This is a genomic window from uncultured Odoribacter sp. (assembly GCF_937966165.1).
Lineage (GTDB): Bacteria > Bacteroidota > Bacteroidia > Bacteroidales > Marinifilaceae > Culturomica.
Genome location: NZ_CALCLB010000026.1, coordinates 1 through 50,661, shown reverse-complemented (window position 1 = coordinate 50,661; position 50,661 = coordinate 1). Strand labels below are relative to the sequence as shown.

Genomic DNA, 50,661 nt, shown 5'->3' with positions numbered 1-50,661 from the left:
ATATCATAAGTTAAAGGCTGTAACGGGATTGTATCTTTCCGGAAATATTTCCCGATCTTATGTGTTTCCCCATACACCTTTAAACTATCGTAATCCACAATATAATCAAATGTTTTATGGTAATTCCCCTCATGGGCTTTCCGGGAAAATTCATAAGGTAAAAAGTCATCCGGATTAAAATGTGAAGTCAAGGTATCCCTCAGTTTAAAAACCCAGTCCCAGGAAGGCAGAGAGGTGCCAATAGCTTCCAACTCTATAGCTCCCGTATACTTCTCCGAGGGAGAAACCGTAAATTTTACTGTTCCGGCCCTCATCCAGAATATTCCCCAGTTGTAATATCCACTATATACGAGTTCTTCGATAGGAGCAGGTTTTTGCTGTGCCCGGACGGGCATAATCATATATAAAATGAGTGTTATAAAAATCAGTTTTTTCATTTCCCGTTTTTCTATTAATCTTGAACTCTTGCAGACTGCGAATTACGATTCTTCAGCGAATTTCTTTGTCTATTAGTATCGTCTTCCCGTATGGCCTTCTGGGCTCCCCCGCCTGAACGGTCTTTCCGCCCCGGCTTTTTGTCTTCTTCCTTCGCTTTTCCTTCTCCACCCCGGTAGGAGCTATTCAAATCAAATTCCTGTTCTACATCAAAATTTTGTTTTACATTAATTTCTATTGGTAAATAGCGGACTTCTTCCGGTTGAATACCTTTCAGATAAAGTCCGGTATCCCATTCCCCATTCCCGTTAGCATCCAGAATAGCCCTTAACTTATACTTGCCTTCGCGTAAATAATCAAACGTAATTTTACTGTCCTTATCTACGATTTTTTGATCTAAAACGTTAAATGTTTTCTGCCCATTTTCATCTTTTTTACTATCTGGTTTATATAATTGTAATATTACTTGTCCATGTACTCCTTTTAAAGTCACCATTAACTTTCCATACGTTTCGTAAGCCCGAATCTTAAATTTCTTTTCTACCCGTTCATTGATATGACCGTATATATCTGAAATGGCTGCAGAATCAATTGTGAGCTCATATTCTTTTTCCGGTTCCCAAGTCTTTTCTAAATAAAACCGACGGATCTGTGTACTGTCTTGCCGGAAGGTAAAATCTGTAGGTTGATAAACAGTATCCACTTTTTCCGCCAGCAGGATGTGTTCCCTGATATCCATTGTCACAGGACGATCAAATTCCAGGGTAATTCCTTTATTCAAATCATGGTCCTGTTCAACACCGACATTGACCTGTAAAAATTCAATTTTCGGCTTTTCTTCTTCTTTCTTTTTCTTCCGTCTGGAATTTTTACCTTTATCCTTATCCGTATACACCAGTTTTACAGTATCCAGGCGATTTACAAACATTCCCGTACTATCCGTTCTCAGATAGGACAACTGCAGTTTTAATGTATCCCGTTTATAAATTGTAGAATCCTTTATCCAAAGCCGGATCGTATCCCTACCGGGCGAAACTTCCGGAAAATACCATTTATCCGTCACGACGGTATCCATCAATTCCAGACTAAAATCATTTTCCCCCGGGATACTGAATGTAAAATACAGCAATTCCCGTTGTTTCCGGTTATTATCCGTCATATACAGTTGTGTCAATTTCTCCTTAAACATCCGCAAATACAAATTATTCGGTCCGAAAGCATTGTAAGACCTCACGACCAGAGAATCCCCTCCCAGCGTATCCACCCGCGTAACAGGCATGACAACCGGACGAACCAGACTATCCAAGAAAGCAAACTGCTCTGCTTCCGGTGTATATTTCATATCCCGGTTATCATCCATAACTGCCAATACTTTATAATCCGCTTCCTTCAAATTTGTCAAACGGAAAAAACCGGAGCTGTCAGTACGGGCAAGATAATCCGGTATTTGTAGGAGAGGTAGCGAATCCCGAGGATCCGAATAAAGAAAAACATATGAACCGATTACCGGCTCATTTGTCTGGGCGTCTACCACATTTCCACTTAATTCTAAGGTATCAAGCGTATTTCCCGTCGAAAATACATACCGGTAATAGCCCAAAGGATTCCCTTCATTATTGTCTACAATAGCATCGGCAAAATCTAAACTATAGGTAGTATTCGGACGCAAAGAATCTCCCAATTCCACTATAATATATTTAGCTCTCAACCGGACCTGCGGTTTTTTTGCCATGGGAGGAGAAATAATGAATTTTTCCTGAATATTCTTTAATTGTACAAATTCATCAAAATAGATATTGACACTTTTCTTCTTAAAATCCTTACTAAAAGAAGCCGGAACTTCTGCAATAACCTTTGGCGGAGTAGTATCTTTCGGTCCTCCTTCCGGATAACCTTTATTGGCACAAGAATGTAATATTATACTGATAAATAATGCTCCCAGGCAAACCAGACAGACCGAACGATAACTGTTCCTATTCATATATCTCCTTCTTATTTCAAACAACCATTGAATCAACAAAGTTAAAAAAAAATGTCAGTATTAAGGGTTACGAAATTATAAAGTTATAGATTCAAAAAAACAAAGAAATAAAGAAAAGAAAATCTTCTCCTTCAGAGCCATGTCCGCCCCAGACATCCCAAACTAAAACGGACATTTCCAGCCTCCGCCAAAGTCGTAACACAGGAATGCATAGTTGCTCCCGTAGTAATGACGTCATCTACAATCAGCAAGTGTTTTCCCTGAATCAAAGTCTTATCTTTCAGAGCAAAAATATTTATTACGTTTTTTTGCCGTTCCGCCGGATTCATTCCGGTTTGAGAAACAGTGTTCCGTATCCGGATGATAACCCGGTCATAAACGGGAACATCCAAAACAGCTGAAATCCCCAGAGCTATTTGTAAAGACTGATTATATCCTCTTTTCCGTTCTCTTTTCGGATGCAGGGGAATAGGGATAATTCCCTGTATATCCGTCTGATTACCAATTTTCTCCCCTAACATTTCTCCCAGATAGATGCCTAACTTTTTTCCAGAACGGTATTTTAAGGCATATACTAACTTCCGGTAATTACTATATTTATTATAATAAAACAGAGAATAGATCTTTTCCGGGCGGCAGGCTCCTTCAAAAGTCTCCCAAACAGCTGTTTCTGTCTGATAAGATGAATCTGTAAACGGGAAATCAGCCAGACAAGAAGAACAAATATACACCTCCCCTCTTACCAAACCACATCCGCAAACCACACACAAACGGGGAAAAAATAAATCGGCCAGTGCAGATCCAAAAGCCGTTTTGATTTTCATTTTAAATTTTCAACCTCACGGTTTTCTCTTTTCATTTCATAGCATTTTATCCACGCAATTTCCATCTGAGCAGTCGTATTATCAATTGACTGTCTTTCATCTGATCCGATACTGAAAACGACATACATAGGTACGGCCGGAATGTCTTTTATCACTTCTTTAACAACGGCATCGTTTATTTTCCATACCATTTTTTCAGGAGTCCATTCCAATGAAAAAATATAAAAGTCTTCCGTATACTTTAAACCGCTCAATAATTGCAGCGTATTTTTTTTACCTTTTCCTGAAGCAGGCACATTTCCCATATAAATACCCTCCTTACACCCTTTCATAATTTCGATGCGGGGCAGGCCTGACTCGCTTCTCAACTCAAAACACTGTTCAACAGAAAAATTTGTCAATCTTATTTTTGCTTCAAATTTCCCGTAACACTGGCAAAAAGAAGAAGCTGAGCTCAAACGGGCTGCAGTACAAGTATATTTATTCTTGCTGATTTCCCCCTTTTCATTTCTATAATATCCTCCGACAGCCTCATTGCGGAAATTCAATACTACAGAATTATCTGTAAATTCTAAATTTTTTTCTGTATATAATTGTATTTCATTTCCATTCTCAAATTCTTTAACAGAAATATTCCGAATTCCCTTTTCAGAAACGGACCACTTTTTCCGATCCCATTCCTTACGGGTAAAATTGTCTTCAAATACTATATTCCATTGGCACATATTCTGAAAACATTCGTCCGTACTCAGCAAAAAATACCGTATAATATCGGGGCGGTTCTTTAAAAGCTCATATTCGCACCATAATTTATAATCTTCCGTCGACTTATATCTATTTCTGTCTAATAAAAAACGTTTTTCCTGTCTGAATTTTTCAGACTCTATATAAGTTTTCAATTTTTCGAATTCATCCGGTAAACCACTGTCTTTAATTTTAAGATAATAGACAAATTTACGCTTCCCTTCCAAAGTAATCGCTTCTTTTAATACTTCTCGTTTTTCTAATTCTTTATATTCTGCGTATTCCTGCGGACAGGATCTTCTGGTCAGATTTCCCCTGCGCACCCTATCCCGCAACTCTGCATAGCGGATATATATTTTAGATTGTTTGATTTTCAAATAATTCTTTAATTCTGCAGATTTGTCAACTAAATAATAAGCCCGGAGTTGAGGCGATTTAAGCAAGCTCTTGTACTTTTTTTCCAATTGGTAACTCTCACTTTCCCGATAGATCAAATGTTCTATCTTTTTACGCCTCTCCCGAAAATCTATATTATTTACATACCCTTCTAGCTCGCAATAACGCCTTAAATCTGTGCTTTCCTTCATTCGGGAATAAACACTAAAATCATCCTGAAATACATTTCGTTGAATTTCAGCTTCCCGTGTACTACGAATTTTTTTATTATTTAAACATATACTCATAATACCGATTGCATATATACTACAATACGAGTCTCACTTATTTCAAACGGCATTACGATCTTTTCATCTACCATGCAGCTTAACTCAAAATAGTAAATACCCTAATTAATTTCTGTAATTTTTATAACACACAAAAATTCGTCCAGAGAGACGTAAATCAATATAACAAAGTTAATACAATAATTTTATATTTAATATCTAAAATTTCATTATTTCTTATAAACTTATCAAAATTTAATTTTTTTACAATATAATATTGTTAACTTAATAGATATAAAATCTACCAAATTTAGTAAAATAAATTAAATAAAAACAATATTATATAAACCTTATGAGAAGGATGACAAAAATCAGAAGGGAAACTGCTGTCTTTTTTATGTATTCACCGCTAACTCCATGCTTACTTTATACAACTAAAAGAAAACTGAAATGCGATTTACCGAATTAAGGGTAAAAAATTCTGACTTTTCAGCGAACAACAGCAATAAACTTTTTCCGTCAAAAAGGAAATGAATCTCCTTTGTCTGTTTTTATCAGGCATTCAAACTTTGGAGCATAAACCCAATTCAATATTCTGCCATTTTACTATACCATTGCAAACCACTAATTTTATAGCCGGACTATTGTTTAACGAAATGGTAAGTAATCGTACCGGCCTGAAGCAAAACGGCATCCGGCCGTTCATTGAATTTAGAACGTAAAGCTGCATCTACAGCAACCTCATAAAGGCAATCGTCTTGTTCCGATAATTCCCGGACCACCTCCGCCCGTTGTACAATTCCTTTCCGGTTCACAGCAATATTGACCACCACTTTTCCTCCGAATTCGCATTTAAATACAGGTATGGGTAAAAAAAGGGCATAGCGATTTTTCAAATTATAGGAAACACTGCTTGCCCCTGAATAAAAAGTGGATTTTAAAGAATCTAATATCTGTTCACTTTTATCCCGTTGGTGACGAAGGCTATCCTGTTGGTAGTGTTTATCTCTTTTTTTACCATAACGACCGGAATATTCTTCATTTTCCAATTCTTCTCTTATCTCTTCTATATATTTCTGAATCTGTGAGGACCGGTTGTCTTTTTTTACATTCTCATTTACAGCAATAGAACGTAGCATTTGTTCCACTTCTTCAATGGAAGTTTTTTTTCTTATTTCTTCCTGCCGCTGCTTTTCTTCCAGTATTTTTTTTATTTCTTCTTCCGGGGGAGAAATAAGTTCTATTTCAGTATCCTGAGACATTTTCATTTGAGAAATTCCTATACTCAATAAAAAAATGGCCAATAGCAGGTGAAAAATCAAGGTACCCATAATACCTGTTTTATGAGCATAAAAATTATGTTTGATATAATCCTGAAGTTTCATCTGCTTTTTATATAAAAATTACGTCTATTCAAAACGGATGGCTTTTATGGGCTTGATTTTCGAAATCAACATAGTCGGCACGATCAACATGCTTATCGAGATGATCAACACACCTAAATTCAGCAAAATCACATACCCTATATTAAAATAAACAGGCACTGTATCCATATAATAATTCGCCGGATCTAAATGTACGAGTTGAAAATACTTCTGTATTCCAGCAATCAGAAAAGCTAAGCCATTTCCCCAAAGCATTCCTTTACCAATTAACCCCACAGCTAGGTACAGAAATAACTTTCTCAAACTAATATCCTTATATCCCAATGCTTTCAATATCCCAATCAGAGACGTTTTGTCTAATATCAAAATTAATAATCCGGACACCATATTAAAACCGGCAACCACTACTAAAAGAATTAAAATAATCCACACATTGGTATTCAGCAAATCCAACCATTCGAATAATTGGGGCATACTATCATAAATAGTGGTTACCTTGTAAAAGGTATCCGTATTTTCCCAAGGTATCCGTTCATCTATTTTCTGTTCCGCTATAGGTAATAAATCCATATTCTTCAATTCTATGGATATCCCGGACACCTCTTTGGCACTCCATCCGTTTAAGCGTTGTAAATGCCGGATATCACACAATACAAACACCCCATCATATTCATTAAAACCAGTATCATATATCCCCTTAATAATAAAAACCCTGGCCCTGGGAGGGTCCTGTACAAAATGTGCCGTCACTTTATCCCCTACTTTCAGATTCAAATAATCCGCAATAAGAGAAGAAAGTAATATTTCATTAGACGGAGAAACGGTGTGAAAATCCGGAAATTCTCCCTCTTTTAAATTATTGACAAAAAAATCTTCCGTATAGGTGGAATCTACTCCATGCAATACAACTCCGTGTATCTCCTGTTTACTCTTCAGAATCGCCGGTTTCGTCACATATACATAAAGATCTTTTACTTCCGGCAAATCCTGAATGGACTGCAACAAAGTGTCAGACGGCTGTATTTTCTCAGCAGTATAAGAACCGACACTTCCATAAGATCCGATATCTAAATGCGCTGAAAATCCGGTCAGTTTATTCGTAATCTCTTGTTTAAAGCCAGTGATAATAAAAATGGAAAGCAACATAATACAAACACCCAAAGCAACTCCCACCAAAGCGATTCGGATAATAGGCACAGACACCGCATTTTTCTCACGGCCGCTCAACAATCTCCGGGCTATAAACAATTCCAAATTCACTCGCTAATTTTTAATAATTTTTGGCACCGTATCTATGATTCGTAAACGATGTCTGTTTACAAGACTTTTTCAAAACGGATATACATTGCCTGTACAAAATTAAAGGAAAAACTAAGAAGTAAAAAATAAAACTTTAGAAATCCGGCCAGCTTTCTTTAGATTTATACACCTATTTTAATTATTTAAAATTAAAATGCGCAAATCACTATGTTTTTTCAAGAAATTTATCTAATATTGTTTCAAAATGTAAGTAACTATCGTTAAAACCATGCAAAACAATATTATTGATCAGCAACTCTTAGAAACTAAATTGTCAGAGTCGGCTATACACGATATGCAAGATGCTTCTATCCGTGATGTAGTAAAAGTAGCCAATCTTTTAGAAAAAGCAAGCGGGTATTCTTTTATCCGTATGGAAATGGGGGTTCCGGGTCTTCCTCCTTCCCGTATAGGCACAGAAGCTGAAATTGAAGCATTAAAGCTAGGTGTGGCACAATTCTACCCGATGTTGGAAGGTTATCCTTCCCTGTCGGAAGAAGCTGCCCGTTTTATACAGAATTTTATAGACATCCGTATACAGCCAGCCCACATTATTCCGACCGTAGGAGCGATGCAAGCTTCCTATACTGCTTTTATGGCGCTGACAGAGTGCAACGAAGGACAAGATACCGTACTTTTTATCGATCCCGGATTTTCTGTACAGAAAACACAGTTGGAAGTAATCGGAAAACCTTATGAAACATTTGATATTTTTGAATTCAGGGGAGAAAAATTACGTGCTAAACTGGAAGAATATCTGACAAAAGGGAATATCTGCGCAATCGTTTACAGTAATCCCAATAATCCGGCCTGGATTTGTCTGAATGAAGCAGAATTACAAATTATTGGTGAATTAGCCAATAAGTACAACATCATCGTTCTGGAAGACTTAGCTTATTTTGCCATGGATTTCCGGAAGGACTTGTCCCATCCGGGCGTTGCTCCTTTTCAGCCGACTGTAGCCAGATACACCGATAATTACATCCTGATGATCTCCAGTTCGAAGCTCTTCAGCTATGCCGGACAACGCTTAGGACTTTTATGTGTGTCAGATACATTGTATGCTAAGAAATACCCGCATTTAAAAAAACGGTATAAATCGGAAGAATTGGGTTATACTTTGGTATACAAATTAATTTATACTCAAACGTCCGGAACAGCACATTCCCCTCAATATGCAGTTGCAGCCATATTAAAAGCAGCTAATGAAGGACAGCTGGATATTTTAAAAGAGGTCAGGGAATACGGACAGAGAGCACATATTATGAAAACGCTTTTCCGGGAAGCCGGATTTGAAATTGTCTACGATAAAGACGGAGAAGAGCAAATCGGTGACGGTTTTTATTTTACCATTGGTTATCCGGGTATGAAAGGAGGGGAATTGGCGAAAGAATTACTTTATTATGGCATTTCCTCTCTTCCTTTAAAAGGCTGCGGCAGCAAGCGAGAAGGCCTGAGGGCTTGTGTATCTCAGGTAAGTCTGGATAAAATGGAACTACTAAAAGAACGGTTGGACCGGTTCAAAAGAGATCATGGGTACTAAACTTTCTCCGGAAAGGACAAAGAAGAGGATACAAAATAGCAATTATACAAAAAGGGAAGGGTGACTTGCACATCCTTACTTATCGTGTGCAAATATTCGTTTTCGAAACAAATAAAAGCTTTCATTTTTTGTACAATTGATTTAAAAATGTAATTTTATACCCCGTAATTAGTTACAATAACTAATAAAAAGGGAAAAGTATTATTATAATTTATAACTTTTTAAGATATGGCAAAATTCAGAGGAGCAATCGTTGTGGACAACGAAAAATGCAAAGGATGCGGTTTATGCGTCGTAGCGTGCCCGACGAAAGTAATTGATCTCAACCCCAATGTAAACGGCAAAGGCTATCATTATGCCTATATGAAGAATCCGGAAGCATGTATTGGTTGCGCCAGTTGCGGTCTGGTATGTCCCGATTCCGTCATCAGTGTATATAAAATGAATGTAGAATAAAAATAAAAACTACCGGAAATGGCAGAAGTAAAATTAATGAAAGGTAATGAAGTAATTGCCGAAGCAGCTATCAGATGTGGTTGTGATGGTTATTTTGGTTACCCCATTACCCCGCAATCGGAAGTTATGGAAACGCTCATGGCGCGTAAGCCGTGGGAAGAGACCGGAATGGTCGTTTTACAAGCAGAAAGTGAATTAGCCGCTATAAATATGGTATATGGCGGAGCAAGCTGTGGGAAAAAAGTAATGACCTCATCTTCCAGCCCTGGTATCAGTCTGAAGCAAGAAGGACTGACTTATATTGCAGGCGCTGAGTTACCTTGCCTCGTTGTTGACGTGGTAAGAGGAGGTCCTGGTTTAGGAACGATACAACCCGCTCAAAGTGACTATTTCCAAGCCACAAAGGGAGGGGGACATGGAGATTATCATTTGATCGTATTGGCTCCGGCTTCTGTACAAGAAATGAATGATTTTGTAGATTTAGGATTTGAACTCGCTTTTAAATACCGGAATCCGGCCATGATTTTAGCGGATGGAGTCATCGGACAGATGATGGAAAAAGTACAATTATCCCCTTATAAACCGAGATGGACAGAAGAAGAAATTGAAAAAATTTCAGGCAGCTGGGCATTGACCGGTAAAAAAGGCAGAGAACGGCACATTATCACTTCTTTGGAATTGGATGCACATCGTCAGGAAGATTTTAATAATAAACTACAGGCGAAATACAGAAAGATTGAAGCCAATGAAGTCCGTTTTGAAAAAATCTTATGCGAAGATGCAGACTATCTGATTATTGCTTATGGTTCAGCTGCCCGTATTTGTCAAAAATCTATCGAATTAGCCCGTGAAGCAGGTATAAAAGTCGGGTTATTGCGTCCCATCACCCTCTATCCTTTCCCCACTAAGGCGATTGCTGAAATGAGCGGACAAGTGAAGGGCATGCTGGCAGTAGAAATGAGTGCCGGACAAATGGTGGAAGACGTTCGTCTGGCTGTAAACGGTCGTGTAAAAGTAGAACATTACGGAAGAATGGGTGGAGTTGTGCCGACTCCCGAAGAAATTGTTGAAGCGCTTAAAAACAATTTTGAATTGTAAATTACAGGTTTTCAAAACACTTTCGCAATAGTTTACAATTTGAAATTTTAAATTTTAATTCTATGATTGATATTCAAGACATCATAAAACCAGAGAACCTTGTATATGAAAAGAGTTCTCTTCTGACCGACAATGTGATGCACTACTGTCCGGGATGTACGCATGGGGTAGTTCATAAATTAGTCGCCGAAGTTATTGAAGAACTGGGTATACAGGAATTAACCATAGGTGTATCCCCGGTAGGTTGTAGTGTATTTGCCTATAACTATATCGACATCGACTGGGCAGAAGCTGCTCACGGACGGGCTCCGGCTGTTGCAACCGGAATCAGCCGTTTACATCCGGAAAAATATGTTTTCACTTATCAGGGGGACGGGGACCTTGCCTCTATCGGATGCGGAGAAATCATGCATGCCTGTAACCGGGGAGAAAATATCGTAGTCATTTTTATCAACAATGCTATTTATGGTATGACCGGCGGTCAAATGGCTCCTACCACTTTATTGGGACAGGTTACGGCAACCACTCCTTACGGACGGGATGCCAAACTGAACGGTTTCCCCATGAAGATTACAGAACTGATTGCCCAACTGGACGGAACTTGTTATGTCACCCGTCAAAGTGCAGATACCCCGGGAGCCGTAAGAAAAGCTAAAAATGCAATCAAAAAAGCTTTTCAAAATACCCGTCTGCAAAAAGGAACCTCTTTTGTAGAAGTAGTGAGTACCTGTAATTCCGGCTGGAAAGTTAATCCGGTAGAAGCTAACAAGTGGATGCGTGATAATATGTTTAAAAAATATCCGTTAGGAGATATCAAAGATATCTGATCGTTTATAAAGTCAAAAGGTGGAAAGCAGTAAACAGCTTTCTCCTTTCAGTGCTTTATTGACTTCAAAAACCTTATAAATTTAAGTATATGACAGAAGAAATTATTATAGCAGGCTTCGGAGGACAAGGAGTACTATCTATGGGAAAAATCCTTGCCTATTCCGGAATTATGCAAGATCAGGAAGTTTCCTGGATGCCTTCCTACGGACCGGAAATGCGTGGAGGTACAGCCAATGTCACAGTAATTATCAGTGACGAACGCATTAGTTCTCCTGTATTGACCCGTTTTGACACCGCCATTATCCTAAACCAGCAATCTATGGATAAATTTGAGCCCCAGGTTAAACCAGGCGGGACACTGATCTACGACCCGAATGGTATTACTCACCATCCGACCCGGAAGGATATCAATATCTATCGGATTGAAGGCGCACGATTAGCTGCAGAAAGCGGTAATCCTAAAATTTTTAATATGATTATTTTAGGGGGATTCTTAAAAGTAAAGCCCATTGTAAAAATTGAAAATGTAGAAAAAGGATTACAAAAATCATTACCGGCAAGGCATCACAACTTAATCCCTATGAACATTGAAGCCATACAAACGGGAATGGAACATATAGAAACAGCTAATCAACTATAAACTTCTCTTACCTTACGAAAAAGAGTGGCGGGAAATTTCAGCCACTCTTTTTTCATATCCTTTTAATTAAAACGGTAGGCAGCCTTTCGCATTTCCCGTTGAGATTTAAACGGACGGGAAGGTTTTAAATACTTTTCCAGGTATTTATAAATCGAATACCGGATCTCCGTAGCTTTTCTGGTATCTATCCGGTCAAAAGAATGCCCACCGGGAGCTTCCTGAAAAATCTGGTAATCGAACTTTTTCCCGGAAGCTTTTAAAGCCCGTATCATGTGTTCCACCTCGACTACATTTACATCATCATCTGAAGTATTGGTATGGATTAACACGGGGTCTTTCAGCTTCTCCGCATTCCAGACAGGAGAACGCCTTTTATATTCCGCCATATTATCCCGCGCAGTCTTTCCAATATGATCAGAAAAAATTTTCCGGTAATGGTCCGTAGCATACCCCATGCGTGCAATGACATCGCATACCGGAACACCGGCAAAACCACATTTATACTCACCCGGATAAGTACATAAATTCATCAGCGTAATCATCCCTCCGTGACTCCATCCCATGATCCCGATACGTTCTTTATCCACACAACTGTAATTTTCTACCATATAATTCCGGCTTGCATACACATCCTGGTTTTCCAGGCCCCCATAATCAATATTCTGATAATAACTATTCCCATATCCCGTACTTCCCCGATATTCCGCGGCCACAACAATATACTCCTGAGCCATCAGTTCCCGTATTATATGCGCATAATAAGTGGTAAAATCAGAATGGACCCCACTGTGGGCAAATACAATCAGAGGATATTTTTTCGAAGGATCTATGCTTTTAGGTATAAATACATACGACCAGAATTTCAAGGGATTATCCGCACCCATGGCAGTCGGATTGGGCTTATTGGCTTTAGGAGGCCCACATAAATAAACTTTATCGATAAAGGCTACATCCCCTACTTTTTCAAACCACAATACATCATCCACCTTTTTCATCACTTCATCAAAAGAATGCCGCATACCCTCATTGGACTTCTGCAATTCTTTCAATTGTTTAAAAATTTCATTTTCCTGCTGGGCAAAGGCCGGCAATAAACCCGCTAATAAGAAAACGCAAATACCACAGATATATCCTGCATATTTCATACGCATACATTTTAATAAGACAATTTACAAATATAAAAATTAAATTCTTTTAAAGAAAAATAAGCATAAGACCTCTTCTAAAAAAAATTCCGGTTCTCTGACAGCTGTATCCCTCAGAGAACCGGAAATTAATTTCCCGTATTACTTATTCTAATTTATCATTACAACCAGATATTTAGTTTGTTTCCAGAAGGCATTCTCATCTTTTACTGTCAAACTCAGCATGCCATCTTCACCAGCTTCCAAAGCGTAAGACTCTTGCGGATGAACAGACAATACTTTTGCTTTTTTGGAATTTAGAGGAATGGATTTTACTTCTCTGATATCAATATTTTCAAAGGGAGCTTTCTCCACCTGGGCAGAAACAATCGGCGGACAGAACAATCCCTGACGGCTGATGACTTCAGCTTCTTTCAGTAATTTCCGGGTACCCACCAGATAATGCCCTTCATGAATAGCCATGTCTTGTTCGGTAATCGTCATTTTCTGACTGGCTTTTTCCTGATTTAAATTTTCTACATTTTTATTCAATTCTGTAATTTGTCCTTCCTTTACAGCCAATTGTTTTTGAGACTCTGCCAACTGGGAATTGATTTCATTAATTTTCTGTGTTTTTTCTTCCAGTTCTCCTTTCAGGTTCTCAATTAATTTTTTGAATTCAGCAGACTGACGCCGATTTTTGCCTTCCAATTTCTGAATCTGCGTTTTGTAATTTTCAATTGCTTCTGAAACAGCCTGAATATCATTTTTCAACTGTGCTACTTGCTTTTTCGTTTTATTATTCGTTTTTTCTCCCGATTCAATTGTCAACAATTTTTCTGCCTCCCGGATAGACTGCATACCCGCTGAAATATCATTTAAATCGGCAAACAAACCTTCCATTTCAGTAGTCTGACTGTTATAAGCCATTTGCAAGGAATCCATCTGTGATTGTAGTGACTTATATTTCTGTGAACTTTCCACGCAACTTCCGAATAAGAATAGGACGCTTATACTCCCTATCCAAAAAATACTCTTTTTCATAATTGTCAATTTTAAGTGTTAATTAAAAAATGCGAACTTGTGCTTTACTTTTAATTAATCAATTTGTATACCGAATTTGGCACAAAAAACTAAAAACCTATAAATCAATTTTTTAAAAAATATTATAGTTTTTTAATTGGGGAAATTGGGGACTTCTGATTCTCCTTACTGGGGAATTATTCCCCATAAAAAAACCTGCTACTTTTCTTCCCTGAAAGCTAAAATCCAAGACAATATCCTAAATTTTATCTTTATTTCGAAAAGTAGCAGAAAAATTTACTTATGAACAGATCCTATTTCCGGTAATCATAAAAACCGATTCCGGTCTTCCGCCCCAGCAAATTAGCCCGTACCATCTTTCGTAAAAGAGGATGCGGACGATATTTGGAATCACCGAATTCCTGATAGAGCACCTCCATAATAGCTAAACAAACATCCAAACCGATCAGATCGGCCAAGGCCAATGGCCCCATCGGATGGTTAGCTCCCAATTTCATAGCTTCATCAATTTCTTCTTTAGAGGCCACTCCGTCAGCCAGAATTCCAATCCCTTCGTTAATCATGGGGATCAAAATCCGGTTGGCAACGAATCCCGGGGCTTCGTTGACGCTTACAGGCACTTTATCCAATTTCTTAGCGATTCCGATCACCTGATCGTGAACTTCGGGTGCAGTAAGCTGTCCCCGGATCACTTCCACCAACTTCATGGCAGGCACGGGATTAAAGAAATGCATGCCTATCACCTTATCCGGACGGGAAGTCACAGCAGCCACCTGAGTCACAGACAAAGAAGAAGTATTCGTGGCCAGAATGGCTTCCGGCTTGCAAATACGATCCAGTAATGTGAAGATTTCACATTTAATTCCCATATCCTCCGCTACGGCTTCCACAACCAAATCAGCATCCCGGCAATCTTCATACGACATTGTATCGGTGATAGCTCCCAAAATTTTCTCCTTTTCAGTTGCTTCCATTTTTCCCTTTTCAACCATACGGGAAAGATTTTTTTCCATTGCTTTATGAGCTTTTGCCAAAGAAGCCTCTGAACGCCCTTTTAGTAAAACCTCAAAACCTGCCTGAGCAAAAACCTGGGCAACTCCGTTACCCATTGTACCTGTACCAATTACACATATTTTCATAAGCTTACGGTTTAAAAGCGGTGAACCACTAATGTCCTCCCTATTGAACTTTATTATTTTTTCTTTTCTAAAAAAGCCTTCATCTGAAGCTTTTGTTCTGTTGTCGCAAAACAGAGCCCGAAATAAATATTTTCAAAAGCTATACCGGTATCGATATCGGTCTCAATTCCTCTGTTAATTGCTTCCTTGGCGTATTTTAAAGCCAGAGGCGGACGGGAAGCAATCACCGATGCCATTGCTTTCGCTTCCGGCATTAATTGATCGGGTTCCGTCACTTTATTTACTAAACCGATCCGGAAAGCCTCTGTCCCATCGATAGGTGTCCCTGTATAAATTAATTCTTTTGCTTTTCCCAAACCGACTAAACGAGGCAAGCGCTGAGTACCGGAAAAGCCGGGTATAATACCCAAGCCTACTTCCGGCTGCGCAAATTTAGCCTTAACAGAAGCGATCCGGATATCACAAGCCATTGCCAGTTCACATCCCCCACCTAAAGCATAGCCATTCACAGCTGCTATGACAATTTTTTCAGACAATTCAATTTTACGGAACACTGAAGCTCCCAAATAACCGAAAGTCCTTCCCTCCTCTGCATTCAAATTACTCATTTCTGAAATATCAGCTCCGGCCACAAAAGAACGCCCCGCACCTGTAAGAATAACCACAGTGATCGTTTTGTCGGCTTCCAGCTCATCGAAAACATTTCCCAATTCTTTCAATAAGGCAGAATTTAAAGCATTCAATGTCTCCGGATGATTGAGGGTCAGCAAACATACAGGTCCTTGTCTCTCTTGCAAAATATATTTATATTCCATTTTCTCTCTGTTTCTATTGGCGGCGTAATTTTTCTGTCAATAAAGGAACTATTTTGCTGACATCCCCTACAATCCCCAAATCAGCTACATTAAAAATAGGGGCATATTTATCTTTATTGATAGCGATAATAAAATCTGATTCTTCCATACCTGCCAAATGCTGTATCGCTCCGGAAATACCCAATGCAAAATAGACATCCGGACGTACCGTTTTTCCTGTCTGTCCGACCTGTCTGTTGTGAGGCATTACTCCTGCGTCTACCATTGCACGGGAAGAAGAAACTTCAGCACCGATCACACCGGCTAATTTCTCCAGCATCCTAAACCCTTCGGTATTCCCCACCCCGCGGCCTCCGGATACGAGCACTTTCGCCTCAGTAATATCAATCAGATTTTTCTGTTCTTTTACCGTCTCTAATATACGCACTTTAAATTTAGAACGGTCAAAAGTCACTTTTACATTTTCTACATTCCCCGTACGGGCATCGTCTTTCTTCCCCATTCGCATCACTCCCGGACGTACGGTAGACATTTGGGGACGATGTTCTTTACAAAGAATCGTAGCCATCAGATTTCCTCCGAAAGCCGGACGGGTCATCATCAAATCCCCCTCCTCAGAAATATCCAACCCCGTACAATCTGCCGTCAATCCGGTTTCCAAACGAGCCGATAAACGAGGCCCCAAATCACGGCCAATAGTTGTAGCACCCAATAACAAAACAGCCGGCTTATATTCCTGTACTACTTTCGTCACAGCTTGAGCATAAGGTTCCGTAATATAATATACCAACTCCGGAGCATCTATGCACAATACGGTATCCGCCCCGTACGCAATCAAATCCGCTGCCTTTGGGGTAATTTCATAACCTGCTAAAATGGCGACTACTTTTTGATTTAACCTGTCAGCAAGCTCCCGTGCTTTCCCTAAAAGTTCAAAGGCCACCGGTTGAATGACACCTTCCCGCTGCTCTACAAAAACGTAGACATCTTTATATTGAGATTTATCCATATTATTAAAAATTAAAAAATATAACGACACCGTTGAAAAATATTGTTTGCTCTTTTTCCCGGTCGCTACCCATTAAATAATAAATTTTTCTTTCAATTTGCTCACAATAATATCCGCAGCCTCTTCCGGCTCTACTTCATACACCTTCCCGGCTGCTTTTACCCCTTTGGTAAAAGATTTAAATACCCGGGTAGGAGAACCATTCAAACCCAATTTCTTTTCATCCACGCGAACGTTGCTGAAATTCCAAATTTCCACTTCTTTGGAGTAAGCCTCTACAATTCCCCGTACGGACATATAACGGGCTTTATTAGCGGTAGCTAAAACCGTTACCACACAGGGAGCATCTACCTGCAGGACCTGATAACCTTCTTCTGTCGATTTCTTAATCGTAAACGTTTTTTCTCCGTCATATTTCAAATCTTCGACATAAGTCACCTGAGGCAAATCCAAATGCTCGGCAATCTGGGGTCCAACCTGAGCCGTATCTCCGTCAATAGCCTGACGTCCGGTAATAATCAGATCGTATTCCAACATCCGTAAAGCCCCGGCAATTGCATTAGAAGTTGCCAGCGTATCCGCCCCGGCAAATTTTCTATCACTCAGATGGATCGCCCGGTCTACCCCCATCGCAAAAGCTTCCCGTAAAATTTCATCGGCCTGAGGGGGACCCATTGTGATGACAGTCACTTCCGCTCCGTATTTATCCTTTAATTGCAAAGCCATTTCCAAACCACCCTTATCGTCCGGATTCATAATACTGGGAACTCCGTCCCGAATCAACGTACCCGTAACAGGATCCAGCTTAATCTCCGTTGTATCCGGTACTTGCTTGATGCAAACAACTATTTTCATCTTTATCTGTATTTTCTGTTTATTCAAAATATTTTTCTATCGCTGTGAAAAAAACAAGCCCATGTTTTTTATAACCTTCTTTATTTCAATAAAGCGGCTGCTATTACCATCCGTTGTACTTCAGAGGTTCCTTCGTATATTTCGGTAATCTTTGCATCCCTCATCATGCGTTCAACCGGATATTCACGTGTATAACCGTAGCCACCGTGGAATTGCACCGCCTTCGTCGTTGTTTCCATAGCCGTTTCCGCAGCAAATAATTTCGCCTGAGCAGCATCTACCGAATAAGACAATTTCTGATCTTTTTTATAAGCAGCCATACGTACCAGCAAACGGGCTGCCTGAATTTTTGCCTGTAAATCGGCCAGTTGGAACTGTGTATTCTGGAACTGTCCGATAGCCCTTCCGAACTGTTTACGTTCTTTTACGTATTTCACTGTTTCATCCATAGCTCCCTGTGCAATCCCCAATGCCTGGGAAGCAATCCCGATTCTTCCTCCATCCAGGGTCTTCATGGCTATCTTAAAACCTTCTCCAATCTTTCCTAACAAATTCTGCTTTGGCACAATACAGTTCTCAAAGATCAATTCGCAGGTAGCAGATCCCCGTATACCCATTTTTTTCTCTTTCTTTCCTATGGAAAAACCGGGGAAATCCCGTTCTACAATAAAAGCTGAAATGCCCTTTGTGCCTTTTGATTTATCAGTCATTGCCATGACGATATAAACATGAGCATAAGCAGCATTTGTAATAAAAATCTTTGAACCGTTCAATATATAATTATCCCCTTCTTCAAAAGCCATCGTCTGTTGAGCAGAAGCATCTGTCCCCGCGTTCGGCTCTGTTAATCCGAAAGCCCCTATCCATTCTCCTGCACAAAGCTTCGGTAAATATTTTTTCCGCTGTTCTTCTGTACCAAATTCATATATAGGGGCCGCACACAAAGAAGTATGAGCCGATACAATCACTCCGGTAGTAGCACATACTCTTGACAATTCCTCCACAGCCATGGTGTAAAGAATATTATTCCCGCCAGCTCCTCCGTATTCTACAGGAAACGGGATTCCCATAATACCCAGTTTGGCCATTTTTTCTACTGTCTCTATAGGAAAACGTTCCTCTTCATCTACTTCCGCAGCTAAAGGTTTTACTTCCTTTTCGGCAAAATCCCGTATCATTTGCCGGAATAATATTTCTGTCTTCGATAATGAAAAATCCATATTCGGTTTATTTAAAAATTTGAAAATCCAGGAACTCAATAGATAGAATGATATCTTCTTATTTCTCCTTTTATACAGCCATCGGCTTTAAATCATCCGCAATAATCAAAGTAGCTTCCGTAGCTGCTTTTACCTGTTCAACAGTAAATTCAGGATGAATTTCCTTCAGTACCAATCCCCGGGGAGTTACTTCAATCACGCCCATTTCCGTAACGATCATATCCACTTGTCCTGCAGCGGTTAAAGGCAAGGTACACTTTTGCATTATTTTCGGATTTCCTTTAGCCGTATGCTCCATTGCTAAAATCACTTTCTTCGCTCCTACCAGCAAATCCATAGCACCTCCCATTCCCGGAGTCTTTTTGCCCGGAATCATCCAGTTGGCCAAATCTCCTTTTTCATCTACCTGTAAAGCCCCCAGAATACTGACATCCACATGTCCTCCACGGATTATACCAAAAGAAGTGGCACTGTCAAAACTGGAAGCTCCTGCCAATGCAGTAATATAACCTCCTCCGGCATTGGTCAATTCCGGATTTTCTTTACCTTCTTCAGGCGCAGGCCCCATACCCAACATACCATTCTCTGTCTGTAAAACAACCTCTACACCTTTTTTTAAATAATTAGGGACTAACGTCGGAATTCCAATTCCCAGATTTACCACATCTCCGTCTTTCAATTCCATTGCCACTCTTTTGGCAATAACTTGTTTTATCTGATCTTTTTCCATAACTTGTATATTTTTAAGTTGCTATTTTATTTATTCTCCAACTTCCCTTACAGTCCTCTGAACGTTTTCTATTTCATCCTTCTTTCCATTTCCTGAGCCACAAACGAAGCGACATCATCGGCATAGGTATTCATCCCAAAGCCAGCATCGTATCCCAGTTCCTTGGCCAATTCATGGGAAATACGCGGACCTCCGCAAGTAAGAATTACTTTATCCCGCAACCCTTCCGCTTCCAGCATTTCCACCAATTCTGTCAGGTTTTTAATATGAATATCTTTCTGAGTAACCGTTTGAGACACCAATAATGCATCAGCCTTCAACTCTATAGCTTTAGCTATAAATTCTTCGTTGGGAACCTGACTTCCCATATTGACAGCCTCAAACATTTCGTATCTTTCCAACCCATAATGCCCTGCAAATCCTTTCATATTCATGATGGCATCAATTCCCACCGTATGCGCATCTGTTCCGGTACTGGCTCCCAATACCTTGATCTTACGTCCGATGTGAGTCCGGATAAATTCGTCGGTTTCCGTCATACCCCAACGGGTAGATTCTACTTTGGGTACATAAATATTGGTATAATCCACCGTATGAGAACAACTGCCATAACAGTTGAAAAATGTAAATCCTTTTGTCAGTTCTTTATGATATACCACCAAAGGGTTTTCAAAACCCATCTTTTTCATCAGTAATTTAGCCGCTTCTACTGCTTCCTCTCCGGCAGGAACCGGTAAAGTAAAACTGATTTGGGTCTTACCGTCATTCATGGTATCCCCGTAAGGTTTTATTTTTTTCAGATCCAGGGTCTGATCAAAATCATTCACTTCCGTTGAGTATAATCCTCCGCTCATAATAAAGAAAATTATCTATAGAAATTTATTTTACTAATTCATTATAAAAAAGTCCCTCAATGACGCATTAGCGATATAAAAGGATTATAATAATTGGCTCCTTTCGCTTTTACTCCATCCAAACCTTTTCCTCCGTTTTTCGGACGTTTTATATCAGCAAAAATTCCTTTTTCCAAAGCAGTAAACAAACCTTCCGCTTCCATGTCTTCCAATAAAGTTATCGCTTTTTCCAAAACTTCCGCAGCACGTCTCCGGATAATACCTCCTTTTTTATATTCCACTTCATCACCTATATCTTTCATATTTCCGAAAATGTATTTGGCATTTTCGATAGAAAGGTAACGATCGGACATAAAGGGAGTATGAATCGCCTCGGTCGGCATTCCCAGTAATTGTATTCCCTGAGACGTCCAGATACCAATCATATTGAATAAAGCATCCTGAATATGCCCCCGGAAAATGTTCCCGGTCATAAATTTCGTAGGAGGCATGTATTTTAAAGTGGCCCGAGGGAAAATCTCCCGGATCATCTGCGCCTGTGCCAACTCAAACAGGAAACCGTTTTCCAGTTCCGGATCCATCTCAAAAGCATGCCCTAGCCCCATTTGCTCTTCCGGTAAACCAGCAAACAAAGCCAGTTGCTCGTTGATCAAATCGGATGCCAGCACAGTATGTGCCTGTTCTACAGCATCTGCTGTCGTCAAATAATTATCTTCGCCCGTATTAATAATAACTCCGGCAAATCCGTTGATTACCCGGGACATATACTGGTCAATAAGGGTACGCTGCATATTTATATCCCGGAAAAGAATACCGTACAAAGCATCATTGAGCATCACATCCAATCCTTCCAAAGCCCCCATGGCAGCAATTTCCGGCATGCATAAACCTGAACAATAATTACACAGACGGATGTATTTACCTACTTCTTCCCCTACTTCATCCAAAGCCTTCCGCATAATCCGGAAATTTTCCTGAGTAGCAAAAGTCCCTCCAAAACCTTCCGTAGTAGCACCATAAGGGACATAATCCAGTAAACTCTGTCCCGTAGTCCGTATAACGGCAATGATGTCAGCCCCCTGACGGGCAGCTGCCTGGGCCTGCACCACATCTTCATATATATTCCCTGTGGCTACAATAACATACAGATAAGGCTTACGGCCTTCTCCCAAAGTCTTTATATAGTGTTCCCGCTTCTGCCGCCTTTCCTTTATCCGCTCAATACTCTGACGGATATAAGGTTCCAACGCCTTCTCAATCTCCGCATGCGAATGGGCGGGCAAACGGGTAATATCCAATTCTCCTTTTGCTACTTTTTCCGCAATCTGTTGGGGGCTATCCCCGGACTCCAACACCGCATTCCCCAGAAAAAATAAAATACCCTGCCCTAATAAGTCTTTTTCTTTAATCTCATTTACCAATACATTGGGCAGAGGAACCGTATTTTCGTCAACTCCGTCAATACCTAAAAGACGGCAAAGCGTCCTCTCCACAGCAACAGTGGTGTACTGTTCCACAAAATCCTGTACTCCGGCAGCAATTTTTTCCGCCAGCTGTTTAGCGTATTTTACTCTCCCAAAATCAAGTCCTAATTTACTTTCCTGCATATTCAATTTTTCAATTTAATTGATTTAAAAGGGAATACTTCATTGGTCACCCCGCTTTTAAATCCATTCTGAAATACTATTTTTACATCAATAATTCTAGCTTATGATCTACTCAAAAACTCTTTTGCCTTATCTGTCAGTTCCTGGTTCACTCCTATAATCTCAGCAATGCGTATGGCTTCCTGTGACACTTCTTCCGACCGATCCTCAGTCAATGAATAATCGATATAATCCGTTATATTTTGTAATGTCAACTTCCCTTTTATTTTTTCTTCCCGGAAACCCTTTACCCGTAATTTCCGGCAAGGAGCAATAATTCCTCCGTAATGGGTCGTCACCAACGCCCATATCTGATAATCTGCCAAAAATTCAATTACGCCGTTTACAATAGCTCTACCTTCTAAAGGATTAGTGGTTCGTGCCAATTCGTCAATCAGGACCAATACTTTTTCTCCCTTTTTTATCCGAAGCAATATCTCATTGACGCATAACATCTCTGCAGCAAAAGAAGACAGTCCGCTCAATTCATCCTGTCCGTCTCCCATACATGTCAATATATCGGTTACCGGAGCAATTTCTGCCTGCTCTGCCGGCACATAAAAACCGAACTGCACTAAACTCTGGGCCAAAGCCACACTTTTTAACAATACGCTTTTCCCCGCCATATTCGCCCCGGTAAGTAATGTTACACCCGTTTCCAGGACCACGTCAACCGGTTGGAATTTCCGTCCTTCCTGCAACAAAATATCCCTCAGCTGAGGATGAAACAATTTCCGGAAACTCAATCGATCTCCTTCTTTTCCCGGTTTCACTTCCGGCTTGTTCAATCCCATACCGACTCCCTGCAATGCCTTTGCCAATAATACATCTAAATAGGCAACAGACCGGAGCGTCTCTGCAATTTCCTCCGCATACATCCGGATCCGTCGGGTCAACTCAAGGCGTACCAAATCCTCCTCTTCCAAACTTTGAAAATACAGATTTTCAATCTCACTTTCTTCTCTTCCTTCCCTTTTCTTGCGTTTAATTTCAGCTCTCAATGCTGCTAACCGCTCAGAATAACAGTCATAAATATAGAAATGAGGTATCCGGTTTTTTCCCGGATCCAACAAATCTGCCAACTGATTTAAACAAGGGATTGCCACAACCGGACAATCCTTGATAATTTCCCGTATATCTTCTACGCAAAAAGCCAGGTTTTTCAATTCAAAAAGTTCCAGATCATCCAGGACAACACCTTCTCCCAACCGTTTAACAGTTCCCCGTATATCCTTTACTTGCCCTAATTTTACCTTCAAACGCTCCAACATAACCCCGTTCCGGCTATCGCTTACAACCTCAACCATCTTTTCCACCCGTTCCAATTCCCGCGTAATCTCCTGAGCATCTTCCAACCAAGGTATATCCAAAAGAAAACTCTTTCCTAATCCGGAATGAATTTCCAGGCGATCTATCACATACCGCAATCCGGCGACTTTTTCTATTGCTTCCTTCAGATACATATATTTTTCAATTACCCATCCGCCGTACATCGTACACCGGAATTTTCAAACTTTCTTCCAAAGCTTTTTTCAGCTGATCGGAAGACAGACAATACCCCGTAGGAGATTGTGGATTCATACACACAGCCAGTAAACGGCTCCGCTTTAAAACCTTTATTTTCCCGCCTTTTTTCAAAAAAGCATAAAAAGTCTCCGGTAAGGCAAAAATCCTGGTAAAATCCTGTACAACCAGCTCCGTCGCTTCCTTTTGCATACGCAAAAACTGAAGCAACTTATCGCTTACCGCTCCGGAAACATACAATGTATGCCCATATCTGAAAATATCTCCCTCGTATTTTTCCAGCATAAATACTGAAGGAAGTTGTAAATCATGAATTTTCCCTGTCCTGTCTATGGCCCAAATTCCTTTTTTTATTCCCTGAAATAAATCATTCCACTCAGGGCAGACTTCTTCCAAACAGATCAAATCATACACATATTTTGTCCGCCTTACCAATTCCCGTACATTTCCCGATAATGCCGCACCCGTAGCCAATACGATCGCTTCGGACACGGCCGGTGAACCGTGACTCAACCGGGATAAAGCTCCGTCCACAAGAGTCAGATCCACCCCTTTCTTTTCCAGACGGTCTATCATTTGTTTCATTCCGGCTGTATCCGGAGGCCCTGACAACAAAACCTTGCCCGACCATAAAGCCTTGGCCGTCACCAAACGTCCCAAAGCCGTCTGCCGTTCACCGATATCCAGAATCTCAGCCAGAAACCGTTTCTCCCGGTAATACCGTTCAGAAGTTACAAATAACATTCCTTCAAAGACCTCTATTTCCGGTTTAGGCGTCTGACATACCTGATCCCGGCTTTCCCCATCTGTACCGATAGAAGTGAGTGCAATCGTCTTTCCCGAATCTTTTATTTGTCTTAAAATGTAATTCAGGCATTCCGTCTTCCCCGTATTCTTTTCCAGACCTACGATAGACAAACTTTTACACTTCAATATCTCTTCTATAAAAAACAAAACCGTTCTAAAATAAAACGTTACTAAAATACAAATAAAGGGCAGATGCAGGACAAATCCCGGCACAGAGTTCAAAGCTGTTTCTGACAAAACAACTTTGAAGCTCTTTTAACATTTTATCTTTTAGCCAATAAATTCCGGTTTTTACGATCCAGGTCATTGGGTTCTATCGATAATTTCCGGCCGTTTAACAATTCAGCTACTCCTTCGGTCTTTCGCGCTTTCTCACATTCTTCACAGTAACATTCATCTTTATAATCCGAAGGTTCCGTATAAGTGGTCACGACTCCTTCAAAATTACGCAGTACAACGCGGTTCGGACTTTGAGAAATCATATAAGTCGGCATAACCGGAATTTTTCCGCCTCCTCCCGGAGCATCTACTACAAAAGTAGGAACAGCATATCCGGACGTATGCCCCCGCAAATTTTCTATAATTTCAATTCCTTTAGAAACCGGGGTACGAAAATGCCCGATACCCATAGACAAATCACAGATATAGATATAATAAGGCCTTACCCGTATCCGTACCAACTGCTGTACCAGTTTCTTCATCACATGAGTACAATCATTAACTCCCCTCAACAAAACAGACTGATTTCCTAAAGGAATTCCGGCATCGGCCAAGCGGGCACAAGCTGCCGAAGACTCCGGCGTGATTTCATTCGGATGATTAAAGTGAGTGTTCAACCAAATCGGATGATATTTTTTCAGCATATTCACCAGCCCTTCTGTAATGCGCTGGGGCAATACAACAGGAGTCCGGCTTCCGATACGGATGATCTCAACATGCGGAATCGCCCTTAACCGGCGAATAATATCTTCCAGTTTTTCATCGCTCACCAGCAGTGCATCTCCGCCGGACAATAAGACATCCCTCACTTCCGGATGAGAGGCGATATATTCAATTCCCTTATCAATTCGTTCTGAAGGAGCACTGCAATCATGCTGCCCGGCAAAACGGCGACGGGTACAATGCCTGCAATACATGGCACATTGATCGGTTATTAAAAACAATACCCGGTCCGGATAACGGTGTGTCAAACCCGGTACAGGAGAATCCCCGTCCTCATGTAAAGGATCTACCAAATCTGCCGGAGATTTATGCAATTCTTCTTTTGTAGGGACCGACTGTTTCCGAATGGGACAATGCGGATTCTCAGGATCGATCAAACTCAGATAATAAGGAGTAATTGCCATTCTCAGGGTTTTTAATGATTCCCTTACCCCTTCTTCCTCTTCTTTTGTCAGGCATATATACTTCTTTAACTGTTCCAGCGTTTCAATACGGTTTTTTACCTGCCAATGCCAATCGTTCCATTGCTCATCAGTTACTTCAGGAAAAAACTCTTTTCGTCTGCTTACCATAAAATTTTGTTTTAGTTAAAAAGCCCAAATGACCCAAACAGCTATCTGAAAAGCTTCCTCCTTAAAACAGGGGATCAACATTTCCCCCTGGGAGATTGTTTAACGCCTCGTTGACGAACAGCTGACTGAAAGATACAGTCAGAACTGAAAATCCATTAATCAACGAGCCGTCAAGTATACATTAATCCGGCACGAAAGGCTACAAATCATTCGTAAGGATCTTTTACAGACATCCGTTCTGGCCCTTTAGACTTCTCCATTCTCCTATTAAGCGTACAACTCCGTAAATATTTTACGCAGTTCTTCACTTTCGCGCAATTCCTGTAAAGTGATCTCTGCATGTCCACGGGTGTAGCCGTTTCCAATCAACATCGTAACATCACTGCCTACTCCTTCAGCACCTAAAGCGGCCTTGGTGAAACTGGTTGCCATAGAGAAGAAATATACCAAACCCGTATCTTTCGTACACAAAATACTGGTCATCTCTGTATCCGGAATATTTACATTATTAATGGTAATATCGCACATTTCCCCATTTGTCAATTCCGCAATTTTTTCCATGACAGCAACAGGTTGGGTAGCATCTGCCGAGAAAACATAATCGCAAAAACCAAGCTTTTGTAATCTCTCCGTACTCTTCTGACTGTGGCACAAACCAATTACTTTACCTGTCACGCCAGCCCGTTTTTTAGCCTCATAACAACACAACATACCCGACTTACCGCCAGCACCAATAATCAATACGGTATCTCCCGGTTTCACCAATTTAGCTGTCTGGGCTGGAGCACCTGCAACGTCTAAAGCAGATAAAGCTAATTTTTCCGGAAGATCTGCCGGAATTTTTGCATATATACCACTTTCAAATAAAATTGCTTTCCCGTCTATATCCACCTGATCAACATCTGCCCGGATTTCTTTGATTTTATCTATCCTTAACGGAGTCAAGGAAAGAGACACCAGAGTTGCAATTTTATCCCCTACTTTCAGATCGGTTTTTCCAACCAATGCATCTCCGATTTTCTCTACTGTTCCCAACAACATCCCACCGGAACCGGTTACAGGATTCCGATGTTTTCCCTGCTTAGCAACAATATCCAGCATAATCTCGGCAATTTTCGACTTATCTCCTTTAGCTTGCTCATGAATCTGAGTAAAACTAGCTGAGTCGATATTCAAAGTCTGCACGTCAATTAAAATCTCATTGTCGTATATTTCATCCATGTTGTTGTCCAACTTATTGGCCGGCTGAGGTAATACGCCTTTGGGTTCAATCACTCTGTGTGTACCGTATTTATTTCCTTTTTTCATATTATTATAATTTTATTTAGTTTTACTTTTATAGGGTCAGTCCCATACTTTTTTTCATTTCAATCCTAAAATCCTCCTTGCATCTTCCGGACTTGCAATCTCACGTCCTAATTCTTTTGCCAAACGAACAACTTTTTCCACTAATTCGCCATTGGATTTTGCCAATACACCTTTAGAAAGGTATACATTATCTTCAAATCCGACCCGTACATGCCCTCCGTCTACAATGGCACAGGCAGCCAAAGGAAATTCATAACGGCCGATTCCGGCTACCGTATAGGTAGCATCAGCAGGCAGGCTATGACGTAAAAAGACAAAGTCCCGCATCTCTCCGCTAATCCCTCCGTTGACTCCCATAACAAAGTCAAAATGCATCGGAGCTTTGATAAACCCTTTTTTATGCATTCTCAAAGCCATATCAATCATGCTTTTGTCAAATACTTCCAACTCGGGTTTAATCCCCAACTCTATCATCCGTTGTCCGAAATACTTTATCGTATTCTCCGTATTCGTAAACACCTCATCCCCACCGAAATTCAAAGTTCCGCAATCCAAGGTAGCCATTTCCGGATGCAATTCAGTAGGCTGTAAACGCTCATCATCTGTCATTCCGACAGCTCCGCCTGTAGACGGCTGAATAATAACATCCGGACAAGCCGCCTTAATAGCATCAATTATTACCTTAAAACGGGCTTTATCCTGAGTAGGTGTTCCATCATCATACCTTACATGCAAATGAATAATACTGGCTCCTGCCTCATAGGCAGACCGAGCTTCTCTCACACATTCTTCCACCGTATAAGGCACTGCCGGGTTGTGCTCCTTTAATACTTCCGCACCGCAAATCGCAGCTGTTATAATTAATTTTTCCATAACACAAGTTTCTAAGATTCAAAAATTTATCCTTTCCGCTGACATTTTTTCGGAACAACACAGGTTCCACTAGCCCGGCATACCACGATCGGCTCTTCCAGAAAATCAGCCGCCGATTCCGAAATATCCGTCCGGGGACGAATTACCTTTTTCGCTTCGAATACCATTTTCCGGGAAGAATTTCCCACTTTCACAATTTCTCCCGTGGCTTCTATATAATCCCCCGCAAATACAGGTGCCAAAAATTCGATATTGTCATATCCCGCAAACAATCCCTCATCTCCATCATGCTGGATAAGCAATTCTGTCGCCACATCCCCAAACAACTGCAACATTCTGGCGCCATCCACTAAATTGCCCCCGTAATGAGCATCGTGAGCACTCATTCTCAATCTGATCATCGACTTCTCCATATTACTCTTTTTAAACGATTCGACCCTTTTTACTTTTTCACAATATAATCTACAAATATAGCCGGAGTCTTCACTGTTTCCGGCGCCAACTCCCCTACTTCCACCAGTTCGGCAATTTCAGCTATTACCAAATCCGCTGCACTAGCCATTAATGGATTGAAATTCTGGGAAGTTCCCCTATAAATCAGATTTCCACTTTTGTCCCCCAGGCTGGCCCCAATCAAGGCCACATCTGCCCGCAAAGGTTTCTCCAATAAATAGTCTTTTCCATCTACAGAAATAACCGGTTTTCCTTCCGCTACAATTGTCCCCATCCCTGTAGTAGTCAAAAAACCACCTAAGCCAGCGCCTCCCGAACGAATACGTTCTGCCAAAGTTCCCTGAGGCACAAACTCAATCTCCAATTCACCGCTATTCATCTGTTCACTGGTACAAGGGTTCGTACCAATATGAGAAACAATTAATTTTTTTACTTGCTTATTGGCAATCAATTGACCTACCCCCCGATCCGGATAAGCAGTGTCATTACAAATAAGCGTCAAATTTTTCACCCCGCTTTGGGCCAGAGCGTCAACGATTGCGTTAGGAGTTCCGTTAGCTAAAAAACCTCCTACCATCACCGTCATTCCCTCTTTTACTTGTGCCACAGCCTCTTCGATTGATATAAATTTGTTCATGGCTATTTTATATAAGGTTTGTTGTTAAATATTACACAGATTAAAAGATTTTTGTCAAATTTACAAATTGTAATATTAAATATGAATTATTCTGAACATTTTTTTGTTATTTAAAATCATTCCAATTTAAACGGTAAAAAATTAAAAACAGACCTGCATAATTCCCCATAACTCTTCTCCTCCCCGTTTATACATTTAAACTCTCCGGACAACTTAAATTAATTTCTCTTATTACGGGTTTGTCTTCCTTTGGCGGTATTGTGTATTTACATTCCTTTTAAAAATCATTAAAAATAATAATTAATGTATCCTATTCAACATTTTATCCGTCCTATCGTACCAAATGAAAATAAAATTAAAGAATATGAAACAATTTATTTTCATTTTATTATTCGCTTTGTTAGGAATAAAAACGGGATTTTCCCAACCGGGACAAAATCCCTATTGGGAAAGAAAAGGACTGACAGCTTTCAATTTATCTCAAGCCAGTTTAAGCAGCTGGTCGGCAGGAGGAGAATCCGCTTTGGGGCTGGACGCATTGCTCACATACACAGCCGATTTCAAAAAAGAGCATCATCTGCTGCACAACCGTCTGGAATTGGCATACGGTCTGAACAAAACAGACGGGAACGGCACCCGTAAAACAAACGACAAAATTTACCTCTCCTCCACTTATGGCTATCAGTTGAAAAAGAATTTCTACCTGAGCGGATTACTCACTTTCCAGACGCAATTCGCCAAAGGATATAATTACGACGTTTCCCGGGACATTTTCATTTCTAAATTTATGGCCCCCGGATATCTGATTATCGGCGCCGGTGTCACCTGGACGCCAAAGGCCTATTTCACCTTAACATTTACCCCGGTAGCCTGGAGAGGTACATTTGTTACCAATAAACGTCTTTCGGATGCAGGGGACTTTGGGGTTAAAAAAGGGAAGCATTTATTTTCAGAATTCGGCGCAAATCTGAAAGCCGAAGTCAAATATGAATTCCTGAAAAATATGACGGTTTATTCCCGTGTGGAATTTTACTCCAATTATCTGGAACAACCGCAAAATATCGACATCCGCTGGGATGTTCTCCTCAATATGAAAATCAACAATTGGTTTTCCACTAATTTAACCACGAACCTGATATACGACAACGATGTAAAAATTGTACAAAAAGACGGGACAGCCGGTCCCCGCGTACAGTTCAAAGAAATCTTAGGAGTAGGATTACAATTTAATTTTTAACAACAATTTATTTTTCAAAAGAAAAAAAGCGAAACACCTCCCACACTGACAATGGCGCCAATGACTTCGGTCCCGGTCACTTTCTGTTTCAAACAAAAGGTAGCCGGCAGCAAAATAATAACCGGAGTCAAAGCCATTAAAGTGGAAGCAATTCCACTTTCGGTATATTGAACAGCCATTAAAGAAAAAGAAACACCCAGAAAAGGCCCGAATACCGTCCCCCAGAAAATAGCCTTCATTGCACGGCCGTCTTTCACTGCCGGGAGTAACATACCCAAACGCCTGCTTAGCCCAAGGATAAGTAGAAAACCAATAATGCCAGTAATGATCCGTATCTGCGAAGCTGCAAAAGGAATCATACGAACGACCTCTTCTTCCTGGGAAACAGCATTGCGGGCATAGTATTCCATTCCCAGCTTGCTGAAAACCAAACCTACTCCCTGCCCCACTCCTCCGCCTATGCCCATCAGTAAACCCTTCAGAGGCAGTTTGATCCGGATTTTTTCCTTGTGTTGCCCTCCCCGGTTAAATACGGATATTGCAATTCCGGATAAAGTGATAGCCATACCTGCAACAGCCAAAGGATGCAAAGACTCGTGCAGGACCAAAGCTCCGCATAAAGCGGCAGAAGGAGGGGCTAAGGTCATCAGCAACTGTCCAAAACGGGAGCCAATCAAAATATATGCATAAAAAAGACAAAAATCTCCGAATACAAAACCGATAAGTCCCGACACAGACAGCCACAACCACGTTTTTCCGTCTGTCCCTACAGGCCAGAAATGCCCCGTAAAACAATACAACAATATACCGAGCATCAGAAAAGCCAATATCAAGCGCAATAGATTCAAAGCCAAAGCCCCTACACGCTTTCCGGCATACTCAAAACAAAGAGCCGTAACCGCCCAGGAAAAGGCTACCCCTAATGAGATCAGTTCTCCCCAATAAGCCATCTTACACTCAATTCGTTATTTTTCCTTTCAGCCTCTCATTAATCAGATCCCGGAACTCCCAGTAAACTTCTTCTAAAAGCATCATTTTTTCCGTGAAGAAAGCATATATACGCTCCCAATCTTCCCGATTGTATATACTCACTCCTTCCAATTCAAAATAAACAGCACTGACGACATTCTCCTCAATTCCCCGGTAATCTTCTTCCCATTTTAAATCCGGTCCGCACATTTCCGCAATCAACTTCCGGTAGCTTAAAAAAATCTCATAAACTTCGTAACGACGTATGTCATTTTTGTGGTCGATCTGAAATAAAACCAAAGCTTTTCCGTTATCCGCATAAAATTTTAGTTGCACAGATTTTATCTTCACCCCCGTCAATATCCATTTCCGGTAAATCTTATGCTTCACGCAATATCGTTTTAAACCCTTCCAAAAATCCACACGCCTTTCTTTAGCTTCTTCCTTACCCAACATAATAATCAGTTTATTGAATATAAAAATTGAAAAAGATTACCTTTGCAAAGGTATAAAAAGAAAGAAAAGGAAATGGCGATGTTAAAATTAAAATACAAAGAATGTAACTGGGAGGCAGGTTGTGATGAAGCCGGACGCGGTTGCCTGGCAGGACCGGTATTTGCGGCCGCCGTTATTTTACCCGACAACTTTCACAACACATTATTAAACGATTCCAAACAACTCACCCGGAAACAACGGGATCAATTGCGACCGGTCATCGAACAGCAAGCTGTAGCCTGGGCTGTAGCCAGTATAGATAATCAGGAAATCGATCAGATCAATATTCTGAATGCTTCGATTTTGGCTATGCATAAAGCACTGGACAAACTCCGTCTCCTTCCGCAACATATTATCGTCGACGGCAACCGTTTTAAGGCCTATAAAGATATTCCCCATCTCTGTATCGTCAAAGGGGATGCACAATATATGTCAATTGCAGCAGCTTCCGTATTAGCCAAAACCCACCGGGATGAATACATGGAAAAATTGGATAAGCTCTTCCCGGTATATAACTGGAAACAAAATAAAGGTTACCCGACACAGGAACACCGCGACAAAATTAAACAATGCGGAATAACCGATTTTCACCGAAAAAGTTTTAACTTAGCAGACGCTCAGTTAAAATTAAATTTTGAGGAATAAATCAATTCCCCTTTTCAATTTTCTATTTTAATATGGCTTTTATAAATTCAATCATTAGTATTTTCACCCAAAAACGTTTGGGACAGATCGATAATTTCAAAGCGAATCCTATCGAAATTCAAAGGAATACCCTAAAAGAATTATTACGCACAGCACAGGATACCCAATTCGGGCAACAATACCATTTCCACTCCATCACGACAGCAGAACAATATCGGGAAAGACTCCCGCTCGTTCACTATGAAGATATCAAAGAATTTATCGTTCAGATGATGAATGGTAAACAAAATATTTTATGGCCGGAAGACGTTAAATGGTTTGCCAAATCATCGGGCACTACAGACGCAAAAAGCAAATTTATTCCGGTTTCCCCCTCTTCTCTGGAAAATTGTCACTTCCGGGGAGGTAAAGATGTCATTTCCATTTTCAACCGCCTTTATCCGGAAGCCCAGGTATTCAGTGGCAAAACACTTGCTTTGGGAGGAAGCAGTGAAGTCAATAAGACAAATACCAATTGTCAGTACGGCGACCTCTCTGCTATTCTTATATCGAATACTCCCTTTTGGGCAAATTTCATGAAAACCCCCGATTCTTCTATTATGCTCATGAGCAATTGGGAGGAAAAACTGGAAAAGATTTGTGAAACCACCATCAAAGAAGATGTACGTTGCCTGGCCGGGGTACCCTCCTGGTTTTTAACCCTGATTCATAAAATACTGGAGAAAACCGGAAAAAATAACCTTCACGAAATATGGCCGAACCTCGAATTATTCATTCACGGAGGGATCAGTTTTATTCCCTACCGTCAGCAATACCAGGAGCTTTTGCCTGACCCGAAGATGAAATACATGGAAACGTATAATGCTTCGGAAGGCTTTTTCGGAATACAAGACGACCCCAACGATACTTCCCTGTTATTAATGCTGGATTATGGAGTTTATTACGAATTTATGCCGGTGAGTGAAATGGGAAAAACCAACCCCCATACGCTTTTATTACCGGAAGTAGAAACAGGTATAAACTATGCACTGATCATTTCTACAAACTGCGGACTCTGGCGTTATATGATCGGAGATACTATCCTGTTTACTTCCCTGAACCCTTATAAATTCAAAATCACCGGACGTACAAAATTATTTATAAACGCTTTTGGAGAAGAACTGATTATCGACAATGCCACCGAAGCATTACGCATTGCCTGCGAGGAGACTCACAGCAGCATATTTGAATATACAGCGGCCCCTATTTTTATGCAGGAAGGCCAGAAAGGTGCACACGAATGGCTAATTGAATTCAAAACTCCTCCCGCTGATCTCGAAATTTTTGCCGGAATTCTGGACAGAGAATTACAAAAATTAAATTCTGACTATGAGGCGAAACGCCTCTTATCCCTTGAAAGACTAAAAATACACCAGGCCCGGCCTAATCTTTTCACCGACTGGCTAAAAGAAAAAGGTAAATTGGGAGGCCAGCATAAAGTGCCCCGTTTATGGAACGACCGGACACATATTGACCAATTACTCGAAATGAATACAAAATAATTTGTTATCTAATTTTTCAATTCCTATGAATATAAAATTAATAAGTCCGGTCTCGTGGAAAGATTATGAGCTGATCGATAGTGGTAACTTTGAAAAATTAGAACGTTTCGGCTCTTATTTCATTGCCCGCCCTGAACCTCAGGCCCTGTGGAATAAATCGCTTTCTGAAGCGGAATGGGTAAAACGTGCTGATGCTTATTTCCGAAAAGACACACGCAGCGAAGAAAGAGGGGAATGGATATGTAAACCCCGTATGCCTCAGCAATGGTTTGTCACCTATCAATACCAGAATATGAAACTGCGTATGCGCCTTGGCCTGACGTCTTTTAAACACGTAGGCTTGTTTCCGGAACAAGCTGAAAACTGGAATTTTATTTATTCTCAAATTCAGCATATGCCGAGTGGGACAAAAGTACTCAATCTCTTTGCATATACGGGAGGGGCTACTCTGGCAGCCCGAAGTGCAGGCGCTGAAGTAACCCACGTCGATTCCGTTAAACCCGTCGTCAGCTGGTCCCGTGAAAACATGGAAGCCTCCGGACTCAGCGATGTCCGGTGGATCGTAGACGATGCCCTTAAATTCGCCCGCAGGGAAGTAAAACGTGGGAAAAAATACAATGGGATTATACTGGACCCGCCGGCTTATGGGCGAGGCCCCGAAGGCGAAAAATGGATTCTGGAAGAAAACATCAATGAACTGTTGTCGCTCTGTAAACAGCTATTAACTCCGGAACAAAGTTTCCTGGTCTTAAACCTTTATTCTATGGGTTTATCTGCTCTTTTAGCCCGTACTGCCGTACAACAACTTACCGGCATAGGGCAGGGAGAACAATTCGGAGAATTATATTTTAATGATTCTTTTGGCAAGGCCCTTCCCCTAGGGGTTTATTACCGCTTTTGGAGATAACAAAACCAAAGGAACGATCCGAATCCGGATCGTTTCCCGGTCTTCTGTTCTTTACTTTGAAAACAGCAATTCCCTATATTTCGGCAATGGCCAGATTTCGTCGTCTACAAGCAATTCCAACTTATCGATATGGTAACGGATTTTCTCCAAATAAGGCCGTACGGTAAGGGAATAGGCCTCTGCCCTTTCGACTTCACTGGAGTAACTGTTATTGGCTATCTTACGCGCTTCTGTCATTTCATTCACCATCGTTTTGATTTCCTTAATGTGACGGGAAATCTCTTTGATGGATTCTAATTGTACATTTCCCACTTCAGCATATACGTCCGGTAAAATTTCCTTTAATCCTTTTACATTCTCAATCAATGTATTCTGATAAGTAATCGCTGTAGGAATAATATGATTCAATGCCAGATCCCCCAACACCCGGGACTCAATCTGCAATTTTTTTAAATATGTCTCGTTTTTGATCTCAAAGCGGGCTTCCAGTTCCCGAACGGAAAAAATCCCGTTCTCTACAAATAATTCCTTCGCCTTCGGAGCCAAATACGCCTTTAAGGCTGTTATACAGTCATTCTCGACAGACAAGCCTCTTTTCTTTGCCTCTTCTTGCCATTCTTTACTGTATCCGTTTCCCTCAAACCGGATTTTTTTACAGGCAATAATGTATTTTCTCAGGACCTGAAATATAGCTTCGTCTTTTTTCACTCCTTTGTCGATCAATCCGTCCGTTTCTTTTTTAAATGCACTTAATTGCTGGGCAACAGCAGCATTCAGGACGATCATTGCCGCACCACAATTGGCAGAAGCACCTACTGCCCGGAACTCAAAACGATTCCCGGTAAAAGCAAAAGGAGAAGTCCGGTTACGGTCCGTATTGTCCCGCATAATTTCCGGAATTTTACCCACATTCAATTTCAATTCCGTCTTTTCATCCGGACTCATTTTTTTATTGCTTACTTTCTGCTCAATTTCATCCAGAATAGCAGCTAATTGCCGGCCCAGGAAAACCGACATAATAACAGGAGGCGCCTCATCTCCACCTAAACGGTGTTCATTGCCCAAAGAAACGATACAGGCCTTAAACAAAGCTTCGTGTTCCAATACCGCCCGGGTCGTCGCCGTCAGAAAAATCAAAAATTGCATATTGGATTTCGGATTTTTTCCAGGAGACAAGAGATTTACCCCAGTATCCGTAAGCAATGACCAATTGTTGTGCTTTCCCGAACCGTTAATCCCCTTAAAAGGCTTTTCATGCAACAAAACCCTGAAATAATGGTGCCGGGCTACCCGCTTCATCGTAGACATCAACAATTGATTATGATCCACTGCCAAATTAGCCTCCTCAAAAATAGGAGCCAACTCAAACTGATTGGGGGCACATTCATTGTGACGGGTTTTTGCCGGAATCCCTAAACGATAACATTCCGTCTCCAATTCATCCATAAAAGCATTTACCCGTTCCGGAATAGATCCGAAATAATGATCCTCCAATTGCTGATCTTTGGCCGCAGAATGACCCATTAAAGTTCTTCCACACAACTTTAAATCCGGACGGGCATTGAACAAAGCCTCATCGATCAAAAAATATTCCTGTTCCCATCCCAAAGTAGCCGTTACTTTACGCACGTCCTTATCAAAATACTGGCAAATATCCACAGCAGCCCGGTCGATTAAAGCCAGCGCTTTCAGCATCGGGGTCTTATAATCCAACGCCTCTCCCGTATAAGCAACAAACACCGTCGGTATACAAAGGGTATTATTATTAATAAAAGCCGGAGATCCCGGGTCCCAGGCCGTATATCCCCTCGCTTCAAAAGTATTTCGTATTCCTCCGTTTGGAAAACTGGAAGCGTCCGGCTCTTGCTGAACCAATAGTTTTCCGTCGAAGGACTCAATAATATTTCCATCTTTCAAAACATCTATGAAACTATCGTGTTTCTCAGCTGTAGCTCCGTTTAAAGGGTGAAACCAGTGTGTATAATGAGTTGCTCCTTTCTCTACGGCCCAGGTTTTCATTGCAGCAGCCACCTGATCCGCCAAGGTACGGTCGATTGTCCCGCCTTGAAACATTACCTTTTCCAATTTCTTGAACGCTTCCACAGAGAGATAATGCCTCATTTTTTCCAAAGTAAATACATCCGCACCATAGATTTCGGACACCCTCTGTTTTTTTTCTCTTCCGGCTATCACTCTTCCGGCTATTTGCTCTAAAGCTGAAAATCTGATTTTTGCCATAAATATTATTTTTCAATACATACCCACCTTTATACAGGGGACAAAAGTATAAAATATTATTATTTTACCGACACACCCCCTCTTTTTTAATAGAAAAATTCTCAAAAAAGCGAAATCTAAATATTAGAACACTCTGATCAGGAACCTCTGCCGGACACATTTGATTTCCGTTTATTTCTCCTATCTTTGTCTCAAAGCATCGGATATGAAAAAAATTGCTGCGATACACGATTTATCCGGATACGGAAGAGCTTCCCTTACGGTAGTTATTCCCGTTCTTTCCCATATGGGTTATCAGGTCTGCCCCCTTCCGACAGCCATCCTTTCTGCCCATAGCGAATACGAGAACTACCGTAGTCTGGACCTGACTTTTTACATGCAGGATATCATTGACCACTGGAAAGAATTAAAATTAAAATTCGACGCTATCTATTCCGGTTACCTGGCTTCTGACCGCCAAATGGACATTGTCTCCGGATTTTTCGAAGACTTCGGACGAAAAGACAATTTTATTCTGGTTGATCCCGTACTGGGAGATCACAATCAGCTATATCCGGGTATGACTCCGGAAATGGTGGAGGGAATGCGAAAGCTGTGCTCAAAAGCAAAGGTGATAACGCCGAATCTTACTGAAGCCTGTTTTTTATTGGGAGAAAAAGGAACAGATCACATAAATCAGGAAGAAACAATAAACTGGTGCAGGCAATTGAGTACCCTGGGTCCTGAATACGTTATTATTACCTCGGCCCCTTCCGGCAATCACCAAAATATCGCCACCATTGCCTATAATAAGACAGACCGAAGAACCTGGCGTGTTATTTCAGATTATATTCCAGCTTCATATCCCGGTACCGGTGATGCCTTCGCCAGCGTTATCACCGGTTGTCTACTGAACGGAGACAGTCTCCCGGAAGCAATTGACCGGGCTGTTTATTTTATCAATATGGGAATAAAAGCCACCTTCGGTTATGACCAGAGCCCCCTCGACGGTATGAATCAGGAAAAAGTGCTTCATTACCTAAATGAACCCCTTCCCTACTACCGCTACGAAATCATCGATTAATATTTATCTTTTTAGAGGCATTCTTATTTTTATGAAAGCAATTATCACGGATTTGGACGGCACCATACTCCCCTCAGGGGGTAGCATCAGTAAGCAAACGCTCCGTTCCTTCCGGGAATTAGGCTCCCGTTCAATCGTCCGGATCATTGCTACCGGCAGGACTTTATTTGCTGCCCGTAAATTCCTGCCCGACGATTTTCCCATCGATTACCTGATTTTTTCTTCCGGAGCCGGAATCATGGAATGGAAAAACAAAAAAATCCTGCAAGCCTACCACCTCAGCCAAGCAGAAACTCAACAATTAGCCGCCTATTTATGGAACTACAATATCAATTTTACGATACAACAAGAAATTCCGGACAATCACTATTTTTATTATACCGATATCTATCCCGCCCACAGTGATTATATCCGCCGGATCGATAAATTCCGGGACTACGGAACACTTATTTCGTATCCCGAAGAAATACAGACCTCAGCAACACAATTGATTATGATCCTGAATAGTCAACAATTAGCTTTAATTGAAAAAATAAAAAAGGACCTTCCCCTTTATTCCGTTATCCGTTCTACTTCTCCCATAGATAAACAAGCTGTATGGTTAGAAATATATCCTCCTCTTGTGAATAAAGGAAGCAGTTGCCAATATTTACTGGATATTTTAAAGATTGCCCCTACCGACTGTGCCGGCATCGGAAATGATTACAATGATACCGATTTTCTGGACATTTGCGGAAAAGCCTATCTGGTGAAAAATGCCCCTTCCCAGCTGCTTCCTCATTATCATACCGTAGCATCCGATAAGGAAGAAGGGTTTAGTGAATTTGTTATCCAAATTTTATAAAAGACTGTCGGATTTATGTTCCGGCAGTCTTTCGTCCGGTTTTTGGGAATAGGACCTATTTCAAAATTCCTTTTTCTTTCAAAAGGATTTCCATCTCTTTCTGTAATTTACGGGCTTCTTCTCCCGCCCTTACGGCAAATTGTTCAGTCTTGTCCGCAAATATGATTCCCCGGGAAGAATTGACAATTAACCCGCAGTAAGCGTTCATCCCATGTCTGGCAACTTCCTCCAGACTCCCGCCCTGAGCGCCGACACCCGGTACCAATAAAAAATGATCCGGCACAATAGCCCGTATTCCTTCCAACATTTCTGCTTTAGTAGCTCCCACAACATACATCATATTCTGTTTATCTCCCCACTCCTGAGACTTGCGTAAAACCTCCTCATATAGTTTCACTCCTTTTTCTTCCCGGAATTGAAAATCAAAAGCCCCTTTATTGGAAGTCAAGGCCAATAAAATTACCCATTTATCCGGGTATTGTAAAAAGGGGATGACGGAATCTTCACCCATATAAGGTGCAACGGTAATGGCATCGAAATTCAAAGTATTTAAAAAAGCTTTGGCATACATCTGTGAGGTGTTTCCGATATCCCCCCGCTTTGCGTCTGCGATGGTAAAAATTTCCGGATATTGCTGCCGTATATATTGTACTGTTTTTTCCAGACTCTCCCAGCCTTTTACTCCCCGGCTTTCATAAAAAGCAATATTGGGTTTATAAGCGACCGTTACTTCTGCTGTCGCTTCAATAATAGCTTTGTTAAATTCAAATACCGGATCTTCTGCTTCCAATAAATGAGAAGGGATCTTAGCGATATCAGAGTCCAGTCCCACACAAAGAAACGATCTCTTTTTTTTGATCTGCTCAAATAAACCTGTATAATTCATAGTTGTATCTCTTTTTATTCATTTATACCTTGTTCTTTTAAAGTCCCGTCTCTTTCAGTCTTTCTGTATTTTCTTCTATTTGCAGTTTTTCTATGACCTCATCGATTTCTCCGTCCATGACAGCGGAGAGATTATAAAGAGTAAAATTAATCCGGTGGTCTGTCACTCTTCCCTGCGGATAGTTGTAAGTCCGTATTTTCGCCGAGCGGTCGCCCGTTGATACCATCGTCCTTCGTTTCGCAGCAATTTCATCCATATGTTTTTGGTATTCGACAGCATAAATACGGGAACGCAATTCGTTCATCGCCTTAGCCAGATTTTTAATCTGCGACTTTTCATCCTGACAGGTAACGACAATTCCTGTAGGAATATGAGTTAACCGAATAGCAGAATAAGTCGTATTTACGGATTGGCCTCCGGGGCCGGAAGAACAATAGGTATCCTTACGGATATCTCCCGGGTTGAGCTGTACGTCAACTTCCTCCGCTTCAGGCAAAACAGCCACAGTAGCAGCAGAAGTATGAATTCGCCCTTGTGTCTCTGTTGCCGGCACCCGTTGTACCCGGTGTACCCCCGACTCATACTTCAAAATCCCGTAAACTCCATTACCGGAAACATTGGCTACAATCTCCTTGTATCCTCCCGCTGTTCCTTCATTCGCATTGGTTACCTCAATTTTCCAGCCCCTTCTCTCACAGAATTTCGTATACATCCGGAACAAATCCCCGGCAAAAAGGCAAGCTTCATCTCCCCCCGTTCCTCCGCGGATTTCCAAAATTACATTTTTGGAGTCTTCCGGATCTGCCGGTACCAACAATAATTTAATATGTTGTTCCATTTCCGGTAATTTTTCCGACAATTCCTCCAACTCCAGCTGAGCCATTTCTTTCAGTTCCGCATCCTCTTCCACATCCAGAATGTGCTGGGATTCCTCCACAGTTGCCAATGTCCTCTTATATTGATCCGCCGCAGTCGTAATAGCTTCCAGTTCCTTATACTCCTTTGTCAATTTCACATAACGCTCCATATCTCCGATAACTTCAGGATCAGTAATTAACTGACCGATTTCTTTAAACCGGATATAATAGGTCTCTAATTTTTCTATCAGCGGATTCTCCATATATTTTTCTTTTTCTATATTTTCCGACACAAAAATAATATTTTTACCCCAGAGGGACACCTCTTTTAGACAATATTTTAGTACCGGAACATCGCCTTAAATCCGGCCAGGAAATTACCTGCAACGGGAAATTTGCCGGACAGTCTCCTCTAAAGGATAAAAAGAAAAGTACGGATAGCGGGCTAAAAATTTAGCAGCAGAATAATAAGACTTATGATGTGAAGAACGGGCTGTCTCCTGAGTAAAAACCGGCTGTCGCCCGGTCATTTTCCCCCACGCAGCTAAAGAACGCCAGGCCAGGGAAGTCATCCAGGGTTTCATTTCCAGAAAAGGAGGCTTATGACCGGTCGCCCGGGCAATACAGGTAAATAATTCCTTATAATTATAGTTGCCGCCATTGATGACAAAACGTTCTCCTTCGACTTCCCTGTCTTTTCCCAAAATTAGCATTGCTTTACAGACATCCCGTACATCTACATATCCGCATACACCATCCGTATAAAAGGGCATTCCTTTGGAAACAATCAGAAACAATTGGGAACTGCTTCTTCCCCAATGACCCGCCCCTAAAATAATAGAAGGATTGACAATAACCGTTTCCAATCCTTTCCTTACCTGCTGCCAGACAATATTTTCTGCTGCTATTTTGCTCTGCGAATATACAGAACGGACCGTCTCCATAATAATAGGAGTATTCTCATCTACAATTTCCTTTTCATGACGGGCATCTCCCAAAGCAGCTATCGAACTGACATAACATAAACGGACCTTATATTTCCGGCATAACTGCGCAATATTCTCCGTTCCTTTCAGGTTAATGTCCAGCAGTTTATCTTTATCCCCTCCGGAAAAAGAGACAACCGCAGCACAATGATATACACATTCCGCCTGCTGCACTACCGGCTCCAGTGTTTCTTTCTTCAAAACATTCCCTTCCACCCAGTTTACTTTCTGCCAGGCCTGCTCTCCCCCCGGATATTGCAAAAATACTTCATGTGTCCCTTCTAAACGGCTGCTGTCCCTCTTTAAAGCATACACGCCCTGTCCATCTTCCACCAAATGATATAATAAATGACTACCTAATAAACCCGTAGCCCCTGTGACAAAAACCATATACAATTTGTTTTAGCAAAAACCGACTTTTCATAGAGATACCGGAGCATATTTTCTATTTTACACTCCATAATTAATTCCCGTTCCGGAAATAAACTTCGCCAATCTCTTTATTTTAATTAAAACGAATTCCTCCCTGAAAGAGTTTCATATTTTTATTCAGATATTTTGCTTTTTTAAACGACTTTCACCCCCTTTTCCGCTCCGGCATCTATTATATCCGTCAGCTGAATTTCTTCAAAAATACAAAGCATTTTTCATGCCTTCCAGTTAAACCTGACATGCTGAATGACGTTCTCGCTCAGGCTTCTGTGAACAGCACAGGCCCGTGCTGCCCGCTCCATAGCAATCTTATGTTTATCCGAATATTCCCGTTCCGGCATAAAAAAAACCAAATCGACGACACCGATACGGCGCAAAGGATCTGCCTCCATTTTCTTGACTATACTCACCTCCGTACCGGAAACATCGACCCCGATAGCCTCGGCAAATAATCCCATAGCCGTCATCATACAAGCAGCCAAAGATGTGACACATAAATCAGTAGGAGAAAAAGATTCCCCTTTTCCCCGATTATCGGTAGGTGCGTCCGTGATCAACTTCATTCCACTCTGTACATGTTCACATTCTACCCGTAAATCCCCCAAGTATTTTATTTTTATCGTTTCCATCATTTCTTTTCTTCAAATACGCAGGGAAGGGGAGAAAGTTTTCCTACCCATAAAAAACCGTGTAAAATATATCCCAATGAGCTACATTTTACACGGTAACTAAAACAAATACCCGTTTACCATTCAAAAGTAATTGTCTGTTTCACTTGTTCCCCCAGACTGTAATGCACCGGGCAAGTAAGAGCAGCCCGTTCCAATGCCTTTTTGTCTTTTTCCGTGTAAGTCCGGTCCGGCATATGAAACGTCACAATAACTTCTCCGATACGCCTCGGATCTGTAGCCATTACCTTCGTAATTTCGATTTCAGTTCCTTTGACATCGAGACCGGCATTCTGGGCGTATAAGCCCATAATAGTCATCATACAGGCTGCTAAAGCAGAAGCACATAAATCAGTAGGAGAAAAAGATTCTCCTTTCCCATGATTATCAGTCGGGGCATCAGTAATAATTTTCGTCCCACTCTGTAAATGTTCACATTCTATGCGCAAATCACCTAAATACGTTGCTTTTACTGTTGTCATCATCTAAATTTTTAATGATTTATTATCATTCCTTTTCAATCAAACATTTGTATGGCTTCCGGGAAATGCTGTATACCCAGATCGACCCCACTCACTATTACTAAATCGAAACGAATTTCTCTATCCAATTTCTTACACCTGATATAAGCGGCAGCAGCACTCAACAGATTTTTTCTTTTTTGGAAATCCACCAATTCTGAAGGATATTCAACTCCTTTCTGACGGGTCTTCACTTCTACCACTACGATTACGTCCCCGTCCATACAGATAATGTCGATCTCCCAATGCCGGTAACGCCAATTCCGCTCCAGTATTATGTATCCTAAAGCCTGCAAATAAGCGGCGGCTCTGTCTTCTCCGGTATGCCCCAAACAGAGAGATCCTGCCATGTCAAAAGTTTTAATCAAATGTAAAGAAAAATTTGAAAAATAAAAAAAATAGATATAGTTTTACTTGCTTAACTGCAGTTTTCCGAACTTTAACTTTTTGATATCTAAACTTTATTGTATATCTTTGTAAGGTTTTTTGGGAGAATGCAATTATGGCGAAGAAAAGAGTTTTATTTATATCCTCAGAGATTATGCCTTACCTGCCCGAATCGGAAATGTCGCATATTGGCAGATATTTACCACAGGGAATACAGGAAAAGGGGAAAGAAATCAGAACGTTTATGCCTCGGTTCGGCTGTATTAACGAACGCCGCAACCAACTTCACGAAGTCATCCGTTTGTCCGGTATGAACCTGATCATTAACGATACAGATCATCCCTTAATTATAAAAGTTGCTTCCATACAATCTGCTCGTATGCAAGTGTATTTTATTGATAACGAAGATTATTTCCAAAGGAAGCATACGATTACAGACGAAAAAGGACGCTTCTTTGAAGATAATGATGAAAGGGCTATTTTCTTTGCAAGAGGAGTTTTTGAAACAGTAAAAAAACTCAGGTGGGCACCGGACTTGATTTATTGTCAGGGTTGGTTCACTTCGCTCGTTCCCCTTTACCTGAAAAAAGAATATGCGGACGATCCGATTTTTACTCATTCTAAAGTCGTATTCTCTACTTCTAACGATACATTTGAAGGGAATTTACAAAAAGATTTCCATAAAAAAATCCTCACCGAAAATATCAGTGCTAAAGACGTAAATCTGGTAAAAGAGCCAACACATACGAATGTAAATAAATTGGCATTTTATTATTCGGACGGCATTATTTTTAACAATACAAATATAGAACAAGAGCTGAAGGAATATGCCGGAAAATTGGGAAAACCTATTCTGGAATACTCCAATAAAGAAGAATATATCGATCATTATTCGGATTTTTTCGATCAGATCATAGAAATCAAAAGATAGGCAGAAAGCTGTATAAGACAAAAACTTATACAGCTTTTTTTTTATTAAAAATCTACTTCAATAATTTTTTTATTTACTAACGAACTAACTTTATGTGTGGAATTGTAGCTTATATTGGGGGAAGAGAAGCTTGTCCCATACTTTTAACCGGATTAAAACGTCTGGAATACCGGGGGTATGACTCTGCAGGTATTGCCCTGATCCATCATCACCAGATTCATGTTTATAAAACAAAAGGAAGAGTTCAGGACCTGGAAAAAAAACTTCAGGAAACAAATCTACATGCGAATACAGGTATGGGGCACACCCGTTGGGCCACACACGGGGAACCCAATGATGTAAATGCACATCCCCATACCTCTATGAATGGAAAATTTTGTCTGGTACACAACGGCATTATTGAAAATTACACCCTCTTAAAAGAAAAATTAATCAGAAGAGGGTATTTTTTTAAAAGTGAAACAGATTCAGAAGTACTGGTAAATCTGATCGAATATATTTACTTGAAAGGAGGAATAGATGCAGAAACAGCCGTCCGCCTGGCTTTGACAAAAGTAGTAGGAGCCTATGGGCTGGTTATCCTGTGCAGCGACGAACAGGACAAACTCATCACAACACGGAAAGGGAGCCCCCTGGTCATAGGCGTTGGAGACAGAGAATATTTTGCAGCATCTGACGCTACTCCAATCATTGAATATACCAAAAATGTCATTTATCTAAACGATGACGACATCGCCGTTCTGAGGAAAGACGGACTTACGTTAAAAACCCGTAACAACGACATGTTATCCCCGGATATCCAACAGGTAGACCTGGATATTGAAAAAATCGAAAAAGGAGGTTTCCCCCATTTTATGCTGAAGGAAATCTATGAACAAGTCTATTCGATCCGCGACACCATACGCGGAAGAGTCAATCTGGAAGCTTCTGAAATATTTTTGGGCGGAATCAGCGAAATGATACCCCGTCTTCTTCGTACCGGCAGAATTATAATTGTCGGTTGCGGGACTTCCTGGCACGCCGGTCTGGTCGGAGAATACCTCCTGGAAGAGCTGACCGGAATTCCCGTGGAAGTGGAATATGCTTCCGAATTCCGGTACCGGAATCCGATCATCAAAGAAAATGACATCGTACTTGCCATCTCTCAAAGCGGGGAGACAGCAGATACACTGGCAGCAGTCCGCTTAGCCAAAGAGAAAGGAGCAACGGTCCTGGGCATTTGTAATGTCGTCGGCTCCGGAATCGCCCGGGAAACAAACGCAGGCGTATATACCCATGCCGGTCCGGAAATCGGAGTTGCTTCTACAAAAGCATTTACAGCCCAAATTGCTGTCCTAACCATGCTGGCTCTTTCCATCGGACACAAAAAAGGACTATTACCCGATACAAAATACCAAGCTTATATAGAAGAGTTATATCAACTGCCAGATAAAATTAACGAGATTCTGAAAAAAGATAAGGAAATACTAGAATTAGCTGCTCAGCTCAAAGATTGTCCCAATGCCATCTACCTCGGCCGTGGCTGCCAATATCCCGTTGCCCTTGAAGGAGCTCTCAAATTGAAAGAAATTTCTTACATACATGCAGAAGGATATCCCGCAGCTGAAATGAAACACGGACCTATCGCTTTAATAGACGAAAAAATGCCGGTTTTTGTGATAGCGACCCGCGACACTTATTACGAAAAAATTGTATCCAATATTAAGGAAGTCGAATCCCGGAAAGGAAATGTAATCGCTCTCATTAATCCCGGAGAAGAAATTGTAAAAAATATCGCTCAATATACCATTGAAATTCCCGATACACTGGAATTATTATCTCCTTTGCTTTCGGTGATTCCGTTACAGCTTATTTCCTATCATATTGCGGTTCTGCGCGGCTGCAATGTCGATATGCCCCGCAATCTGGCAAAATCGGTAACGGTAGAATAGAAACGGGCATCTGGAAGGTCTTTTTAATGAACAGCACCTCCGGTCTGCTGACTGTTTCCTGCGGAAAACAGTCAGTCGTCCGCTGAACGACAGGCCTTCCAAACACCCCTTTTCCAACGTATTTTCTCCGGAAAGAAGATACCTATTTCTTTTTATCCAATTTTTCCTGCCACCTCCAGGCATTAGCCAGAGTCTCGACCAAAGCGACCTGAGCTTTCCAGCCCAATTCCTTATTCGCCAGAGAAGTATCAGCCCAAACTTTCTCTATATCTCCGGCACGGCGTCCGGTAATTTTGTAATTCACTTTCTTTCCCGTAGCTTTTTCAAAAGCCTGAATCAATTCGAGTACGGAAACTCCATTCCCGGTTCCGATATTAAAATACTCGTAATTCGCTTTATTCTTACCTCCGATCAACCGGCGTATGGCAACCACATGGGCTTTTGCCAGATCGACTACATCGATATAATCCCTTACCGGGGTTCCGTCCGGAGTATTGTAATCATCCCCGAAGACACTGAGCTGTTCCCGTATGCCAGCGACAGTCTGAGTCAGATAAGGAATTAAATTATTGGGCACTCCATTGGGTAATTCCCCTATGTTAGCAGAAGGATGAGCCCCTATCGGATTGAAATAACGCAAAGCTATCAGATTCATCTCTTTCTCTACTTTTGCCAAATCCCGCATAATATCTTCACACATCGCTTTCGTATTTCCATAAGGAGATTCTGCTTGTTTCCGCGGTGTTTGTTCTGTTACAGGTAGCACATCTGCCTGTCCGTAAACAGTACAGGAAGAAGAAAAAACCAGATTTTTAACCCCGAATTCCCGCATAGAAGCCAAAACATTCATCATCGAATTCAGATTATTTCTATAATATTCTAAAGGCTTCACAACCGATTCCCCGACAGCCTTCAAAGCTGCAAAGTGGATAACAGCACAAATATCTTTGTGACGGGCAAAAAAATCACGGGTAGCTGCTGCATCCGTCAAATCAAACTGCTCGAACTCCGGACGAATACCTGTAATTTTCTCAATGCCATCCAAAACCTGAATATTGGAATTACAAAGATTATCTACAATTATCACTTCAAAACCACTTTGTTGAAGCTCAACGACTGTATGAGACCCGATATAACCGGTACCTCCTGTAACAAATATTTTCATCGTATAAAAATTTATAAGATTAACCTACTCACTGTAAATCATTGCAAAGTAAATAATAAAATATGAAAATCTATAAAAACTCAACCGATAAGTATGGAGATTTTGCTTCTTTTTCCTACTTTTGCAATATGCATAGATATATAGAATACATATCAGATTTGCTCTTTTTGCACGATTGCGTAATCATTCCCGAATTCGGTGGATTTATATGCAATTATAAAAGTGCATATATAGATGAGAAAAACGGATTTATATACCCTCCTTCCAAAACGATAGTATTCAATTGTAATCTGACCCATAATGACGGTTTACTGGCCAATTGGATCGCGTGTAAGGAAAATATCTCTTACGATAAAGCCATAAAGCAAATCGAATTCTTTTGCGAGGACTTAAAAATACGCCTCAATCAACGGGAAAGAATAAACTTTGAGGGAATTGGTAGTTTTTATACAGACCGCCGTTTTCATATTTTATTCGAACCGTCAGAAAAGAATTTTCTGTTTCCAGTGCTGGGCATGGAAAAAATAGAAGTACTTAAACGGACTTCCCGCATCAAAAGGATTCGTCAGGTTGAGCTCTCTTCGGTACCCGTTTCTCCCGATTATATTAATACAGAATCCGGGAATTGGATACAACGTTCCCTGAAATACGGGGTTGCTGCTGCTGTAATTGCCGGTCTCGTTGTCATCACTCAAATCGGGACAACTCCATTCAAGAAGACGAAAGACAGCACATTTATTGCCAATACCTCTGCAGTACAATCCATACCGTCTGTTTCCGGTCCGGAAGGTTCTCCTATGCAAGCGAACAGGATTAAAATTTCTCCCGATTATGATTATGTCTCCTACGACCCGCTCGTAGATGCAGACCTTTGAAAGATTCTTTAGGGGCCATCGCGCCGGCTAAAATAATAATCTTCCTGCACAGCATTCCTTACCTGTCCATCCATTTTTTAAAAGCTGCCACCCGCTCTCTACTGACCAGGATATCCTCTTTCCCTTCCCAGGCCTGAAGTATAATCTTCAGTCTTTTCGGGGAATAGGCAACCACATCCTAAATAGCATTAAAATTAACGATGAAATTTCTGTTTACCCTTAAAACAAACCGGATGATCTTCAAAAATAAAACTCTGTACCCCGGTATTCCGCCTTTCCTCAAACGGTAACCTTTATTTCGAAATAAAGCAACTTCCTTACTTTTTGCTGATATTTATTAAAGCATTTATGACACAAAAAAGAATATAAAGGGGAATAATGAATAGAATAACAGCTAAACCACCTATTAAAGCTATCACCATTAAAGTCAGAAAATAAAGATACCTGATTTTATTTTCCTGCCATCCGAAACCGGAAATCTTTAGTGAAAACATGGGCAATTCACTAATCAGTAATAAGGACAGAATAACGATACAAGCAACCAAAACCCCTATATTTCCAAAAAATGCAGTATATATTTCCGGTAAATAACGGGATGCAAAAATCAAGGCCACCCAAAATAAAGCATGAGCCGGTACAGGCATCCCAATAAAAGAACGGGTCTGACGGGTATCTAAATTAAATTTAGCCAATCTAAAGGCAGAAAAAAAAGGAATGAGCACAGGAGAAAAAAGAATAAGCAGCTGCCCTATACTTCCTCCGGAAAGGCTCGCTTCTCCTCCTGCAAAAACAATATTCCGTAAAAGCAGATGCGCTAAAAAAGCAGGCGCTACTCCGAAACTAATCACATCTGCCAAAGAATCCAATTCCTTACCCATTTCCGATTTAACATGTAACAAACGAGCTACCAAACCATCGAAAAAATCGAAAATCATCCCTAACAAAATAAAAGCTGCCGCTAATTCAGGATAACCATACATTACCATAAATATTGCTATACTACCGGATATTACGTTCAAGCCTGTAATTAAATTAGGTATATGTTTTTTCATATTCGTTCCTCTATTTGTATTTTCTATGTCGTTACCAACTGTATTCAATTGTCTGGAAACAAATCTCCAGTTATTTCCTTTATAAATTTACCGCTGACAAGTATACGAAAATAATTTTTTCTTTTCCTAGCGTTTCTCAAAGGATTTGACACCTATTTTTCCTGTTTGTCTTTTTTGTCCCGGTTCTTTTCCATTTTAACTTTCAAACGCGACTTTCTTTTTTTTAATGTGTCAGGAGTGATAAATAAAACTTTGGCTATCGCTTTATTACTGACTCCTAACTTCATTAAAATCAATAATAAAATTTCCTGAGTAGAAATATCTGAACGATTATTCAGCAAATTGTCAATGTAATCTTTTTGATCTTTACGCAGAATATCCAGCAAATTTTGAAAGTAAGCTTCTCTGTTTTTCTTATTTAATTCCTGATAATTCTGATAAAATACAGGCATACGGCTCTCCACATCCGATTCTTTCAGCAAGGCATCCAACTGCTCCATGTAATCTGCATTAGCTAATTTTATCAAATCTTCCGCTGTCAAACGTAAAAAGGGAATAAGATTTTCAGTAACTAACGTTCTTTC

Annotated in this window: 49 protein-coding genes; 14 read left to right on the top strand and 35 right to left on the bottom strand. The window is 40.8% G+C overall.

Annotated elements, in window-relative coordinates; all coding sequences use genetic code 11:
* The 6 genes from Q0465_RS10865 to Q0465_RS10840 form a co-directional block, all read right to left on the bottom strand.
* Positions 1–437, bottom strand: a 437-nt coding sequence (locus Q0465_RS10865; protein WP_298616116.1) for a DUF3108 domain-containing protein, incomplete at its 3' end; no start/stop codon positions are given.
* A 14-nt stretch (positions 438–451) separates the two neighbouring features.
* Entirely contained in the window at positions 452–2,416 is a 1,965-nt protein-coding gene (locus Q0465_RS10860) for an Ig-like domain-containing protein (RefSeq protein ID WP_298616114.1), read from the bottom strand.
* A 131-nt stretch (positions 2,417–2,547) separates the two neighbouring features.
* Complete coding sequence (locus tag Q0465_RS10855) at positions 2,548–3,240, bottom strand: ComF family protein (protein WP_298616112.1); 693 nt, start codon at positions 3,238–3,240, stop codon at positions 2,548–2,550.
* Positions 3,237–4,667 carry a family 16 glycosylhydrolase gene (locus tag Q0465_RS10850; RefSeq protein ID WP_298616110.1) on the bottom strand — a complete coding sequence of 477 codons (1,431 nt, stop codon included), beginning with the start codon at positions 4,665–4,667 and terminating at the stop codon, positions 3,237–3,239. Before Q0465_RS10850 ends, Q0465_RS10855 begins: the two co-directional genes overlap by 4 nt.
* A gap of 620 nt (positions 4,668–5,287) precedes the next feature.
* On the bottom strand, positions 5,288–6,031 hold the full coding sequence (locus Q0465_RS10845) for an energy transducer TonB (protein ID WP_298616108.1): 744 nt from the start codon (positions 6,029–6,031) through the stop codon (positions 5,288–5,290).
* A gap of 24 nt (positions 6,032–6,055) precedes the next feature.
* Positions 6,056–7,291 (bottom strand): ABC transporter permease, encoded by a 1,236-nt coding sequence (locus tag Q0465_RS10840; RefSeq protein WP_298616106.1) that lies wholly within the window; start codon positions 7,289–7,291, stop codon positions 6,056–6,058.
* 268 nt (positions 7,292–7,559) lie between these two features.
* On the opposite strand from Q0465_RS10840, the gene Q0465_RS10835 reads away from it, so the two are divergent.
* From Q0465_RS10835 to Q0465_RS10815, 5 genes are all read left to right on the top strand, one after another.
* Complete coding sequence (locus Q0465_RS10835) at positions 7,560–8,873, top strand: pyridoxal phosphate-dependent aminotransferase (protein ID WP_298616104.1); 1,314 nt, start codon at positions 7,560–7,562, stop codon at positions 8,871–8,873.
* Positions 8,874–9,101: 228 nt separating this feature from the next.
* A complete protein-coding gene (locus Q0465_RS10830) occupies positions 9,102–9,329 on the top strand; it encodes a ferredoxin family protein (protein ID WP_298616102.1) in 228 nt (75 codons plus the stop codon).
* Positions 9,330–9,347: 18 nt separating this feature from the next.
* Positions 9,348–10,427 carry a 3-methyl-2-oxobutanoate dehydrogenase subunit VorB gene (locus Q0465_RS10825; protein WP_298616100.1) on the top strand — a complete coding sequence of 360 codons (1,080 nt, stop codon included), beginning with the start codon at positions 9,348–9,350 and terminating at the stop codon, positions 10,425–10,427.
* Positions 10,428–10,489: 62 nt separating this feature from the next.
* Positions 10,490–11,254: a thiamine pyrophosphate-dependent enzyme gene (locus Q0465_RS10820; protein WP_298616097.1), complete on the top strand. Its 765-nt coding sequence runs from the start codon at positions 10,490–10,492 to the stop codon at positions 11,252–11,254.
* Between the two features lie 89 nt (positions 11,255–11,343).
* On the top strand, positions 11,344–11,895 hold the full coding sequence (locus Q0465_RS10815; RefSeq protein WP_298616094.1) for a 2-oxoacid:acceptor oxidoreductase family protein: 552 nt from the start codon (positions 11,344–11,346) through the stop codon (positions 11,893–11,895).
* Between the two features lie 62 nt (positions 11,896–11,957).
* On the opposite strand, the gene Q0465_RS10810 is transcribed toward Q0465_RS10815, so the two are convergent.
* The 17 genes from Q0465_RS10810 to Q0465_RS10730 form a co-directional block, all read right to left on the bottom strand.
* Positions 11,958–12,914: a prolyl oligopeptidase family serine peptidase gene (locus Q0465_RS10810; RefSeq protein WP_298616121.1), complete on the bottom strand. Its 957-nt coding sequence runs from the start codon at positions 12,912–12,914 to the stop codon at positions 11,958–11,960.
* Positions 12,915–13,190: 276 nt separating this feature from the next.
* Positions 13,191–14,063 carry a hypothetical protein gene (locus Q0465_RS10805; protein ID WP_298616093.1) on the bottom strand — a complete coding sequence of 291 codons (873 nt, stop codon included), beginning with the start codon at positions 14,061–14,063 and terminating at the stop codon, positions 13,191–13,193.
* Positions 14,064–14,356: 293 nt separating this feature from the next.
* Positions 14,357–15,202, bottom strand: a complete 846-nt coding sequence (locus tag Q0465_RS10800) for a 3-hydroxybutyryl-CoA dehydrogenase (protein WP_298616091.1) — start codon at positions 15,200–15,202, stop codon at positions 14,357–14,359.
* 53 nt (positions 15,203–15,255) lie between these two features.
* Complete coding sequence (locus Q0465_RS10795; RefSeq protein WP_298616087.1) at positions 15,256–16,017, bottom strand: enoyl-CoA hydratase-related protein; 762 nt, start codon at positions 16,015–16,017, stop codon at positions 15,256–15,258.
* A 13-nt stretch (positions 16,018–16,030) separates the two neighbouring features.
* Positions 16,031–17,026: an electron transfer flavoprotein subunit alpha/FixB family protein gene (locus tag Q0465_RS10790; RefSeq protein ID WP_298616085.1), complete on the bottom strand. Its 996-nt coding sequence runs from the start codon at positions 17,024–17,026 to the stop codon at positions 16,031–16,033.
* A gap of 72 nt (positions 17,027–17,098) precedes the next feature.
* Positions 17,099–17,881, bottom strand: coding sequence for an electron transfer flavoprotein subunit beta/FixA family protein (locus Q0465_RS10785; protein ID WP_298616082.1), 783 nt, complete (start codon positions 17,879–17,881; stop codon positions 17,099–17,101).
* A gap of 80 nt (positions 17,882–17,961) precedes the next feature.
* Positions 17,962–19,101: an acyl-CoA dehydrogenase gene (locus Q0465_RS10780; RefSeq protein WP_298616080.1), complete on the bottom strand. Its 1,140-nt coding sequence runs from the start codon at positions 19,099–19,101 to the stop codon at positions 17,962–17,964.
* Between the two features lie 70 nt (positions 19,102–19,171).
* Positions 19,172–19,831 (bottom strand): 3-oxoacid CoA-transferase subunit B, encoded by a 660-nt coding sequence (locus Q0465_RS10775; protein ID WP_298616077.1) that lies wholly within the window; start codon positions 19,829–19,831, stop codon positions 19,172–19,174.
* A 68-nt stretch (positions 19,832–19,899) separates the two neighbouring features.
* Positions 19,900–20,685 (bottom strand): OAM dimerization domain-containing protein, encoded by a 786-nt coding sequence (locus Q0465_RS10770; protein ID WP_298616074.1) that lies wholly within the window; start codon positions 20,683–20,685, stop codon positions 19,900–19,902.
* Between the two features lie 56 nt (positions 20,686–20,741).
* The gene (locus tag Q0465_RS10765) at positions 20,742–22,292 is read right to left on the bottom strand and encodes a lysine 5,6-aminomutase subunit alpha (protein ID WP_298616072.1); all 1,551 of its coding nucleotides are present in this window, start codon (positions 22,290–22,292) and stop codon (positions 20,742–20,744) included.
* A gap of 101 nt (positions 22,293–22,393) precedes the next feature.
* On the bottom strand, positions 22,394–23,794 hold the full coding sequence (locus Q0465_RS10760) for a DNA mismatch repair protein MutS (protein ID WP_298616070.1): 1,401 nt from the start codon (positions 23,792–23,794) through the stop codon (positions 22,394–22,396).
* 7 nt (positions 23,795–23,801) lie between these two features.
* Positions 23,802–24,788: a hypothetical protein gene (locus tag Q0465_RS10755; protein ID WP_298616050.1), complete on the bottom strand. Its 987-nt coding sequence runs from the start codon at positions 24,786–24,788 to the stop codon at positions 23,802–23,804.
* A 137-nt stretch (positions 24,789–24,925) separates the two neighbouring features.
* Complete coding sequence (gene ablA, locus Q0465_RS10750) at positions 24,926–26,176, bottom strand: lysine 2,3-aminomutase (protein ID WP_298616049.1); 1,251 nt, start codon at positions 26,174–26,176, stop codon at positions 24,926–24,928.
* Positions 26,177–26,443: 267 nt separating this feature from the next.
* Positions 26,444–27,484, bottom strand: coding sequence for a zinc-binding dehydrogenase (locus tag Q0465_RS10745; protein ID WP_298616048.1), 1,041 nt, complete (start codon positions 27,482–27,484; stop codon positions 26,444–26,446).
* A 54-nt stretch (positions 27,485–27,538) separates the two neighbouring features.
* On the bottom strand, positions 27,539–28,357 hold the full coding sequence (locus Q0465_RS10740; RefSeq protein WP_298616046.1) for a 3-keto-5-aminohexanoate cleavage protein: 819 nt from the start codon (positions 28,355–28,357) through the stop codon (positions 27,539–27,541).
* A gap of 26 nt (positions 28,358–28,383) precedes the next feature.
* Entirely contained in the window at positions 28,384–28,770 is a 387-nt protein-coding gene (locus tag Q0465_RS10735; RefSeq protein ID WP_009137201.1) for a hotdog domain-containing protein, read from the bottom strand.
* Positions 28,771–28,799: 29 nt separating this feature from the next.
* Positions 28,800–29,447, bottom strand: a complete 648-nt coding sequence (locus tag Q0465_RS10730) for a CoA transferase subunit A (protein ID WP_298616042.1) — start codon at positions 29,445–29,447, stop codon at positions 28,800–28,802.
* A gap of 364 nt (positions 29,448–29,811) precedes the next feature.
* On the opposite strand from Q0465_RS10730, the gene Q0465_RS10725 reads away from it, so the two are divergent.
* On the top strand, positions 29,812–30,684 hold the full coding sequence (locus Q0465_RS10725) for a DUF3078 domain-containing protein (protein WP_298616039.1): 873 nt from the start codon (positions 29,812–29,814) through the stop codon (positions 30,682–30,684).
* Between the two features lie 14 nt (positions 30,685–30,698).
* On the opposite strand, the gene Q0465_RS10720 is transcribed toward Q0465_RS10725, so the two are convergent.
* Positions 30,699–31,634 carry a DMT family transporter gene (locus Q0465_RS10720; protein ID WP_298616037.1) on the bottom strand — a complete coding sequence of 312 codons (936 nt, stop codon included), beginning with the start codon at positions 31,632–31,634 and terminating at the stop codon, positions 30,699–30,701.
* A gap of 7 nt (positions 31,635–31,641) precedes the next feature.
* Positions 31,642–32,109, bottom strand: coding sequence for a DUF4268 domain-containing protein (locus Q0465_RS10715; protein ID WP_298616034.1), 468 nt, complete (start codon positions 32,107–32,109; stop codon positions 31,642–31,644).
* 78 nt (positions 32,110–32,187) lie between these two features.
* On the opposite strand from Q0465_RS10715, the gene Q0465_RS10710 reads away from it, so the two are divergent.
* The 3 genes from Q0465_RS10710 to Q0465_RS10700 are packed head-to-tail and all read left to right on the top strand — an operon-like array spanning position 32,188 to position 35,241.
* On the top strand, positions 32,188–32,793 hold the full coding sequence (locus Q0465_RS10710; RefSeq protein ID WP_298616032.1) for a ribonuclease HII: 606 nt from the start codon (positions 32,188–32,190) through the stop codon (positions 32,791–32,793).
* 32 nt (positions 32,794–32,825) lie between these two features.
* Entirely contained in the window at positions 32,826–34,334 is a 1,509-nt protein-coding gene (locus Q0465_RS10705) for a GH3 auxin-responsive promoter family protein (protein WP_298616029.1), read from the top strand.
* A 25-nt stretch (positions 34,335–34,359) separates the two neighbouring features.
* Positions 34,360–35,241 (top strand): class I SAM-dependent methyltransferase, encoded by an 882-nt coding sequence (locus Q0465_RS10700; protein ID WP_298616027.1) that lies wholly within the window; start codon positions 34,360–34,362, stop codon positions 35,239–35,241.
* A gap of 51 nt (positions 35,242–35,292) precedes the next feature.
* Here the strand turns inward: Q0465_RS10700 and Q0465_RS10695 are convergent, their stop codons facing one another.
* Positions 35,293–37,479: a glutamine synthetase III gene (locus tag Q0465_RS10695; protein ID WP_298616026.1), complete on the bottom strand. Its 2,187-nt coding sequence runs from the start codon at positions 37,477–37,479 to the stop codon at positions 35,293–35,295.
* Positions 37,480–37,684: 205 nt separating this feature from the next.
* Between Q0465_RS10695 and Q0465_RS10690 the strand changes: the two genes are divergently transcribed.
* Complete coding sequence (locus tag Q0465_RS10690) at positions 37,685–38,542, top strand: pyridoxamine kinase (protein WP_298616024.1); 858 nt, start codon at positions 37,685–37,687, stop codon at positions 38,540–38,542.
* Positions 38,543–38,573: 31 nt separating this feature from the next.
* Positions 38,574–39,386, top strand: a complete 813-nt coding sequence (locus tag Q0465_RS10685) for an HAD hydrolase family protein (RefSeq protein ID WP_298616022.1) — start codon at positions 38,574–38,576, stop codon at positions 39,384–39,386.
* Between the two features lie 55 nt (positions 39,387–39,441).
* Here the strand turns inward: Q0465_RS10685 and pyrF are convergent, their stop codons facing one another.
* From pyrF to Q0465_RS10655, 6 genes are all read right to left on the bottom strand, one after another.
* Entirely contained in the window at positions 39,442–40,272 is an 831-nt protein-coding gene (gene pyrF, locus Q0465_RS10680) for an orotidine-5'-phosphate decarboxylase (RefSeq protein ID WP_298616020.1), read from the bottom strand.
* A gap of 37 nt (positions 40,273–40,309) precedes the next feature.
* On the bottom strand, positions 40,310–41,392 hold the full coding sequence (prfA, locus tag Q0465_RS10675; protein ID WP_298616018.1) for a peptide chain release factor 1: 1,083 nt from the start codon (positions 41,390–41,392) through the stop codon (positions 40,310–40,312).
* Between the two features lie 114 nt (positions 41,393–41,506).
* Positions 41,507–42,505 carry an SDR family oxidoreductase gene (locus tag Q0465_RS10670; protein WP_298616014.1) on the bottom strand — a complete coding sequence of 333 codons (999 nt, stop codon included), beginning with the start codon at positions 42,503–42,505 and terminating at the stop codon, positions 41,507–41,509.
* Between the two features lie 257 nt (positions 42,506–42,762).
* The gene (locus Q0465_RS10665) at positions 42,763–43,179 is read right to left on the bottom strand and encodes an OsmC family protein (protein ID WP_298616012.1); all 417 of its coding nucleotides are present in this window, start codon (positions 43,177–43,179) and stop codon (positions 42,763–42,765) included.
* Between the two features lie 113 nt (positions 43,180–43,292).
* Positions 43,293–43,700, bottom strand: coding sequence for an OsmC family protein (locus Q0465_RS10660; protein ID WP_367274309.1), 408 nt, complete (start codon positions 43,698–43,700; stop codon positions 43,293–43,295).
* A 32-nt stretch (positions 43,701–43,732) separates the two neighbouring features.
* Positions 43,733–44,086: a YraN family protein gene (locus Q0465_RS10655; protein WP_298616009.1), complete on the bottom strand. Its 354-nt coding sequence runs from the start codon at positions 44,084–44,086 to the stop codon at positions 43,733–43,735.
* 152 nt (positions 44,087–44,238) lie between these two features.
* On the opposite strand from Q0465_RS10655, the gene Q0465_RS10650 reads away from it, so the two are divergent.
* Both Q0465_RS10650 and glmS read left to right on the top strand, forming a co-directional pair.
* Positions 44,239–45,054, top strand: a complete 816-nt coding sequence (locus Q0465_RS10650; protein WP_298616007.1) for a glycogen/starch synthase — start codon at positions 44,239–44,241, stop codon at positions 45,052–45,054.
* Positions 45,055–45,146: 92 nt separating this feature from the next.
* Complete coding sequence (gene glmS / locus Q0465_RS10645; protein WP_298616005.1) at positions 45,147–46,985, top strand: glutamine--fructose-6-phosphate transaminase (isomerizing); 1,839 nt, start codon at positions 45,147–45,149, stop codon at positions 46,983–46,985.
* A gap of 142 nt (positions 46,986–47,127) precedes the next feature.
* Here the strand turns inward: glmS and galE are convergent, their stop codons facing one another.
* On the bottom strand, positions 47,128–48,150 hold the full coding sequence (galE, locus tag Q0465_RS10640) for a UDP-glucose 4-epimerase GalE (RefSeq protein ID WP_298616003.1): 1,023 nt from the start codon (positions 48,148–48,150) through the stop codon (positions 47,128–47,130).
* Positions 48,151–48,212: 62 nt separating this feature from the next.
* Between galE and Q0465_RS10635 the strand changes: the two genes are divergently transcribed.
* Positions 48,213–49,025 (top strand): hypothetical protein, encoded by an 813-nt coding sequence (locus Q0465_RS10635; protein WP_298616001.1) that lies wholly within the window; start codon positions 48,213–48,215, stop codon positions 49,023–49,025.
* 317 nt (positions 49,026–49,342) lie between these two features.
* Here the strand turns inward: Q0465_RS10635 and pssA are convergent, their stop codons facing one another.
* On the bottom strand, positions 49,343–50,077 hold the full coding sequence (pssA, locus tag Q0465_RS10630; RefSeq protein WP_298615999.1) for a CDP-diacylglycerol--serine O-phosphatidyltransferase: 735 nt from the start codon (positions 50,075–50,077) through the stop codon (positions 49,343–49,345).
* 152 nt (positions 50,078–50,229) lie between these two features.
* The coding region (locus tag Q0465_RS10625; protein WP_298615997.1) for a hypothetical protein at positions 50,230–50,661 on the bottom strand (432 nt) is incomplete at its 5' end.

Excerpts from the sequence above, each read along its gene's own strand:
- Q0465_RS10805 (WP_298616093.1), bottom strand. The coding sequence starts at position 14,063 with ATGAAAAAGAGTATTTTTTGGATAGGGAGTATAAGCGTCCTATTCTTA.
- Q0465_RS10670 (WP_298616014.1), bottom strand. The coding sequence starts at position 42,505 with ATGGTTTTTGTCACAGGGGCTACGGGTTTATTAGGTAGTCATTTATTA.
- Q0465_RS10855 (WP_298616112.1), bottom strand. The coding sequence starts at position 3,240 with ATGAAAATCAAAACGGCTTTTGGATCTGCACTGGCCGATTTATTTTTT.
- ablA (WP_298616049.1), bottom strand. The coding sequence starts at position 26,176 with ATGGTAAGCAGACGAAAAGAGTTTTTTCCTGAAGTAACTGATGAGCAA.
- Q0465_RS10745 (WP_298616048.1), bottom strand. The coding sequence starts at position 27,484 with ATGAAAAAAGGAAATAAATACGGTACACACAGAGTGATTGAACCCAAA.
- Q0465_RS10730 (WP_298616042.1), bottom strand. The coding sequence starts at position 29,447 with ATGAACAAATTTATATCAATCGAAGAGGCTGTGGCACAAGTAAAAGAG.
- Q0465_RS10860 (WP_298616114.1), bottom strand. The coding sequence starts at position 2,416 with ATGAATAGGAACAGTTATCGTTCGGTCTGTCTGGTTTGCCTGGGAGCA.
- Q0465_RS10735 (WP_009137201.1), bottom strand. The coding sequence starts at position 28,770 with ATGGAGAAGTCGATGATCAGATTGAGAATGAGTGCTCACGATGCTCAT.
- Q0465_RS10705 (WP_298616029.1), top strand. The coding sequence starts at position 32,826 with ATGGCTTTTATAAATTCAATCATTAGTATTTTCACCCAAAAACGTTTG.
- glmS (WP_298616005.1), top strand. The coding sequence starts at position 45,147 with ATGTGTGGAATTGTAGCTTATATTGGGGGAAGAGAAGCTTGTCCCATA.
- Q0465_RS10820 (WP_298616097.1), top strand. The coding sequence starts at position 10,490 with ATGATTGATATTCAAGACATCATAAAACCAGAGAACCTTGTATATGAA.
- Q0465_RS10785 (WP_298616082.1), bottom strand. The coding sequence starts at position 17,881 with ATGAAAATAGTTGTTTGCATCAAGCAAGTACCGGATACAACGGAGATT.
- Q0465_RS10760 (WP_298616070.1), bottom strand. The coding sequence starts at position 23,794 with ATGTATCTGAAGGAAGCAATAGAAAAAGTCGCCGGATTGCGGTATGTG.
- Q0465_RS10775 (WP_298616077.1), bottom strand. The coding sequence starts at position 19,831 with ATGGAAAAAGATCAGATAAAACAAGTTATTGCCAAAAGAGTGGCAATG.
- Q0465_RS10690 (WP_298616024.1), top strand. The coding sequence starts at position 37,685 with ATGAAAAAAATTGCTGCGATACACGATTTATCCGGATACGGAAGAGCT.
- Q0465_RS10720 (WP_298616037.1), bottom strand. The coding sequence starts at position 31,634 with ATGGCTTATTGGGGAGAACTGATCTCATTAGGGGTAGCCTTTTCCTGG.
- Q0465_RS10715 (WP_298616034.1), bottom strand. The coding sequence starts at position 32,109 with ATGTTGGGTAAGGAAGAAGCTAAAGAAAGGCGTGTGGATTTTTGGAAG.
- Q0465_RS10700 (WP_298616027.1), top strand. The coding sequence starts at position 34,360 with ATGAATATAAAATTAATAAGTCCGGTCTCGTGGAAAGATTATGAGCTG.
- Q0465_RS10850 (WP_298616110.1), bottom strand. The coding sequence starts at position 4,667 with ATGAGTATATGTTTAAATAATAAAAAAATTCGTAGTACACGGGAAGCT.
- Q0465_RS10825 (WP_298616100.1), top strand. The coding sequence starts at position 9,348 with ATGGCAGAAGTAAAATTAATGAAAGGTAATGAAGTAATTGCCGAAGCA.
- Q0465_RS10795 (WP_298616087.1), bottom strand. The coding sequence starts at position 16,017 with ATGGAATATAAATATATTTTGCAAGAGAGACAAGGACCTGTATGTTTG.
- Q0465_RS10845 (WP_298616108.1), bottom strand. The coding sequence starts at position 6,031 with ATGAAACTTCAGGATTATATCAAACATAATTTTTATGCTCATAAAACA.
- pyrF (WP_298616020.1), bottom strand. The coding sequence starts at position 40,272 with ATGAATTATACAGGTTTATTTGAGCAGATCAAAAAAAAGAGATCGTTT.
- Q0465_RS10665 (WP_298616012.1), bottom strand. The coding sequence starts at position 43,179 with ATGATGGAAACGATAAAAATAAAATACTTGGGGGATTTACGGGTAGAA.
- Q0465_RS10810 (WP_298616121.1), bottom strand. The coding sequence starts at position 12,914 with ATGCGGCATTCTTTTGATGAAGTGATGAAAAAGGTGGATGATGTATTG.
- Q0465_RS10780 (WP_298616080.1), bottom strand. The coding sequence starts at position 19,101 with ATGGATTTTTCATTATCGAAGACAGAAATATTATTCCGGCAAATGATA.
- pssA (WP_298615999.1), bottom strand. The coding sequence starts at position 50,077 with ATGAAAAAACATATACCTAATTTAATTACAGGCTTGAACGTAATATCC.
- Q0465_RS10800 (WP_298616091.1), bottom strand. The coding sequence starts at position 15,202 with ATGAAAATATGTGTAATTGGTACAGGTACAATGGGTAACGGAGTTGCC.
- Q0465_RS10655 (WP_298616009.1), bottom strand. The coding sequence starts at position 44,086 with ATGGCAGGATCTCTCTGTTTGGGGCATACCGGAGAAGACAGAGCCGCC.
- Q0465_RS10835 (WP_298616104.1), top strand. The coding sequence starts at position 7,560 with ATGCAAAACAATATTATTGATCAGCAACTCTTAGAAACTAAATTGTCA.
- Q0465_RS10725 (WP_298616039.1), top strand. The coding sequence starts at position 29,812 with ATGAAACAATTTATTTTCATTTTATTATTCGCTTTGTTAGGAATAAAA.
- Q0465_RS10770 (WP_298616074.1), bottom strand. The coding sequence starts at position 20,685 with ATGAGCGGAGGATTATACTCAACGGAAGTGAATGATTTTGATCAGACC.
- Q0465_RS10635 (WP_298616001.1), top strand. The coding sequence starts at position 48,213 with ATGAAAATCTATAAAAACTCAACCGATAAGTATGGAGATTTTGCTTCT.
- prfA (WP_298616018.1), bottom strand. The coding sequence starts at position 41,392 with ATGGAGAATCCGCTGATAGAAAAATTAGAGACCTATTATATCCGGTTT.
- galE (WP_298616003.1), bottom strand. The coding sequence starts at position 48,150 with ATGAAAATATTTGTTACAGGAGGTACCGGTTATATCGGGTCTCATACA.
- Q0465_RS10790 (WP_298616085.1), bottom strand. The coding sequence starts at position 17,026 with ATGGATAAATCTCAATATAAAGATGTCTACGTTTTTGTAGAGCAGCGG.
- Q0465_RS10710 (WP_298616032.1), top strand. The coding sequence starts at position 32,188 with ATGTTAAAATTAAAATACAAAGAATGTAACTGGGAGGCAGGTTGTGAT.
- Q0465_RS10765 (WP_298616072.1), bottom strand. The coding sequence starts at position 22,292 with ATGCAGGAAAGTAAATTAGGACTTGATTTTGGGAGAGTAAAATACGCT.
- Q0465_RS10695 (WP_298616026.1), bottom strand. The coding sequence starts at position 37,479 with ATGGCAAAAATCAGATTTTCAGCTTTAGAGCAAATAGCCGGAAGAGTG.
- Q0465_RS10685 (WP_298616022.1), top strand. The coding sequence starts at position 38,574 with ATGAAAGCAATTATCACGGATTTGGACGGCACCATACTCCCCTCAGGG.
- Q0465_RS10815 (WP_298616094.1), top strand. The coding sequence starts at position 11,344 with ATGACAGAAGAAATTATTATAGCAGGCTTCGGAGGACAAGGAGTACTA.
- Q0465_RS10740 (WP_298616046.1), bottom strand. The coding sequence starts at position 28,357 with ATGGAAAAATTAATTATAACAGCTGCGATTTGCGGTGCGGAAGTATTA.
- Q0465_RS10830 (WP_298616102.1), top strand. The coding sequence starts at position 9,102 with ATGGCAAAATTCAGAGGAGCAATCGTTGTGGACAACGAAAAATGCAAA.
- Q0465_RS10660 (WP_367274309.1), bottom strand. The coding sequence starts at position 43,700 with ATGATGACAACAGTAAAAGCAACGTATTTAGGTGATTTGCGCATAGAA.
- Q0465_RS10650 (WP_298616007.1), top strand. The coding sequence starts at position 44,239 with ATGGCGAAGAAAAGAGTTTTATTTATATCCTCAGAGATTATGCCTTAC.